At 50.3% G+C, this 55,518-nt stretch carries 67 protein-coding genes, 1 other RNA gene, 2 pseudogenes and 1 other annotated feature (1 of these 71 only partly in view); of the genes and pseudogenes, 40 read left to right on the top strand and 30 right to left on the bottom strand.

The window, feature by feature from the left end; genetic code table 11:
• The 15 genes and pseudogenes from BEA93_RS18640 to BEA93_RS18575 form a co-directional block, all read right to left on the bottom strand.
• Positions 1-496, bottom strand: the 5' end (the start) of a protein-coding gene (locus BEA93_RS18640) for a replication endonuclease (RefSeq protein WP_123057419.1). It extends 2,327 nt beyond the left edge of the window; 496 of the gene's 2,823 nt are visible here — the first part of the coding sequence; its start codon is at positions 494-496; the stop codon falls past the left edge of the window.
• A gap of 6 nt (positions 497-502) precedes the next feature.
• Entirely contained in the window at positions 503-868 is a 366-nt protein-coding gene (locus tag BEA93_RS18635; protein ID WP_012906211.1) for a hypothetical protein, read from the bottom strand.
• Positions 869-940: 72 nt separating this feature from the next.
• A complete protein-coding gene (locus BEA93_RS25785) occupies positions 941-1,171 on the bottom strand; it encodes a derepression protein (protein ID WP_105224883.1) in 231 nt (76 codons plus the stop codon).
• Between the two features lie 47 nt (positions 1,172-1,218).
• A pseudogene (locus BEA93_RS25780) lies at positions 1,219-1,482 on the bottom strand (ash family protein); the annotation flags it as partial.
• Between the two features lie 27 nt (positions 1,483-1,509).
• Positions 1,510-1,656, bottom strand: coding sequence for a hypothetical protein (locus BEA93_RS18620; RefSeq protein WP_000548496.1), 147 nt, complete (start codon positions 1,654-1,656; stop codon positions 1,510-1,512).
• Positions 1,657-1,723: 67 nt separating this feature from the next.
• Complete coding sequence (locus BEA93_RS18615; RefSeq protein ID WP_000713810.1) at positions 1,724-2,554, bottom strand: SPFH domain-containing protein; 831 nt, start codon at positions 2,552-2,554, stop codon at positions 1,724-1,726.
• Positions 2,551-2,754, bottom strand: coding sequence for a hypothetical protein (locus BEA93_RS18610; protein ID WP_001036813.1), 204 nt, complete (start codon positions 2,752-2,754; stop codon positions 2,551-2,553). The genes BEA93_RS18615 and BEA93_RS18610 overlap by 4 nt, the downstream gene beginning before the upstream one ends.
• Positions 2,751-2,894: pseudogene (locus tag BEA93_RS18605) on the bottom strand (hypothetical protein); the annotation flags it as partial. The pseudogene BEA93_RS18605 and the gene BEA93_RS18610, both read right to left, overlap by 4 nt.
• 71 nt (positions 2,895-2,965) lie before the next feature.
• Positions 2,966-3,169: a hypothetical protein gene (locus BEA93_RS18600; protein WP_000985154.1), complete on the bottom strand. Its 204-nt coding sequence runs from the start codon at positions 3,167-3,169 to the stop codon at positions 2,966-2,968.
• A 23-nt stretch (positions 3,170-3,192) separates the two neighbouring features.
• The gene (locus BEA93_RS18595; protein ID WP_105224882.1) at positions 3,193-3,609 is read right to left on the bottom strand and encodes a hypothetical protein; all 417 of its coding nucleotides are present in this window, start codon (positions 3,607-3,609) and stop codon (positions 3,193-3,195) included.
• A gap of 92 nt (positions 3,610-3,701) precedes the next feature.
• Positions 3,702-3,815 (bottom strand): hypothetical protein, encoded by a 114-nt coding sequence (locus BEA93_RS25100; protein ID WP_000021655.1) that lies wholly within the window; start codon positions 3,813-3,815, stop codon positions 3,702-3,704.
• On the bottom strand, positions 3,812-4,054 hold the full coding sequence (locus BEA93_RS18590; protein ID WP_029392134.1) for a DUF4754 family protein: 243 nt from the start codon (positions 4,052-4,054) through the stop codon (positions 3,812-3,814). Before BEA93_RS18590 ends, BEA93_RS25100 begins: the two co-directional genes overlap by 4 nt.
• An 11-nt stretch (positions 4,055-4,065) precedes the next feature.
• The gene (locus tag BEA93_RS18585) at positions 4,066-4,344 is read right to left on the bottom strand and encodes a hypothetical protein (protein ID WP_001560992.1); all 279 of its coding nucleotides are present in this window, start codon (positions 4,342-4,344) and stop codon (positions 4,066-4,068) included.
• A gap of 10 nt (positions 4,345-4,354) precedes the next feature.
• Entirely contained in the window at positions 4,355-4,696 is a 342-nt protein-coding gene (locus tag BEA93_RS18580) for a DUF4761 family protein (RefSeq protein WP_000813365.1), read from the bottom strand.
• Between the two features lie 18 nt (positions 4,697-4,714).
• Positions 4,715-5,041: a Cox family DNA-binding protein gene (locus BEA93_RS18575; protein ID WP_001001391.1), complete on the bottom strand. Its 327-nt coding sequence runs from the start codon at positions 5,039-5,041 to the stop codon at positions 4,715-4,717.
• 94 nt (positions 5,042-5,135) lie between these two features.
• Here BEA93_RS18575 and BEA93_RS18570 point away from each other — a divergent pair, with 94 nt between their 5' ends.
• The 4 genes from BEA93_RS18570 (at position 5,136) to pheA (ending at position 7,970) form a co-directional block, all read left to right on the top strand.
• A complete protein-coding gene (locus BEA93_RS18570; protein WP_029392135.1) occupies positions 5,136-5,438 on the top strand; it encodes a helix-turn-helix domain-containing protein in 303 nt (100 codons plus the stop codon).
• A 66-nt stretch (positions 5,439-5,504) separates the two neighbouring features.
• Positions 5,505-6,494, top strand: coding sequence for a phage integrase (locus BEA93_RS18565; RefSeq protein ID WP_000974887.1), 990 nt, complete (start codon positions 5,505-5,507; stop codon positions 6,492-6,494).
• A 167-nt stretch (positions 6,495-6,661) separates the two neighbouring features.
• Positions 6,662-6,787, top strand: a sequence feature (Phe leader region).
• Positions 6,663-6,710 carry a pheA operon leader peptide PheL gene (gene pheL / locus BEA93_RS18560; RefSeq protein WP_105224894.1) on the top strand — a complete coding sequence of 16 codons (48 nt, stop codon included), beginning with the start codon at positions 6,663-6,665 and terminating at the stop codon, positions 6,708-6,710. Its footprint overlaps the feature before it by 48 nt.
• 22 nt (positions 6,788-6,809) lie before the next feature.
• Complete coding sequence (gene pheA, locus BEA93_RS18555; protein ID WP_016262446.1) at positions 6,810-7,970, top strand: bifunctional chorismate mutase/prephenate dehydratase; 1,161 nt, start codon at positions 6,810-6,812, stop codon at positions 7,968-7,970.
• 44 nt (positions 7,971-8,014) lie between these two features.
• Here pheA and tyrA read toward each other — a convergent pair whose 3' ends face one another.
• Entirely contained in the window at positions 8,015-9,136 is a 1,122-nt protein-coding gene (gene tyrA, locus BEA93_RS18550) for a bifunctional chorismate mutase/prephenate dehydrogenase (protein WP_000225243.1), read from the bottom strand.
• A gap of 10 nt (positions 9,137-9,146) precedes the next feature.
• Positions 9,147-10,217, bottom strand: coding sequence for a 3-deoxy-7-phosphoheptulonate synthase AroF (gene aroF / locus BEA93_RS18545; RefSeq protein WP_001168033.1), 1,071 nt, complete (start codon positions 10,215-10,217; stop codon positions 9,147-9,149).
• Positions 10,218-10,425: 208 nt separating this feature from the next.
• On the opposite strand from aroF, the gene BEA93_RS18540 reads away from it, so the two are divergent.
• From BEA93_RS18540 to BEA93_RS18525, 4 genes are all read left to right on the top strand, one after another.
• On the top strand, positions 10,426-10,791 hold the full coding sequence (locus tag BEA93_RS18540; RefSeq protein WP_000976009.1) for a DUF2799 domain-containing protein: 366 nt from the start codon (positions 10,426-10,428) through the stop codon (positions 10,789-10,791).
• A gap of 152 nt (positions 10,792-10,943) precedes the next feature.
• Complete coding sequence (locus tag BEA93_RS18535) at positions 10,944-11,462, top strand: YfiR family protein (protein WP_061090541.1); 519 nt, start codon at positions 10,944-10,946, stop codon at positions 11,460-11,462.
• Positions 11,452-12,678 (top strand): diguanylate cyclase DgcN, encoded by a 1,227-nt coding sequence (gene dgcN / locus BEA93_RS18530; protein WP_000971914.1) that lies wholly within the window; start codon positions 11,452-11,454, stop codon positions 12,676-12,678. The genes BEA93_RS18535 and dgcN overlap by 11 nt, the downstream gene beginning before the upstream one ends.
• 15 nt (positions 12,679-12,693) lie before the next feature.
• Complete coding sequence (locus tag BEA93_RS18525; RefSeq protein ID WP_000595358.1) at positions 12,694-13,176, top strand: OmpA family protein; 483 nt, start codon at positions 12,694-12,696, stop codon at positions 13,174-13,176.
• A 76-nt stretch (positions 13,177-13,252) separates the two neighbouring features.
• On the opposite strand, the gene rplS is transcribed toward BEA93_RS18525, so the two are convergent.
• The 5 genes from rplS to ffh form a co-directional block, all read right to left on the bottom strand.
• Complete coding sequence (gene rplS, locus BEA93_RS18520; protein WP_000065253.1) at positions 13,253-13,600, bottom strand: 50S ribosomal protein L19; 348 nt, start codon at positions 13,598-13,600, stop codon at positions 13,253-13,255.
• A gap of 41 nt (positions 13,601-13,641) precedes the next feature.
• Positions 13,642-14,409, bottom strand: a complete 768-nt coding sequence (gene trmD / locus BEA93_RS18515) for a tRNA (guanosine(37)-N1)-methyltransferase TrmD (protein ID WP_000264785.1) — start codon at positions 14,407-14,409, stop codon at positions 13,642-13,644.
• Between the two features lie 30 nt (positions 14,410-14,439).
• Positions 14,440-14,988, bottom strand: a complete 549-nt coding sequence (rimM, locus tag BEA93_RS18510; RefSeq protein ID WP_000043335.1) for a ribosome maturation factor RimM — start codon at positions 14,986-14,988, stop codon at positions 14,440-14,442.
• 18 nt (positions 14,989-15,006) lie between these two features.
• Complete coding sequence (rpsP, locus tag BEA93_RS18505; protein WP_001371138.1) at positions 15,007-15,255, bottom strand: 30S ribosomal protein S16; 249 nt, start codon at positions 15,253-15,255, stop codon at positions 15,007-15,009.
• A gap of 136 nt (positions 15,256-15,391) precedes the next feature.
• Positions 15,392-16,753 (bottom strand): signal recognition particle protein, encoded by a 1,362-nt coding sequence (gene ffh, locus BEA93_RS18500; protein ID WP_000460036.1) that lies wholly within the window; start codon positions 16,751-16,753, stop codon positions 15,392-15,394.
• A gap of 166 nt (positions 16,754-16,919) precedes the next feature.
• Between ffh and BEA93_RS18495 the strand changes: the two genes are divergently transcribed.
• Positions 16,920-17,711, top strand: a complete 792-nt coding sequence (locus tag BEA93_RS18495; RefSeq protein ID WP_010376639.1) for a cytochrome C assembly family protein — start codon at positions 16,920-16,922, stop codon at positions 17,709-17,711.
• A gap of 19 nt (positions 17,712-17,730) precedes the next feature.
• Complete coding sequence (locus BEA93_RS18490; protein WP_010723175.1) at positions 17,731-19,017, top strand: HlyC/CorC family transporter; 1,287 nt, start codon at positions 17,731-17,733, stop codon at positions 19,015-19,017.
• Between the two features lie 54 nt (positions 19,018-19,071).
• On the opposite strand, the gene grpE is transcribed toward BEA93_RS18490, so the two are convergent.
• Entirely contained in the window at positions 19,072-19,665 is a 594-nt protein-coding gene (gene grpE, locus BEA93_RS18485) for a nucleotide exchange factor GrpE (RefSeq protein WP_001366580.1), read from the bottom strand.
• A 122-nt stretch (positions 19,666-19,787) separates the two neighbouring features.
• Between grpE and nadK the strand changes: the two genes are divergently transcribed.
• The 3 genes from nadK to bamE all read left to right on the top strand — a co-directional run bounded on the left by nadK (position 19,788) and on the right by bamE (position 22,906).
• Complete coding sequence (nadK, locus tag BEA93_RS18475; RefSeq protein WP_001059172.1) at positions 19,788-20,666, top strand: NAD(+) kinase; 879 nt, start codon at positions 19,788-19,790, stop codon at positions 20,664-20,666.
• 85 nt (positions 20,667-20,751) lie between these two features.
• On the top strand, positions 20,752-22,413 hold the full coding sequence (recN, locus tag BEA93_RS18470) for a DNA repair protein RecN (RefSeq protein ID WP_001516912.1): 1,662 nt from the start codon (positions 20,752-20,754) through the stop codon (positions 22,411-22,413).
• Between the two features lie 148 nt (positions 22,414-22,561).
• Positions 22,562-22,906: an outer membrane protein assembly factor BamE gene (bamE, locus tag BEA93_RS18465; RefSeq protein WP_001203438.1), complete on the top strand. Its 345-nt coding sequence runs from the start codon at positions 22,562-22,564 to the stop codon at positions 22,904-22,906.
• A gap of 56 nt (positions 22,907-22,962) precedes the next feature.
• Here bamE and BEA93_RS18460 read toward each other — a convergent pair whose 3' ends face one another.
• Together BEA93_RS18460 and ratA are read right to left on the bottom strand one after the other, a co-directional pair.
• On the bottom strand, positions 22,963-23,253 hold the full coding sequence (locus BEA93_RS18460; protein ID WP_001117829.1) for an RnfH family protein: 291 nt from the start codon (positions 23,251-23,253) through the stop codon (positions 22,963-22,965).
• On the bottom strand, positions 23,243-23,680 hold the full coding sequence (gene ratA / locus BEA93_RS18455) for a type II toxin-antitoxin system toxin RatA (protein ID WP_010376629.1): 438 nt from the start codon (positions 23,678-23,680) through the stop codon (positions 23,243-23,245). The genes BEA93_RS18460 and ratA overlap by 11 nt, the downstream gene beginning before the upstream one ends.
• 170 nt (positions 23,681-23,850) lie before the next feature.
• Between ratA and smpB the strand changes: the two genes are divergently transcribed.
• From smpB to csiR, 8 genes are all read left to right on the top strand, one after another.
• Complete coding sequence (gene smpB / locus BEA93_RS18450) at positions 23,851-24,333, top strand: SsrA-binding protein SmpB (RefSeq protein WP_000162574.1); 483 nt, start codon at positions 23,851-23,853, stop codon at positions 24,331-24,333.
• Between the two features lie 215 nt (positions 24,334-24,548).
• Positions 24,549-24,911, top strand: a transfer-messenger RNA (tmRNA) gene (ssrA, locus tag BEA93_RS18445).
• A gap of 776 nt (positions 24,912-25,687) precedes the next feature.
• Positions 25,688-26,665, top strand: a complete 978-nt coding sequence (glaH, locus tag BEA93_RS18435) for a glutarate dioxygenase GlaH (protein WP_010377831.1) — start codon at positions 25,688-25,690, stop codon at positions 26,663-26,665.
• A gap of 19 nt (positions 26,666-26,684) precedes the next feature.
• Positions 26,685-27,953: an L-2-hydroxyglutarate oxidase gene (gene lhgO / locus BEA93_RS18430; RefSeq protein WP_105224881.1), complete on the top strand. Its 1,269-nt coding sequence runs from the start codon at positions 26,685-26,687 to the stop codon at positions 27,951-27,953.
• A gap of 22 nt (positions 27,954-27,975) precedes the next feature.
• Positions 27,976-29,424, top strand: coding sequence for an NADP-dependent succinate-semialdehyde dehydrogenase (gabD, locus tag BEA93_RS18425; RefSeq protein ID WP_105224880.1), 1,449 nt, complete (start codon positions 27,976-27,978; stop codon positions 29,422-29,424).
• A gap of 13 nt (positions 29,425-29,437) precedes the next feature.
• A complete protein-coding gene (gabT, locus tag BEA93_RS18420; RefSeq protein WP_001516916.1) occupies positions 29,438-30,718 on the top strand; it encodes a 4-aminobutyrate--2-oxoglutarate transaminase in 1,281 nt (426 codons plus the stop codon).
• Between the two features lie 503 nt (positions 30,719-31,221).
• Positions 31,222-32,622, top strand: a complete 1,401-nt coding sequence (gene gabP, locus BEA93_RS18415; RefSeq protein ID WP_000531675.1) for a GABA permease — start codon at positions 31,222-31,224, stop codon at positions 32,620-32,622.
• A 20-nt stretch (positions 32,623-32,642) separates the two neighbouring features.
• Positions 32,643-33,302, top strand: a complete 660-nt coding sequence (csiR, locus tag BEA93_RS18410) for a DNA-binding transcriptional regulator CsiR (RefSeq protein ID WP_001516917.1) — start codon at positions 32,643-32,645, stop codon at positions 33,300-33,302.
• 3 nt (positions 33,303-33,305) lie between these two features.
• Here the strand turns inward: csiR and kbp are convergent, their stop codons facing one another.
• Together kbp and BEA93_RS18400 are read right to left on the bottom strand one after the other, a co-directional pair.
• Entirely contained in the window at positions 33,306-33,755 is a 450-nt protein-coding gene (gene kbp / locus BEA93_RS18405; protein ID WP_000522431.1) for a potassium binding protein Kbp, read from the bottom strand.
• A gap of 83 nt (positions 33,756-33,838) precedes the next feature.
• Positions 33,839-33,997: a YqaE/Pmp3 family membrane protein gene (locus BEA93_RS18400; protein ID WP_000508177.1), complete on the bottom strand. Its 159-nt coding sequence runs from the start codon at positions 33,995-33,997 to the stop codon at positions 33,839-33,841.
• 182 nt (positions 33,998-34,179) lie between these two features.
• Here BEA93_RS18400 and BEA93_RS18395 point away from each other — a divergent pair, with 182 nt between their 5' ends.
• Together BEA93_RS18395 and BEA93_RS18390 are read left to right on the top strand one after the other, a co-directional pair.
• A complete protein-coding gene (locus BEA93_RS18395; RefSeq protein ID WP_016262450.1) occupies positions 34,180-34,479 on the top strand; it encodes an ArsR/SmtB family transcription factor in 300 nt (99 codons plus the stop codon).
• A gap of 9 nt (positions 34,480-34,488) precedes the next feature.
• On the top strand, positions 34,489-35,013 hold the full coding sequence (locus tag BEA93_RS18390; protein WP_001229434.1) for a rhodanese family protein: 525 nt from the start codon (positions 34,489-34,491) through the stop codon (positions 35,011-35,013).
• 46 nt (positions 35,014-35,059) lie between these two features.
• Here the strand turns inward: BEA93_RS18390 and stpA are convergent, their stop codons facing one another.
• A complete protein-coding gene (gene stpA, locus BEA93_RS18385) occupies positions 35,060-35,461 on the bottom strand; it encodes a DNA-binding protein StpA (protein WP_000115376.1) in 402 nt (133 codons plus the stop codon).
• Between the two features lie 666 nt (positions 35,462-36,127).
• Here stpA and alaE point away from each other — a divergent pair.
• A complete protein-coding gene (gene alaE, locus BEA93_RS18380) occupies positions 36,128-36,577 on the top strand; it encodes an L-alanine exporter AlaE (protein ID WP_000492662.1) in 450 nt (149 codons plus the stop codon).
• A gap of 36 nt (positions 36,578-36,613) precedes the next feature.
• Here alaE and BEA93_RS18375 read toward each other — a convergent pair whose 3' ends face one another.
• Positions 36,614-36,958, bottom strand: coding sequence for a DUF2002 family protein (locus BEA93_RS18375; protein WP_000281311.1), 345 nt, complete (start codon positions 36,956-36,958; stop codon positions 36,614-36,616).
• A 150-nt stretch (positions 36,959-37,108) separates the two neighbouring features.
• Here BEA93_RS18375 and BEA93_RS18370 point away from each other — a divergent pair, with 150 nt between their 5' ends.
• Positions 37,109-37,438 carry a DUF883 domain-containing protein gene (locus BEA93_RS18370; protein ID WP_000483312.1) on the top strand — a complete coding sequence of 110 codons (330 nt, stop codon included), beginning with the start codon at positions 37,109-37,111 and terminating at the stop codon, positions 37,436-37,438.
• Positions 37,439-37,493: 55 nt separating this feature from the next.
• Here BEA93_RS18370 and pdxR read toward each other — a convergent pair whose 3' ends face one another.
• On the bottom strand, positions 37,494-38,828 hold the full coding sequence (pdxR, locus tag BEA93_RS18365; RefSeq protein ID WP_016249104.1) for a MocR-like pyridoxine biosynthesis transcription factor PdxR: 1,335 nt from the start codon (positions 38,826-38,828) through the stop codon (positions 37,494-37,496).
• Positions 38,829-38,915: 87 nt separating this feature from the next.
• On the opposite strand from pdxR, the gene BEA93_RS18360 reads away from it, so the two are divergent.
• From BEA93_RS18360 to BEA93_RS18275, 15 genes are all read left to right on the top strand, one after another.
• Positions 38,916-39,347 (top strand): carboxymuconolactone decarboxylase family protein, encoded by a 432-nt coding sequence (locus tag BEA93_RS18360; RefSeq protein ID WP_000209798.1) that lies wholly within the window; start codon positions 38,916-38,918, stop codon positions 39,345-39,347.
• Positions 39,348-39,555: 208 nt separating this feature from the next.
• Positions 39,556-39,801, top strand: a complete 246-nt coding sequence (nrdH, locus tag BEA93_RS18350) for a glutaredoxin-like protein NrdH (RefSeq protein ID WP_105224878.1) — start codon at positions 39,556-39,558, stop codon at positions 39,799-39,801.
• Positions 39,798-40,208: a class Ib ribonucleoside-diphosphate reductase assembly flavoprotein NrdI gene (nrdI, locus tag BEA93_RS18345; protein ID WP_000080937.1), complete on the top strand. Its 411-nt coding sequence runs from the start codon at positions 39,798-39,800 to the stop codon at positions 40,206-40,208. Before nrdH ends, nrdI begins: the two co-directional genes overlap by 4 nt.
• Entirely contained in the window at positions 40,181-42,325 is a 2,145-nt protein-coding gene (gene nrdE, locus BEA93_RS18340) for a class 1b ribonucleoside-diphosphate reductase subunit alpha (RefSeq protein WP_105224877.1), read from the top strand. Before nrdI ends, nrdE begins: the two co-directional genes overlap by 28 nt.
• A gap of 9 nt (positions 42,326-42,334) precedes the next feature.
• Positions 42,335-43,294 carry a class 1b ribonucleoside-diphosphate reductase subunit beta gene (gene nrdF / locus BEA93_RS18335; protein WP_105224876.1) on the top strand — a complete coding sequence of 320 codons (960 nt, stop codon included), beginning with the start codon at positions 42,335-42,337 and terminating at the stop codon, positions 43,292-43,294.
• A gap of 356 nt (positions 43,295-43,650) precedes the next feature.
• Positions 43,651-44,853: a glycine betaine/L-proline ABC transporter ATP-binding protein ProV gene (gene proV / locus BEA93_RS18325; RefSeq protein ID WP_105224875.1), complete on the top strand. Its 1,203-nt coding sequence runs from the start codon at positions 43,651-43,653 to the stop codon at positions 44,851-44,853.
• Positions 44,846-45,910, top strand: coding sequence for a glycine betaine/L-proline ABC transporter permease ProW (gene proW / locus BEA93_RS18320; RefSeq protein ID WP_105224874.1), 1,065 nt, complete (start codon positions 44,846-44,848; stop codon positions 45,908-45,910). The genes proV and proW overlap by 8 nt, the downstream gene beginning before the upstream one ends.
• Positions 45,911-45,967: 57 nt before the next feature.
• On the top strand, positions 45,968-46,960 hold the full coding sequence (gene proX, locus BEA93_RS18315) for a glycine betaine/L-proline ABC transporter substrate-binding protein ProX (protein WP_001516924.1): 993 nt from the start codon (positions 45,968-45,970) through the stop codon (positions 46,958-46,960).
• Between the two features lie 587 nt (positions 46,961-47,547).
• Positions 47,548-48,732 (top strand): MFS transporter, encoded by a 1,185-nt coding sequence (locus tag BEA93_RS18310; protein WP_105224873.1) that lies wholly within the window; start codon positions 47,548-47,550, stop codon positions 48,730-48,732.
• Between the two features lie 123 nt (positions 48,733-48,855).
• Positions 48,856-49,593 carry an L-valine exporter subunit YgaZ gene (ygaZ, locus tag BEA93_RS18305; protein WP_000254577.1) on the top strand — a complete coding sequence of 246 codons (738 nt, stop codon included), beginning with the start codon at positions 48,856-48,858 and terminating at the stop codon, positions 49,591-49,593.
• The gene (ygaH, locus tag BEA93_RS18300) at positions 49,583-49,918 is read left to right on the top strand and encodes an L-valine transporter subunit YgaH (RefSeq protein WP_001516926.1); all 336 of its coding nucleotides are present in this window, start codon (positions 49,583-49,585) and stop codon (positions 49,916-49,918) included. Before ygaZ ends, ygaH begins: the two co-directional genes overlap by 11 nt.
• Positions 49,919-50,008: 90 nt before the next feature.
• Positions 50,009-50,539 (top strand): multidrug efflux transporter EmrAB transcriptional repressor EmrR, encoded by a 531-nt coding sequence (emrR, locus tag BEA93_RS18295; RefSeq protein WP_000378441.1) that lies wholly within the window; start codon positions 50,009-50,011, stop codon positions 50,537-50,539.
• A gap of 126 nt (positions 50,540-50,665) precedes the next feature.
• Positions 50,666-51,838, top strand: a complete 1,173-nt coding sequence (gene emrA / locus BEA93_RS18285) for a multidrug efflux MFS transporter periplasmic adaptor subunit EmrA (RefSeq protein ID WP_001516927.1) — start codon at positions 50,666-50,668, stop codon at positions 51,836-51,838.
• 16 nt (positions 51,839-51,854) lie between these two features.
• Positions 51,855-53,393, top strand: a complete 1,539-nt coding sequence (gene emrB / locus BEA93_RS18280) for a multidrug efflux MFS transporter permease subunit EmrB (RefSeq protein WP_001516928.1) — start codon at positions 51,855-51,857, stop codon at positions 53,391-53,393.
• A gap of 623 nt (positions 53,394-54,016) precedes the next feature.
• The coding region (locus tag BEA93_RS18275; protein WP_123057520.1) for an autotransporter outer membrane beta-barrel domain-containing protein at positions 54,017-55,518 on the top strand (1,502 nt) is incomplete at its 3' end.

Raw genomic sequence — 55,518 nt, 5'->3', positions numbered from 1 at the left:
GTTCGCGTCCGGCAAGGGAGCGATAACCCGGTGTCAGCCAGCGGTGGTCGGTGCGATCCAGACGTTCGAATATTTTGCGCAGGGTTCCGCGCGCGTAGCGTTCAGCCTGCCAGCTCTTTTTGCCTTTCCGGCGATCAGCTTCCTGTTTTTTGCGCAGGAAGGAGAGGTGGCGAATAAGCGGATCGCGCAGATAGGACGGCAGCAGGCGGAGCGAGGCCATGGCTTCATCCACCGCGCCGCGTGCCTGTTTTCTGGCGTCTCCTGCCAGTGTGATGGTTTTGTCCTGTTTTTCCTGTGCGTCCAGGCTTTTATTAATCAGGTTGCCCAGCGGCGTGGCGGAGAACGCCGCATCAGCCATTTCCTGGCGGCGCTCGTTCTCTGCCCGGTAGGCATCCAGCCAGGAGGAAAGCGCGGATTCAGGTGCGGGGATCCCCGTTCCTTCACGCCCTACTGCGTGGCGCGGTTGTTGCCAGTCCCTGATGAACTCTGTCGTCATAGTGATTTACTTCGTCATGCCATTCAGGGTGTCGCGGCAGACGGCAGCCAGCCGCTGAATTTCCAGCACGGTGTCTTCTGTGTCGGCATGGCGATGTGTGATGCGGATGCTGTCGGCAATCACATCGACGATTGCAGAGGATGGGCGCTGGTAAATGCCAATAACGGACGGGGTGCCACCTTCAATGCGGTAAAGCCTGTAATTTCCCTCGTGGCTGTCAATCATGTAGCGACCATCAATAACAATCTTTCCGTCAGCGAGCTGCGGTACAGGCAGGGATTTCAGGTACATGTCATAACGTTCACGTACGCGAACGGCAAGATCACGCTCTGTGTTGAGCAGGTATTCAAGAAAGTCGTTGGCGAGAATCATTGCGGCAATCCTCTTGTTACAGATGTGCGAAGGCCTCCCGCCGCAAGGTGCAGGAAAGGCCCGGAACAGGAATTAATGGAGTTTGTTTTGCTGCTGGATGAGCTGCTGAAGCTCGCGCAGATCATCCGCCAGATAACTGAAAACAGCGGATGAGTAGAGGTTTGAAAGTTCGCAGCTACGCTCATGCAGCATATTGATGTGCATGATTTTAGCGACGCGGAATGCGCGGGAAAGTCTGCGGTTGATTTCAGTCTGGATGTGACGACGCTCCGCGATAGCGCGGAGCTGTTTGCGGTTTGCCATGGAGTGGCCTCTTTGGTTGTAAGTTTTGAAAACTCACCATCCAGAGCTGCGAAACTGTGGGTGGCGAGACGTACGGGGTTCGCAGTACCGGCAACCAAAGAACCCGGCCCGACCGAAGTCGGCCCCGTACGCCCCGCCATAATTCGTGTGCGAAAAAGACGTGGCAATACAGTACGCACAAAAAAACCGCTGGCGCGGTTGTGCGCTTTGGTTGTCAGCAGGCTGCGAAACCCGGCACCCGTTTTATGAGGTGCAGCGGAAATGTAACCTGACTGATTGCGGCATGGCAAGCGGTTTTTTTGTGTATACATGGGTTAAGCTTCTGACAGTGACACGGATTACACGGCGTACAGGCCGCGAGCGTGACACCACACTTCAAACATTCGTTTCACAATTTCGCGGCAGTAGTAGCCATCAACATCCCTTGTCAGGTCATAGCGATTGCCGTAACGCTGGCGCATCCATCGTTCAAAGGCTTTGTGCATGTTCTGTCCTCTGGCTTTTTGTTTATTCGTTATATTTTCGGCCAGCGGTTTCACTGGCCGGGTTGAATTACTTCACCGGAACAAACGGAACAGCGGTGTTACTGGTCATGTATTGCGGTAGCGTGCCGTTCCATTTGTTAATCGCTTCCAGCTCCATAACGCCGGGATTCTGGCGCAGAGCTTCACCGCGTAAACGAATGGCGTCGGCTTCAGCCTGGGCTTTTGTTCGAATGGCATCAGCCTGTCCGGCAGCTTCTGCGCGCAGCATGTTGGCTTCTGCTTCGCGTTGCTTAACTTCCTGCTCGCGTTGCAGAGTTTTCTGGTTTGCCGTGACTTTGGCATTAATGCTGTCGATAACGGTTGGCGGGTATTCCGGCTTACCCACATAAGAGAGGCTCATTACCTGAATGCCGATAGGTGTCATTTCTGCCTGAATGTCTTTAAGTGCTGAATCCAGCAGTTCAGACTTGCCACCGTCGATAAATTTATCGGTGGTCATTTTGCTGGCCAGTCGGTTGAGTGCGTCGGCGATCTTCTGGCGCAGGTCGGTGTCGGTAATGTCATCCACGCCTTTGCGGTAGGTCTGAAACACAGTGGTAACTTTGGATGGATCAACCTTGTAGGCCACACCGATGTGATAGCCGATGGTTGTGCCGTCACTCATCTGGAAGCTGAACGGCTCATCGTAGGTCTTCATTTGTTTGAAGGTCGGGAAGATGTAAACCTCGGTATTCCAGCCAGTCCAGTAGCGGCCAACGCCAACCACTTCGCCAACGCCTTTGTCGTCGCCCAGCTTGTTGACTTTGATGCCCACATTACCTGGCTCAACGCGATCGCAGCCAACCAGCAGGATGGCGGCAAAAAGCGGGAGAATCTGAAAGGGTTTGAATTTCTTCATTGTTTGATTTCCTTGATGTACTTACTGAAAAGGCGAACAACGCCTGCCGGGTACAGCATGGCAATGAAAATGCCCAGCAATACCAGGAAGGAGCTGTCTGATGAAATCATTCGGGGGAGTAGTCCTGCATACAGAATGAGAGAGACGAGGACGCATACCAGCGCCCACATGTATGCGCGAAACCAGGTCTTTTTGTTCATGTTGATTGCTCTCTTTTGTTATTCAGGAAAAAGTCAAAAACGTTATCGATGCGCATCATGAGTTCGCGCTGCATCGCTTCTGGCGTTTCCGGTTCGCCTGGCGACCCCAGCGTTGCGCAGAAATCAGCGATCTCGTGCTGAATGAGTTCTTTCAGCGTCGGTAAGGAATTCATGTGTGTGCGGCGATGCCTGCGTGTGATTCGCCTTCTGCTCATTTACGATGCTCCTGTACCTGTCGGATAAGATTCACCCGCGCCACGTTGGTGGCGCAGAAATAAGTGCCGTCAGTGAGGTAGATGTGGTGTGCATCCTTTTCCGAACGATGTTTGTCGATAGTGGTAATCAGGCGTTCGTCGACCTCGTATTCGCGCCCTCTGGAGGTAAAGCGAACGACGGGAAAATGCTTAATTGCCATTGCGCCCCCTTTGTCCGGTAACCCTATGCGTTAAATACGGCACGTTGCGCGTCATCAATGAATACAGCTTGAGAGCGTTCTATCAGGCGGAGATTTGTCAGAAGCTCTGACTCTTTTGTGTGGTAAGGCGTTATCAGGTATTTGCCGTGCAGTTCGGCAATAATGGTGTATCGCAGCATCATTGCTGAACCAAGAATATAAATGCAGCGTCCAATGCTGGACGGATTCATGGTTGCAACTGTTGACTGTGTTTTAAGAGTGTCGATTTCTTTGCTCTGTTCCTCAATAACTTTGGCTGCTTCAGAGGTGGCTATTGCGATGGTCAGTGCGTAAAGCGCTGCCATATGTTGATTATCTTTCTGGGCTGCCCTGGACAGCTTGTCTTGCTCTGCTGACACTATTTTTAATGTATTGATAATATTTTTTTCTTTTGCGTTCATTTTATATCTCCGTTATTTACGTGTGCGAATACCTCCGCGAATGCGGATAGTTTTCAGGTTTTCGGGTTTAATCTGGTGTTTTGTTTAATCTGTTATTTGTCAGTGAAAAAGCGTTCAATCTTTTTTACTGAATGAATAATTCGCATAATCCCAATGGCGCAGGCCACCGAAATAATCAGAACAAGCCATGAGATAAATATACTCATGCAATATTCCCCAGTTTATATGGCTCAATATGGTCCCCGTTTTCTGCGGCGCAGACGAGTATGGAAAGCTCGTCGAGCGCGTCCGGGTCGTCAATGTAAAAAGCTGTGTCGTATATACTCTTGATGGCCCTGGTCAATGACTCTCGGGCTGCGAGTTCAGCATGAGTGCCTGATGCGCTTATGCGAAAATGAAAGCGCTCAAGTGCTTTATTGACGAGAGTTTTATATTCTTTATCCATCGCAACGCCCTTTAATCTGCCTTTTGAATTTCAGCTTCTGAATCCATGCAGATAATTTCGATATAGGGTTCATCGCCATTAACCTGACGTGCTTTTTCAGCTTCGCTAATAATTTCGCGCACGGTCTGGTACGGAAGTTCCACAAACAATCGCGTGCCGTTCAGATAAAGGTAAGTAGCCACATCTTTTGCTGCCGGGACTACAGCATCAATAGCCGATGCGCGTAATAACAGTTCACCGCGAAAATCAATAAAACGGATAAATACACCTTGTGCATGCTCTTTGGTCATAAAGCACCTGTTATAAATCAGCCTGTTTAATAAAACTTTGCCCGCGAAGCAGACGATCAACCGTGCGTAGTGCTTCGTATAATGTGAAATCCTGCCCGAACTGATTGTCGCCGCAGCTCAATGCAAAAATGCGGTTTCCGGTAAACGGATTGCGTGGGCATTTGTGAACCACGATTCCAGCTTTCTCAATCAGCCAGGCATGCTCGCCGATTTGTTTTACTGGGTAGCCATCCGGCGTTGCGTGTGTATCACTCAGGCTGTAGCGGATGTTGCTGCGTGATGCACTGGTAGCGAAACGGTTAGCGTGGCGTTCAGCACCATTACGAAAGCGTGAATTACGTTGCTGTTTCATATCAAAACTCCCTGCATCTCATGCAGCAAAATTAAGGAAGCCTAATCCCAAATCTTCCGCCAGCTTCTTGGCTTTATTAAGCCAGTGGTTGCGCCAATCTTTACGCTCAGGAGGAAGCTGTTTCGTTGCGTCATAGACCATTTCGAGCCACTCGTTCCATAGGATGAGAAGGCGGCGTGAACTTCCTTCCTCGCCTAAAACTTCACGCTCAGTGGCCAGAGGGATGAGCCGACGTTCCACCAACTTTCTTACGGCTGATTCGGTCTTGCCCGTGCGGCGGGCAAATTCATCGACGGTGATGGGGTCTGGGATCTTAAACAATGCCCTCAATAGTTCTTCATTCATGTGATAATCTCCCTGTTTGGGGTATAGGTGAGATATTTACCCCATAGTTCAACTCATTGTTTGCATAATGCACTACATATTTGGAGAATGCAATATGATTTTGGAGATTGGTGAAAAACTAAAACTAATGCGTGAAAGTGAGCGCATTACAAGTCGCAATGAGGCTGCGGAGTTAATAGGTATTCCGCATAACGCGCTATGGCGTTATGAGACTGGCGAATCCATACCCAAAGGGGATGTAATGATGAAAATCTTAAATTGCCCGCGGTTCGAAAAATATGCCTTGTGGTTTATGACTGGGAAAATTGCGCCTGAATCCGGGCAGATAGCTCCGGCTCTCGCACACTATGGGCAAGAGCCAACGGATTTACCCCCATCCGAAAGGAAAATTGGTTAACCCTTTATTATTCTTACGTTTTACAAACTGGAAATGTCTTTCCTCGTTTCACCGGAGGGCTTGCCAATGGCAATTAAAGCACTCGATGGTGGACGGTATAAAGTGGATGTTAGACCGCGTGGCCGAAGTGGACGTCGGATTCAGCGGATTTTTAAGAAAAAGGCAGATGCAGTGGCCTTTGAGCGTTATGTTCTCAGCCACATGCACGATAAGGAATGGCTTGAAAAGCCAACAGAGCAACGTCATCTCTCAGATCTGCTTCCGTTATGGTGGGAATTGGGTGGACGCAATAAGCCATATGCTAACGGCGTTCTAACCAGGTTGAAAAAAATCATCAAAGAAATGAATGATCCAAGGGTTAGCCAGATTAATGCTCGTTTCATGGCTGCTTATCGAAGCTCCCGTTTATCTTTGGGAGTAAAAGAGTCTACTGTTCGGCGTGATGAGTCGGATCTCGGAGGAATGTTTACACTCCTGGCAAATGCCGGGGAATTTCACGGAGAAAATCCGCTCCGCGCCCTCCCCTCTTTGAAACGAAAATCACCCGAAATGACGTATCTCACCACGGAAGAAATCGCCAAATTACTGGATGCAGTAAGCGGTGATGCCCGGCGGATTACGCTACTTTGTCTCAGTACTGGTGCGAGATGGGGAGAAGCGAAAAATCTGCGCGCGGAACACATCATCAATAATCGCGTGACGTTTAACAAAACTAAAAACGGAAAAGTTCGAATTATTCCTGTCTCTGATGAAGTTGTTAGTGAGATCAAAACAAAGAAATCCGGCCTTTTATTTGACGTCAATTATGAGGAATATCGCAAGGTGCTTCGCAGTGTTAAGCCAGACCTACCAAAAGGACAGGCTGTACATGTTCTACGCCATACCTTTGCTGCTCACTTTATGATTAATGGAGGAAATATACTTACGCTCCAGCGAATTATGGGGCACGCCACGATCCAGCAAACTATGACCTATGCGCACCTCGCTCCTGATTTCCTCCAGGATGCAATTTCACTTAATCCGTTAAAAGGAGGCATCCACATTTCATCCACATAAGTGGGTTTTATAGGGTAATCAGTACCCCCCCACCAATAACAAAACCCACTGAAAACAAAGGGAAAACATTGAATTCAGTGGGTTTTACAACGCGCCTTCGGGCGCGTTTTTTGTTGACAGCGTGAAAACAGTGCGGGTACTGTACTGAAGTCGCTTAAGGAAACAAATATGAAACACACTCTGTTCTTCTTCGCATTCTTTTTTACCCTCCCCTGAATGGGAGGCGTTTCGTCGTGTGAAACAGAATGCGAAGACGAACAATAAGGCCTCCCAAACCGGGGGGCCTTTTTTATTGATAACAAAAAAGGCAACACTATGACATCGGAAAACCCGTTACTGGCGCTGCGTGAGAAAATCAGCTCGCTGGATGAAAAATTACTGGCGCTACTGGCAGAGCGGCGCGAACTTGCTGTCGAGGTGGGAAAAGCCAAACTGCTCTCTCATCGCCCGGTACGTGATATCGATCGTGAACGCGATTTACTGGAAAAACTGATTACACTCGGTAAAACGCACCATCTGGATGCGCACTACATTACCCGTCTGTTCCAGCTTATCATTGAAGATTCCGTATTGACCCAGCAGGCACTGCTCCAGCAGCATCTCAATAAAATTAATCCGCACTCTGCCCGCATTGCTTTTCTTGGCCCGAAAGGTTCCTACTCACACCTTGCCGCCCGTCAGTATGCTGCCCGTCACTTCGAGCAATTTATTGAAAGTGGTTGTGCCAAATTTGCTGATATTTTTAATCAGGTGGAAACAGGTCAGGCCGACTATGCCGTCGTACCGATTGAAAATACCAGCTCCGGTGCCATTAACGATGTCTACGATCTGCTGCAACATACCAGCTTATCGATTGTTGGCGAGATGACGCTGACCATTGACCACTGCCTGCTGGTTTCTGGTACTACAGATTTATCCACCATCAACACGGTCTACAGCCATCCGCAGCCATTCCAGCAATGCAGTAAATTCCTTAATCGCTATCCGCACTGGAAGATTGAATATACCGAAAGTACGTCCGCGGCGATGGAAAAGGTTGCACAGGCAAAATCACCGCATGTTGCTGCATTGGGGAGCGAGGCAGGCGGCACTTTGTACGGCTTACAGGTGTTGGAGCGCATTGAGGCAAATCAGCGACAAAACTTCACCCGATTTGTCGTGCTGGCGCGTAAAGCCATTAACGTTTCAGACCAGGTTCCGGCAAAAACCACGCTGTTAATGGCCACCGGACAACAAGCCGGTGCACTGGTTGAAGCACTGCTGGTGCTGCGCAATCATAATCTGATCATGACCCGTCTGGAATCACGTCCGATTCACGGTAATCCGTGGGAAGAGATGTTTTATCTGGATATTCAGGCCAACCTTGAATCAGCAGAAATGCAAAAAGCATTGAAAGAGTTAGGTGAAATCACCCGTTCGATGAAGGTGTTGGGCTGTTACCCAAGCGAGAATGTGGTGCCTGTCGATCCTGCATGATGAAGCCGTGCCGGATGTGATACGTATCACCCGGCACAAAATTATTACTGCCGGTTGTCGTTTGCCTGACGCAATAACACACGGCTTTCACTCTGGAAGCGTTGCGCGTAATCACCGAACCAGTGCTCAACCTTGCGGAAACTGTCAATAAACGCCTGCTTATCGCCCTGCTCCAGCAACTCAATCGCCTCGCCAAAACGTTTATAGTAACGTTTGATCAGCGCCAGATTACGTTCTGACGACATGATGATGTCGGCATAAAGCTGCGGATCCTGGGCAAACAGTCGCCCGACCATCGCCAGTTCAAGGCGATAAATGGGCGAAGAGAGCGCCAGAAGTTGCTCAAGCTGAACATTTTCTTCTGCCAGATGCAGGCCATAAGCAAAAGTAGCAAAGTGGCGCAACGCCTGGATAAACGCCATATTCTGATCGTGCTCCACGGCGCTAATGCGATGTAACCGTGCGCCCCAGACCTGAATTTGCTCCAGAAACCATTGATACGCTTCCGGCTGGCGGCCATCACACCAGACAACGACCTGTTTCGCCAGGCTACCGCTGTCCGGGCCGAACATCGGGTGTAGCCCCAGCACCGGACCATCATGCGCCGCCAGCATGGCCTGCAACGGTCCATTTTTCACCGATGCCAGATCAACCAGAATACAGTCTTGCGGTAAACGCGGCAATTTTCCTATGACCTGCTCAGTAACATGAATCGGCACACTAACAATCACCATTCCGGCATCGGCAACAATCTCAGCCGCACGTTCCCAATCATGTTGTTCAAGGATCCGCACCTGATAACCCGAGAGTGTCAGCATCTTCTCGAACAATCGCCCCATCTGACCGCCACCGCCGACGATAACCACCGGGCGCAACGTAGGACAAAGCGTTTTAAAGCCTTTGTCGTTCTCGCTGGAGTAAGATTCACGCATCACCCGACGCAGGATGTCTTCAATGAGATCCGGCGGCACTCCGAGAGCTTCAGCCTCGGCGCGCCGCGAGGCCAGCATGGATGCCTCACGCTCCGGAACATAAATAGGCAACCCAAAACGGCTCTTCACCTCTCCGACTTCGGCAACCAGTTCCAGACGCTTCGCTAATAAATTCAGCAGCTCTTTATCGACTTCATCAATTTGATCGCGTAATGCGGTCAACTCAGCAACCATAATAAACCTCTTAAGCCACGCGTGCCGTCAACTGTCCGTTGAGATCATGATGAATCTCACGCAGCAAGGCATCTGTCATTTCCCAGCTAATGCAGGCATCGGTAACGGATACACCGTATTTCATTGCGCTGCGCGGTTGCTCGGAAGACTGATTGCCTTCGTGGATATTACTTTCGATCATCAGACCAATAATTGAGCGATTGCCATCTTTGATTTGGGCAACCACGGACTCTGCTACCGCAGGTTGGCGGCGATAATCTTTATTGGAATTACCGTGGCTGCAATCTACCATTAGTGAGGGACGCAGTCCCGCCTGTTCCATCTCTTTTTCACATTGCGCAATATCCGCAGGGCTATAATTCGGTGCTTTGCCGCCGCGCAGGATCACATGTCCGTCCGGATTACCTTGCGTTTGTAGCAACGCAACCTGCCCTGCCTGGTTAATACCGACAAAACGGTGTGGCTGGGCGGCAGCTCGCATGGCGTTAATTGCCGTTGCCAGACTGCCATCGGTGCCGTTTTTAAAACCAACCGGCATAGACAGGCCAGATGCCATTTCACGGTGTGTTTGCGATTCTGTGGTGCGAGCACCAATTGCAGACCAGCTAAACAGATCACCAAGATATTGCGGGCTGTTTGGATCTAACGCCTCCGTCGCCAACGGCAGCCCCATGTTCACCAGTTCAAGCAGCAACTTACGCGCAATTTGCAGCCCGGCTTCTACGTCAAAAGAGCCATCCATATGCGGATCGTTAATTAACCCTTTCCAGCCGACAGTAGTACGGGGTTTTTCAAAATAGACGCGCATCACCAGATAGAGGTTATCGCTGACCTCTTCGGCAAGAGCTTTAAATCGACGAGCATATTCCAGAGCCGTTTCAGGATCATGAATGGAACAAGGACCACACACTACCAGCAGACGAGGATCGCGCCCGGCGATAATATCTGAAATGGTTTTACGCGAATCGGCAATCTTGGCTTCTTGTTGCAGGCTTAATGGAAAAGCGGCCTTCAATTGTTCCGGGGTCATCAGAACCTGTTCATCGGTAATGTGTACGTTATTCAGCGCGTCTTTTTGCATGATGGTGATCCTGTTTATGCTCGTTTGCGATAGTTGATCCTCAGCGAGGATGACGTAACGATAACACAACAAGTAAAGATTTCAATCCAAATTTCGTAAATAATAGTTTACGCATGCAGTTTTAATGCTTCTGAGACAATTAATTTCGTAAAAATAAATTTACACCACTATCAAAAACAATCCGCTATGCTTTGAAAAAGGAGAAAAAATGATGAAAAAATTTATCGGTCCCCTGTTGGCCTTAGTGATTAGCGGTTGCCAGATTGATCCTTATACTCACGCGCCAACCTTGACCAGTACCGACTGGTATGACGTTGGTATGGAAGATGCTATATCAGGCGTTGCCATAAAAGACGACGATACATTTAACGATTCACCAACAGATCGGGTGGTATACCTTAAAGGATATGCCGAAGGACAAAAGAAAACCTGCCAGCCTGATTTTACTTACGCCAGAGGGCTATCTGGTAAAAGCTTTCCCGCCAGTTGTGACACGGTGGAAAATGCCAGTCAACTGCATGAAGTATGGCAAAAAGGAGCCGATGAAAATGCCAGCACGATACGATTGAATTAATTTAAACCTCATCAATAAATTAATCATAAGATTTAACTTATTTGAATTTTAATTCTCGTTTTGATGACGAGTGCATAAAATAATGATATTTTAATGAGCATCCTAAAGAAAATTTTCGATGCGTTTCGAGCAACGGTGGTGAGGATCCCTGAATGCGCTTTTCTCACCGACCGATCTTACTACTGCTCTTTCTCCTGGCAGGATCGCCATTACTCGCTCAGGGTGCTTCTGACGTTACAAAAAATGTACGTTTGATGGTTTCCGGTATCGTCAGCTACACTCGCTGGCCTGCATTGACTGGCCCACCAAGGCTATGTATTTTTTCATCTTCACGTTTTAGCGCAGCCCTACAAGAGAACAACGCAACTTCTTTGCCTTATCTCCCCATCATCATTAACTCTAAACAAGAGGCACTGATTTCAAGCTGCGATGGCTTTTATTTTGGCAGCGAGTCACCGACATTCCAGATAGAATTAATCGATGAATATCCGTCTAAGGCGTTATTATTAATAGCCGAACAAAATACCGAGTGCATTATTGGCAGCGCATTTTGCCTGATCATCAACAATAATAACGTCAGATTTGCCGTAAACCTGGATGCCTTATCGCGTAGTGGTGTAAAGGTCAACCCGGATGTCTTAATGCTCGCACGGAAGAAAAATGATGGGTAACGATAATTCTCTTAATAAGCGCCCCACGTTTAAAAGAGCATTACGCAATATCAGCATGACCAGCGTATTTATCACTATGACGCTGATCTGGCTGCTGCTTTCCGTGACATCGGTGCTGACCCTGAAACAATACGCGCAAAAAAACCTGGCACTCACCGCAGCGACAATGACTTACAGTCTGGAAGCTGCTGTCGTTTTTGCCGATGGTCCGGCAGCCACAGAAACGTTAGCCGCGCTGGGTCAGCAGGGCCAATTTTCAACCGCAGAAGTGCGAGATAACCAGCAAAACATTCTGGCATCCTGGCATTACACCAGTAAGGCTCCGGGCGAGACATTCAGTAATTTCATTAGCCACTGGCTCTTCCCCGCTCCCGTCATTCAGCCGATTCGCCATAATGGCAAAATCATTGGCGAAGTACAGTTAACTGCTCGCGACAACTCAATCAGTCATTTTATCTGGTTATCGCTGGCTGTTCTGACGGGTTGCATTCTGCTGGCATCAGGCATTGCAATCACCCTTACCCGCCATTTGCATAACGGACTGGTGGAAGCGCTAAAAAACATCACTGACGTCGTTCATGATGTGCGCTCCAACCGCAATTTTTCCCGCCGTGTTTCGGAAGAACGAATCGCAGAATTTCACCGCTTTGCTCTCGACTTCAATAGCTTGCTGGATGAAATGGAAGAGTGGCAGCTCCGTTTGCAGGCAAAAAATGCCCAGCTTCTACGTACCGCGCTACATGACCCATTAACCGGGCTGGCGAACCGCGCTGCATTCCGCAACTGCATCAATACGTTAATGAATGATTCTGCTGCTCGAGAAACCTCAGCTTTACTTTTTCTTGATGGCGATAATTTCAAATATATCAATGACACATGGGGGCACGCGACGGGCGATCAGGTCTTGATCGAGATAGCCATACGGTTAATGGAATTTAGCGGAAAACGACATCAGTCATACCGCATAGGAGGCGACGAGTTCGCCATGGTTCTGTCTGGCGTACTGTCAGAATATGAAGTGCAGCGTATCTGTGCAGATCTCACACAAACCTTTCATCGCCCATTCAATCTCCATAACGGTCATCAGGCCTGCATGACCTTAAGTATTGGATACGCCCTGACTCGTGAACACGATTCTGCCGAAAAATTACAAGAGCTGGCCGATCGTAATATGTATCAGGCCAAGCACCAGCGCGCCGAAACGCGGGTGAAATAACAAGGAAATATCTACATGATAAAGCAACTGGTAGCACCTCTGGTTTTCTCTTCTCTGATACTGGCAGGTTGCCAGGCTCCACAAGGCAAGTTTACCCCAGAGCAAGTCGCTGCTATGCAGTCTTATGGTTTTACTGAATCCGCCGGTGACTGGTCACTTGGCTTATCAGACACGATTCTGTTTGCTAAAAATGACTACAAACTACTTCCGGAAAGTCAGCAACAGATCCAAACCATGGCGGCGAAACTGGCTTCTACCGGGCTAACACATGCCCGTATGGATGGTCATACCGATAACTACGGTGAAGATAGCTACAATGAAGCCTTATCACTGAAGAGAGCGAATGTCGTCGCAGATGCCTGGGCTGAAGGTGGGCAAATTCCTCGCAGCAATCTCTCTACTCAAGGCTTAGGGAAAAAATACCCCATCGCCAGCAACCAGACATCTCAGGGTCGGGCCGAGAACCGCCGCGTCGCTGTGGTGATAAGTGCGCCTTAAACCCAATTTCAGTAGATAAAAAAAGGGCCAGCCAATTGGCCAGCCCTTCTTAACAGGATGTCGCTTAAGCGAAATCTTAGTTAAGACGCTCTTTGATACGAGCAGCCTTACCAGTACGCTCACGCAGGTAGTACAGTTTAGCTTTACGAACAGCACCACGACGTTTGACAGAAATGCTGTCAACTACCGGAGAGTGAGTCTGGAAGACACGCTCAACGCCTTCGCCGTTGGAAATTTTACGAACAGTGAATGCAGAGTGCAGACCGCGGTTACGAATAGCGATAACCACGCCCTCGAATGCCTGCAGACGTTTTTTGGAACCTTCAACAACCCATACTTTCACTTCCACGGTATCACCCGGACGGAAGGAAGGTACGTCCTGCTTCATCTGCTCTTGTTCAAGTTGCTTAATAATGTTGCTCATAATTTAATCTCTTATCCTGGGTAAACTGATATCTCGGGGGCTTACGCCATCCCATCATGTTTATGTTGCTGTTGCGCGTGTTCGGTTTTGAACTCCGCCAGCAACCTTGCTTGCTCTTCAGTCAGAGCCAGGTTTTCCAGAAGTTCAGGTCTTCTAAGCCAGGTACGGCCCAGCGACTGTTTCAAACGCCAGCGACGTATCTCGGCATGGTTGCCCGACAGTAACACTGACGGAACTTCCATCCCTTCTAACACCTCAGGCCGCGTATAGTGCGGGCAATCCAGCAATCCTTCAGCAAAGGAATCTTCCGTTGCTGAGGCTTCATGTCCCAGTACCCCCGGAATAAACCGGGAGACAGAGTCAATCAACGTCATTGCTGGTAACTCACCACCACTCAGAACGTAATCCCCGATTGACCATTCTTCGTCAATTTCGGTTTGGATCACGCGCTCATCTATACCTTCGTAGCGACCGCACACCAGAATCAATTTTTGATTCGTTGCCAGTTCGCTGACGCCCGCTTGATCAAGCTTGCGCCCCTGCGGTGACAGATAGATCACCTTAGCGCCTTCACCCGCCGCGCTTTTTGCTGCATGAATGGCATCCCGTAAAGGTTGCACCATCATTAACATCCCCGGTCCGCCGCCGTAAGGACGATCGTCCACGGTACGGTGCCGGTCATGCGTGAAGTCACGAGGACTCCAGCTCTGGATGCTCAGCAGGCCATTTTTAACTGCCCGGCCAGTTACCCCGTAATCGGTAATTGCGCGGAACATTTCAGGAAACAGGCTAATTATGCCAATCCACATAGCGCCGTCTTTTACCGTTTATCCGGTGGTTTAAAAACCAGGATCCCAATCTACTTCGATTGAACGAGTAGTGAGATCGACTTTCTTGATAACCTGCCCATCGAGGAACGGTACGAGACGTTCCTTGATACCAAACGCATCTTTCAGGTTTGCCTTAATGACGAGAACGTCATTAGATCCGGTTTCCATCATGTCGACGACTTTACCGAGATCGTAGCCTTCAGTGGTCACTACCTGGCAGCCCATCAGGTCTTTCCAGTAGTAGTCACCCTCTTCAAGCTGAGGCAACTGCGAAGAATCTACGACAATTTCACAATTCGTCAGCAGGTTCGCCGCATCACGATCGTCAACGCCTTTCAGCTTGATGATCATGTCCTGATTGTGGTGCTTCCAGCTTTCCAACTGGACTTGCTGCCACTGACCCGCCTTCTGGATAAACCAGGGCTGATAGTCAAAAATGCTTTCGGCGTCTTCGGTGGAAGAAAACACTCTGAGCCACCCACGAATACCGTAAGACGAACCCATTTTTCCCAAAACGATGGGATCAACAGGTGCTTGCGCGGTGAGTTGTTTGCTCATCATGACCACCGTGACAGATTAAGCTGCTTTGTTTACTTCTTTGATCAGCGCAGCAACGCGATCAGAAATAGTTGCGCCCTGGCCAACCCAGTGAGCAATGCGATCCAGATCCAGGCGGGCGCCTTCTTCTTTTTCGCTAGCGATTGGGTTGAAGAAACCAACGCGCTCAATGAAGCGACCGTTGCGTGCATTACGGCTGTCAGCGACAACAACCTGGTAGAACGGACGCTTTTTAGCGCCGTGACGTGCTAAACGAATAGTTACCATAACATCCTCTTGTGTGAATAAAACAACCGGACCCCATCGAGGAACGGAGTCCGGTGTCATATTAAAAGCCCGAAAATTTTACTGATTTCTGGAGAAAATGCAATCAACAGTTAATAACTCTGTCGCATAAGGTCATTTAGCGACCAGGAAATCCCGGCGGCATCATCCCTTTCATGCTTCTCATCATCTTCGCCATTCCGCCCTTCTTCATCTTCTTCATCATGCGCTGCATGTCGTCGAACTGCTTCAGAAGACGGTTAACATCCTGTACCTGCATACCGCAACCGGCAGCGATACGACGTTTACGCGAACCTTTGATGATTTCTGGCTTAGCGCGCTCTTTCAGCGTCATCGAGTTGATGATGGCTTCCATACGCACCAGCACTTTATCGTCCATCTGCGACTTCACGTTCTCCGGGATCTGCCCCATACCCGGCAGTTTGCCCATCAGGCTGGCCATGCCGCCCATGTTTTTCATCTGGCGCAACTGTTCAAGGAAATCGTTGAGATCGAAGCCGTCGCCTTTTTTCAGCTTGCTGGCTAATTTCTCAGCCTGCGCGCGGTCAACTTTGCTTTCGATATCTTCGATCAGCGACAGAACATCGCCCATACCGAGAATACGGGAAGCGATGCGGTCCGGATGGAACGGTTCCAGCGCCTCTGTTTTCTCACCAACACCGAGGAATTTGATCGGTTTGCCAGTGATGTGACGAATCGAGAGCGCAGCACCGCCGCGGGCATCGCCGTCTACTTTGGTCAACACTACGCCGGTAAGCGGTAACGCTTCATTGAACGCTTTTGCCGTATTGGCGGCATCCTGACCGGTCATGGCGTCAACCACAAACAAGGTTTCAACCGGGTTAATCGAAGCGTGGACTTGTTTGATCTCGTCCATCATCGCTTCATCAACGTGCAAACGACCGGCAGTATCCACCAGCAACACGTCGTAGAATTTCAGTTTGGCTTCTTTCAGCGCCGCATTAACGATATCGACCGGCTTCTGACCAACATCTGAAGGGAAGAAATCGACGCCTACCTGTTCGGCCAGCGTCTCAAGCTGTTTGATTGCCGCCGGACGATAAACGTCGGCAGAAACCACCAGCACTTTCTTTTTGTGCTTCTCGCGCAGGAACTTACCGAGTTTACCAACGCTGGTTGTTTTACCGGCACCTTGCAGACCCGCCATCAGCACCACCGCAGGCGGTTGCGCAGCCAGGTTCAGGGTCTGGTTCTCTTCGCCCATCGCCGCAACCAGTTCGTTACGGACGATTTTGACGAACTCCTGCCCCGGCGTCAGGCTCTTGTTAACTTCATGACCAACCGCTTTCTCTTTTACGCGATTGATAAACTCACGCACTACCGGCAGAGCGACGTCCGCCTCCAGCAGCGCCATGCGCACTTCGCGCAGCGTATCTTTAACGTTGTCTTCAGTAAGGCGTCCACGGCCACTGATATTGCGCAGCGTGCGCGACAAACGATCGGTTAAATTATCAAACATTGTCTCTCGCCTGGGGTGGAAACGGTTGGCCGCAATCGCGACACATCATCAGTATTTTGCCGCAGTATAACATGAAGGCGTCTTTGTTGTTATGCAACGGTTGGAGCCGCGTTCACCTGACGCTATACTGCTTTTCTTTCTCATTGCTCAAACTGTCGACATTACTATGCCCGTTTTTGCTCTGCTCGCGCTCGTCGCCTACTCTGTCAGTCTCGCACTGATTATTCCCGGTCTGCTGCAAAAAAACGGCGGCTGGCGGCGAATGGCTATTATTTCTGCGGTCATCGCGCTGGTTTGCCACGCTATTGCTCTTGAAGCCCGCATACTGCCCGGCGGTGATAGCGGACAAAACCTTAGCCTGTTGAATGTCGGTTCGTTGGTCAGCCTGATGATCTGTACGGTGATGACCATTGTGGCCTCACGTAACCGTGGCTGGCTGCTGCTGCCGATTGTTTACGCCTTTGCGCTCATCAACCTGGCGCTGGCGACCTTCATGCCCAATGAATACATCACCCACCTGGAAGCAACACCCGGGATGCTGATGCACATTGGCTTATCGCTCTTTTCCTACGCCACGCTGATTATCGCTGCCCTGTACGCGCTGCAACTGGCATGGATTGATTACCAACTGAAGAACAAGAAGTTGGCGTTTAATCAGGAAATGCCTCCACTGATGAGTATTGAACGTAAAATGTTCCACATCACGCAAATTGGTGTGGTGCTATTGACGCTCACTCTCTGTACAGGCCTGTTCTACATGCACAACTTATTTAGCATGGAAAATATCGACAAGGCCGTGCTCTCTATTGTGGCGTGGTTTGTCTATATTGTGCTGCTGTGGGGGCATTATCATGAAGGATGGCGTGGACGCCGCGTTGTCTGGTTTAACGTCGCCGGCGCAGTCATTCTGACACTGGCCTATTTTGGCAGCCGAATTGTCCAGCAGTTAATCAGCTAAACCAGAAAAGGAGCTTCCCCTGGAACATATCTCTACTACCACGTTGATCATAATTTTGATCATCATGGTGGTCATTTCAGCCTATTTTTCCGGCTCCGAAACCGGAATGATGACACTCAACCGCTATCGCCTGCGACATATGGCGAAGCAGGGTAATCGCTCGGCTAAACGGGTCGAAAAATTACTGCGCAAACCCGACCGCCTGATAAGCCTGGTGTTAATCGGCAATAACCTGGTCAATATTCTCGCTTCCGCACTGGGCACCATTGTCGGAATGCGCTTGTACGGTGATGCAGGCGTGGCGATTGCGACCGGCGTGCTGACCTTCGTGGTGCTGGTTTTTGCCGAAGTATTGCCGAAAACCATTGCCGCGCTGTACCCGGAAAAAGTCGCCTATCCGAGTAGTTTTCTGCTGGCTCCGCTGCAAATTTTGATGATGCCACTGGTCTGGCTACTGAACGCCATCACCCGTATGCTGATGCGTATGATGGGTATCAAAACCGATATCGTAGTCAGCGGCTCTTTAAGCAAAGAGGAGTTGCGCACCATTGTGCACGAATCACGCTCACAAATTTCCCGCCGTAATCAGGATATGCTGCTATCGGTGCTCGATCTGGAAAAAATGACCGTTGATGACATCATGGTGCCGCGCAGTGAAATCATCGGCATCGATATCAACGACGACTGGAAATCGATTCTCCGTCAACTCTCCCACTCTCCTCACGGGCGCATCGTGCTGTACCGCGACTCTCTGGACGACGCAATTAGTATGCTGCGAGTACGTGAAGCCTGGCGGCTGATGTCGGAGAAAAAAGAGTTCACTAAAGAAACCATGCTGCGCGCTGCGGACGAAATTTATTTTGTTCCGGAAGGCACGCCGCTCAGTACACAATTAGTTAAATTTCAACGCAATAAAAAGAAAGTTGGTCTGGTCGTCAACGAATACGGAGATATTCAGGGGCTGGTCACAGTTGAAGATATTCTTGAAGAGATTGTCGGTGATTTCACCACGTCGATGTCACCAACGCTTGCCGAAGAGGTCACACCGCAAAACGACGGTTCGGTGATTATCGATGGCACCGCCAACGTGCGAGAAATTAACAAAGCCTTTAACTGGCATCTACCGGAAGATGATGCCCGCACGGTTAATGGCGTTATTCTGGAGGCGCTGGAAGAGATCCCTGTCGCAGGCACCCGCGTGCGTATTGGCGAGTACGATATCGATATCCTCGACGTTCAGGACAATATGATTAAGCAGGTAAAAGTTTTTCCTGTAAAACCGCTACGTGAAAGCGTGGCGGAGTAACGAAAACGGCCCGGCATTCATATGCAGGGCCGTAACTCATTACGAAGGCAGAAATTAAGCTTTCGCTTTCGCGACAGTAACCATCGCCGCACGAATCGTACGACCGTTCAGCGTATAACCCTTCTGCATGATGCCCAGTACGTTACCCGGCGCAACGTCATCAGATTCCACCATTGCGATGGCCTGATGCACGTTTGGATCCAGCGGTACGTTCGTTTCGGCAATGACATCAACGCCAAATTTACGTACTACATCCAGCATCGACTTCAGCGTCAGCTCAATACCTTCAACCATCGCAGACATATCCGGGTTAGCTTTATCAGCCACTTCCAGCGCACGATCCAGACTATCAATCACCGGCAGCAATTCGTTGATGAATTTCTCCAGCGCAAATTTATGCGCTTTTTCGATATCCAGTTCAGTACGACGACGCAGGTTTTCCATTTCCGCTTTTACGCGCAAAATACCGTCCCGTTCACGGGTCTGGGCTTCAGCCAGCTGAGCTTCGAGATTCGCAATTTTTTCATCGCGCGGATCCACCTGCTCAGCAGAAGCTTCTGGCTCAACTGCCTCAATCTCTTCGTGCTGATCCATGATAATTTCTTCCGGGGCTTGCCCCTCAGGCGTTTTCTGTTCTTTACTACTCATGAATTTCTCCGCGTTTTTTTCGCATTCATCTCGCTAACTTGGCTTATTATGGGGATCAGTTTCAGGGTTTCAAGGGAAGCACTCACATTGTCATCAATCTTCACAACAAGGACCTCGGAAAAATGAATAATCATTTCAAGTGTATTGGCATTGTGGGACACCCACGGCACCCTACTGCACTGACAACACATGAAATGCTCTACCGCTGGTTGTGCACAAAAGGTTACGAGGTCATCGTTGAGCAGCAAATCGCTCACGAACTGCAACTGAAGAATGTGAAAACTGGCACACTCGCGGAGATTGGACAACTGGCTGATCTCGCGGTAGTTGTTGGTGGCGACGGTAATATGCTGGGCGCGGCGCGCACGCTCGCCCGCTACGACATTAAAGTCATTGGCATCAACCGTGGCAACCTGGGTTTCCTGACTGACCTTGACCCCGATAACGCCCAACAACAGTTAGCCGATGTGCTGGAAGGCCACTACATCAGCGAAAAACGTTTTTTGCTGGAAGCACAAGTCTGCCAGCAAGATTGCCAGAAGCGCATCAGCACAGCGATTAACGAAGTAGTGCTTCACCCAGGTAAAGTAGCGCATATGATTGAGTTCGAAGTGTATATCGACGAGATCTTTGCGTTTTCTCAGCGCTCCGATGGACTGATTATTTCTACGCCTACAGGTTCTACCGCCTATTCCCTCTCGGCGGGCGGCCCGATTCTGACACCATCACTGGATGCAATTACCCTGGTGCCAATGTTCCCGCATACACTCTCGGCGCGCCCGCTGGTCATTAACAGCAGCAGCACAATTCGCCTGCGCTTTTCGCACCGCCGTAGCGATCTGGAAATTAGCTGCGACAGCCAGATAGCGCTACCGATTCAGGAAGGTGAAGATGTCCTGATTCGTCGTTGTGATTACCATCTGAATCTGATTCATCCAAAAGATTACAGCTATTTCAATACATTAAGCACTAAGCTCGGCTGGTCAAAAAAATTATTTTAATTTTACACCAGCCTCTTTACTGTATATAAAACCAGTTTATACTGTATGCAATAACAGTAATGGTTTTTCATACAGGAAAACGACTATGTTGGCACAACTGACCATCAGCAACTTTGCTATTGTTCGTGAGCTTGAGATTGATTTTCACAGCGGTATGACCGTAATAACCGGTGAGACCGGCGCAGGCAAATCTATTGCAATAGATGCGCTCGGCCTTTGTCTCGGTGGTCGCGCTGAAGCCGACATGGTGCGTACCGGCGCTGCTCGCGCAGACCTGTGCGCTCGTTTTTCTCTTAAAGATACGCCAGCGGCTCTGCGCTGGCTGGAAGAAAACCAACTGGAAGATGGCCGCGAATGCCTGCTTCGTCGCGTGATCAGTAGCGATGGCCGCTCCCGTGGTTTCATCAACGGCACGGCCGTTCCTCTGTCACAACTGCGCGAACTGGGTCAGTTGCTCATCCAGATCCACGGTCAGCATGCTCATCAGTTACTTACCAAGGCCGAGCACCAAAAATTCCTGCTTGATGGCTACGCCAATGAAACTTCTCTGCTCCAGGAAATGACCGCTCGTTATCAGTTGTGGCATCAAAGCTGCCGCGACCTGGCGCATCATCAACAGCTAAGTCAGGAACGCGCCGCTCGCGCGGAACTGCTGCAATATCAGTTAAAAGAACTGAACGAATTTAATCCGCAGCCCGGTGAGTTTGAACAAATCGACGAAGAGTACAAGCGTCTGGCTAACAGCGGTCAATTGCTGACTACAAGCCAGAATGCACTGGCATTAATGGCCGACGGCGAAGATGCAAACCTGCAAAGTCAGCTTTATACAGCAAAACAATTGGTTAGCGAACTGATTGGTATGGACAGCAAACTGTCCGGTGTACTTGATATGCTGGAAGAGGCCACAATCCAGATAGCTGAAGCCAGTGACGAATTACGCCACTACTGCGATCGTCTGGATCTCGACCCTAACCGGTTGTTCGAACTTGAACAACGTATCTCAAAACAGATTTCACTGGCACGTAAACACCACGTCAGCCCGGAAGCATTGCCACAATATTATCAATCACTGCTGGAAGAACAACAGCAACTCGACGATCAGGCCGACTCGCAAGAAACTCTCGCGCTGGCCGTAACTAAACACCATCAGCAGGCGCTGGAAACGGCACGCGCGTTACACCAACAACGCCAGCACTATGCAGCAGAACTTGCGCACCTGATCACCGACAGTATGCACGCACTCTCCATGCCGCATGGGCAATTTACGATTGATGTGAAATTTGATGAGCATCACCTGAGCGCTGACGGTGCCGACCGCATTGAGTTTCGGGTTACCACCAACCCTGGTCAGCCAATGCAGCCTATCGCCAAAGTCGCATCCGGTGGTGAATTGTCGCGTATCGCCCTGGCGATTCAGGTTATTACAGCGCGTAAAATGGAAACGCCAGCGCTCATTTTCGATGAAGTGGATGTGGGGATCAGCGGCCCGACTGCAGCAGTCGTCGGCAAACTGCTACGTCAGCTTGGCGAATCAACCCAGGTAATGTGTGTTACCCACCTGCCACAAGTCGCAGGATGCGGTCATCAACACTATTTTGTCAGCAAAGAAACAGATGGCGCGATGACAGAAACACATATGCAATCACTGGATAAAAAGGCGCGGTTACAGGAGTTGGCGCGCTTACTTGGTGGTAGCGAAGTTACCCGCAACACCCTGGCGAACGCGAAAGAACTGCTTGCGGCGTAAACTTTTTTACTGCTTCACGGTCAGAGTAGACAGCAAAACGCCGTAAGACCCGACAGCAAAAGGTTTTAAAGTGACGAAAGGTCTATTATCATCGGCATATTACAGATGAGCCACGTACTGCTCGGGCCCGAAAAGGAATCAAATCACTATGCGCTGTAAAACGCTGACTGCTGCCGCAGCAGTACTATTGATGTTGACCGCAGGCTGTTCCACTCTGGAGCGAGTGGTTTACCGTCCTGACATCAACCAGGGGAACTATCTGACCGCTAACGACGTATCCAAAATACGCGTTGGCATGACGCAACAACAAGTTGCGTACGCATTGGGTACACCGCTGATGTCCGATCCATTTGGTACGAATACCTGGTTCTATGTCTTCCGCCAACAACCAGGTCATGAAGGTGTAACGCAGCAAACGCTGACGCTGACCTTTAACAGCAGCGGTGTGTTGACCAATATTGATAACAAACCCGCACTGAGTGGCAACGAATAAAATTTGCTGTTTATAGCGATCAAAAAGGTGCTCGCTGAGCACCTTTTTTCTGCCTGCTATTTATTCGCTGACTTCTCTGCCCGCTGCCTGCGAAGCTCTTTCGGATCGGCAATCAATGGTCGATAAATCTCTACACGATCGCCATCGCGCACGATATCACTCAGTTTTGCCGGACGACTGTAAATGCCGACTTTATTTTTAGTTAAATCGATATCTGTACGCAATTCCAGCAAACCGCTGGCGCGAATCGCCTCTTCAACCGTCGCTCCCTCCTGCAACATCACACGTTGCAGGTACTGCTTCTCTGGTAACGCGTAAGCTACCTCAACGGCAATTTTACCTGGCACTATAAACCTCTTTTGCTCGCACAGTGAAAGCCTGCACCATATTAGTCGCCAGCTCTTTAAACACGCGACCAAAGGCGAGTTCAATCAGCTTATTAGTAAACTCAAAATCGAGATGAAACTCGATACGGCACGCCTCCTGGCTCAGCGGCGTAAACTTCCAACCGCCGATCAACTTCTTGAACGGCCCATCAACCAGATTCATGAGGATACTTTGGTTACTGGTCAACTGATTCCGGGTAGTAAACGTTTTGCTGATCCCAGCCTTAGAGACATCTACCGCAGCGGTCATCTGCCCAGGAGTGGACTCCAGAATCCGACTTCCGGTACAACCCGGCAAAAACTGAGGATAAGACTGAACGTCATTCACTAACTGATACATTTGCTCCGCGCTGTAGGGTACGAGTGCGGTCCGGCTAATTTGAGGCATAACAAATTCCATCAACAAAAAACCAACAAATAATATCATTTATCCTGCTGTAAAAAAAACGCTATCCCGGCACTGGGTAACATCGGGTTCATGCTAAGATAGAGCCTTGTCCCCCGCAGGATTAATATGGGGTGTTTTCGATTTCAGATTACCGATGATTCACGACGCTTATGACGAAGAAAAAAGCACATAAACCTGGTTCAGCAACCATAGCGCTCAACAAGCGCGCCCGTCACGAATACTTTATTGAAGAAGAGTTTGAAGCGGGACTCGCCCTGCAAGGCTGGGAAGTTAAATCCCTGCGCGCAGGAAAAGCCAATATTAGCGACAGCTATGTTCTTCTGCGCGACGGAGAAGCATTCCTGTTTGGCGCAAATATCACGCCGATGGCTGTGGCTTCCACGCATGTGGTGTGCGATCCTACTCGTACTCGCAAGCTACTTCTCAACCAGCGCGAACTGGACTCATTGTACGGTCGCGTAAATCGTGAAGGCTATACCGTAGTGGCGCTCTCCCTGTACTGGAAAAATGCCTGGTGCAAAGTAAAAATTGGTGTCGCGAAAGGTAAGAAACAACACGATAAACGTTCTGACATCAAAGAACGTGAATGGCAGGTGGATAAAGCACGTATCATGAAAAACGCTCACCGTTAAACCTACATAACATATACTGATCAGCCCCTCACCGCGCCTCCCCTCTCCGGTGGCGCGAATGAACATCTTGTTGATAATCATATTTAACACAGATGTAGTCATCCCCATGCTTAATCGAATAAAAATCATGCTACGCAGGCGCTAAATCCTTGACGATGTCGCCATTGGGGCTGGTCATGGCGCTCACAAATCTGGTATACTCACCGTTACACATTGGGGCTGATTCTGGATTCGACGGGATTTGCGAAACCCAAGGTGCATGCCGAGGGGCGGTTGGCCTCGTAAAAAGCCGCAAAAAATAGTCGCAAACGACGAAAACTACGCTTTAGCAGCTTAATAACCTGCTTAGAGCCCTCTCTCCCTAGCCTCCGCTCTTAGGACGGGGATCAAGAGAGGTCAAACCCAAAAGAGATCGCGTGGAAGCCCTGCCTGGGGTTGAAGCGTTAAAACTTAATCAGGCTAGTTTGTTAGTGGCGTGTCTGTCCGCAGCTGGCAAGCGAATGTAAAGACTGACTAAGCATGTAGTACCGAGGATGTAGGAATTTCGGACGCGGGTTCAACTCCCGCCAGCTCCACCAATCATGATTAGACGGCGTAAGAACAACACCAACAAAAACAGGAAGTTAGCAGTCTCAGCAGGACACCGACCAGACGGTGAGGAGACAAAAAAGGATACGCAAAGGAGCCGCGGCTCTTTAGTGACATAGAAGTCCGCTTATGCGGGCTTTTTTATTTTTTCATCTGCTTAATTTGGCTGTGCTTCATCTATCCCCTCAACAAGCACCATTCTTTTCGTTCACAGCTTCCATATATCAACCAGCCACGAATGCCTTTCAGCCATAAAAAATGAATGTCTGTTATGAGCTCTGAGTTCAACGGGTCGATGCAACGCTATCCTTAATCAAGGAGGACGTTGCTCTTCTGAAATGCAAAAGGGGCTCTAAATGTGAATGGCACGATTATGCGGGATACTTACATAATGTATGGAGACTACGCATTATTCTCCCCCCTGCCAAACAGGTGAAGAACTAAAACTCACCTGTTTACAACAGGTTATTTCAAATTAACTCAATCGTGTATTAAATCGCAGGACACATTTGTTTTGAAGTTTGAAATCACACCCAATACTCACCTCCTATAACCATCACTAACTTATTATTTTAAATAATTATTTCTCTAAAAAAGCATCTATAACTCACCTCACCATATGTTAATAAAATATTGTTTTTGATCACAATAAGAAAACAATATGTCTCTTTTGTGCGCATTTTTCAGAAATGTAGATATTTTTAGATTATGGCTACGAAGTGAGCATCGCCATGTCACCCTACATCTCATAAGAGGATTGCTTCTGATGAATGCACTGACCGCCGTACAAACCAATACTGTCGATTCAGGCCAGGACTATAGCGGATTCACCCTCATACCGTCGGCGCAATCCCCGCGTCTGCTGGAACTCACCTTCACCGAACAGACGACCAAACAGTTTCTCGAACAGGTTGCCGAGTGGCCCGTGCAGGCGCTGGAGTACAAATCGTTTCTGCGTTTTCGGGTGGGCAAAATTCTCGACGATCTGTGTGCAAACCAACTACAGCCGCTGCTGTTGAAGACGTTGCTAAACCGCGCTGAAGGTGCGCTGTTGATCAATGCGGTAGGTGTCGATGATGTGAAGCAGGCGGATGAGATGGTGAAGCTGGCGACGGCGGTGGCGCATCTGATTGGTCGCTCAAATTTCGATGCGATGAGCGGTCAGTATTATGCGCGTTTTGTGGTGAAAAATGTCGATAACTCAGACAGCTATCTGCGCCAGCCGCACCGCGTGATGGAGTTGCATAACGACGGCACCTATGTCGAAGAGATCACTGATTACGTGCTGATGATGAAAATCGACGAACAAAACATGCAGGGCGGAAATTCGCTGCTGCTGCATCTCGATGACTGGGAACATCTGGACCACTTTTTCAGCCACCCGCTGGCGCGCCGTCCGATGCGTTTTGCCGCACCGCCAAGTAAAAACGTCAGCAAAGATGTCTTCCATCCGGTGTTCGACGTCGATCAGCAGGGGCGCCCGGTGATGCGCTATATCGACCAGTTCGTCCAGCCGAAAGACTTCGAAGAAGGCGTATGGTTGAGCGAGCTTTCCGACGCCATTGAAACCAGCAAAGGCATTCTGTCTGTCCCCGTTCCCGTTGGCAAATTCCTGTTGATTAACAACCTGTTCTGGCTGCACGGTCGCGACCGCTTTACCGCGCATCCGGATCTGCGTCGCGAACTGATGCGCCAGCGTGGCTATTTCGCTTACGCCACTAACCACTACCAGACGCATCAGTAAGCGCAAAGGAATTGAGCGGATGTATGATTTTGTGATTATTGGCGGCGGCATCATCGGCATGTCGACCGCCATGCAACTGATTGATGTCTATCCGGACGCCCGCATTGCGTTGCTGGAAAAAGAGTCCGGCCCGGCCTGTCACCAGACGGGCCACAACAGCGGTGTGATCCATGCCGGGGTCTATTACACGCCCGGCAGCCTGAAGGCGAAATTTTGCCTGGCGGGAAACCACGCCACCAAAGCCTTTTGCGATCAAAACGGCATTCGCTACGACAACTGCGGCAAGATGCTGGTCGCCACGTCCGCTCTCGAAATGGAACGGATGCGCGCGTTGTGGAAACGCACGGCGGCGAACGGGATCGAGCGCGAATGGTTAAACGCCGACGAACTGCGCGAGCGCGAACCGAATATCACCGGGCTTGGCGGTATTTTTGTGCCGTCCAGCGGCATTGTCAGCTATCGCGAAGTGACGGCGGCGATGGCAAAAATCTTCCAGGCCAGAGGCGGTGAGATTATCTATAACGCCGAAGTCAGCGCGCTCAGTGAGCATAAAAACGGCGTGGTGATACGTACCCGTCAGGGCGACGAATATGAAGCATCGACGCTGATTAGCTGTTCCGGACTAATGGCTGACCGGCTGGTGAAAATGCTCGGCCTCGAACCGGGCTTTATCATCTGCCCGTTCCGTGGCGAGTATTTCCGCCTTGCACCGGAGCATAACCAGATTGTTAACCATCTGATTTACCCCATCCCCGACCCGGCGATGCCATTTTTGGGCGTTCATCTCACCCGGATGATCGACGGTAGCGTGACCGTCGGGCCAAACGCGGTGCTGGCTTTCAAACGCGAAGGCTATCGCAAGCGCGACTTCTCATTTAGCGACACGCTGGAGATTTTGGGCTCTTCGGGGATTCGCCGGGTGCTACAAAACCACCTACGCTCAGGACTGGGCGAGATGAAAAACTCGCTGTGCAAAAGCGGCTATTTGCGGCTGGTGCAAAAGTATTGTCCCCGGCTTTCGTTAAGCGATCTCCAGCCCTGGCCCGCCGGTGTGCGGGCGCAGGCGGTATCGCCGGACGGCAAGCTGATTGACGATTTTCTGTTTGTCACCACCCCGCGCACGATCCACACCTGCAATGCGCCCTCCCCGGCAGCGACATCAGCAATTCCTATTGGTGCGCATATTGTCAGCAAGGTACAAACGCTGCTGGCAAGCCAGAGTAACCCCGGACGCACGCTGCGAGCGGCACGTAGTGTGGATGCCTTACACGCCGCATTTAATCAATAACCTTTGAAAACAGGATGTAGCGATGAAACTTAACGACAGTAACTTATTCCGCCAGCAGGCGTTGATTAACGGGGAATGGCTGGACGCCAACAATGGCGAGGTCATCGATGTCACCAATCCGGCGAACGGCGACAAGCTGGGTAGCGTGCCGAAAATGGGTGCTGATGAAACCCGTGCCGCTATCGACGCCGCCAACCGCGCCCTGCCCGCCTGGCGTGCGCTCACCGCCAAAGAACGCGCCACCATTCTGCGCAACTGGTTCAATTTGATGATGGAGCATCAGGACGATTTAGCGCGCCTGATGACCCTCGAACAGGGCAAACCGCTGGCTGAAGCGAAAGGCGAAATCAGCTACGCCGCCTCCTTTATTGAGTGGTTTGCCGAAGAAGGCAAACGTATTTATGGCGACACTATTCCCGGTCATCAGGCCGATAAGCGCCTGATTGTGATCAAGCAGCCGATTGGCGTTACTGCGGCCATCACGCCGTGGAACTTCCCGGCGGCGATGATTACCCGCAAAGCCGGTCCGGCACTGGCGGCAGGCTGCACGATGGTGCTGAAGCCCGCCAGTCAGACGCCGTTCTCTGCGCTAGCGCTGGCAGAGCTGGCGATCCGCGCGGGCATTCCGGCTGGCGTGTTTAACGTGGTCACCGGTTCGGCGAGCGCGGTCGGTAACGAACTGACCAGCAACCCGCTGGTGCGCAAGCTGTCGTTTACCGGCTCGACCGAAATTGGCCGCCAGTTAATGGAACAGTGCGCGAAAGATATCAAAAAAGTGTCACTGGAGCTCGGCGGCAACGCGCCGTTTATCGTCTTTGACGATGCCGATCTCGATAAAGCCGTGGAAGGCGCGCTGGCCTCGAAATTCCGCAACGCCGGGCAAACCTGCGTCTGCGCCAACCGTTTATACGTGCAGGACGGCGTGTATGACCGCTTTGCCGAAAAATTGCAGCAGGCGGTGAGCAAACTGCAAATCGGTGATGGACTGGAAAAAGGCGTCACCATCGGACCGCTGATCGATGAAAAAGCGGTAGCAAAAGTGGAAGAGCATATTGCCGATGCGCTGGAGAAAGGCGCGCGCGTGGTTTGCGGCGGTAAAGCGCACGAACGCGGCGGCAACTTCTTCCAGCCGACCATACTGGTGGACGTTCCGGCCAACGCCAAAGTGTCGAAAGAAGAGACGTTCGGCCCCCTCGCCCCGCTATTCCGCTTTAAAGACGAAGCCGATGTGATTGCGCAGGCCAATGACACCGAGTTTGGCCTTGCCGCCTACTTCTACGCTCGTGATTTAAGCCGCGTCTTCCGCGTGGGCGAGGCGCTGGAGTACGGCATCGTCGGCATCAATACCGGCATTATTTCCAATGAAGTGGCCCCGTTCGGCGGCATTAAAGCCTCGGGTCTGGGTCGTGAAGGTTCGAAGTATGGCATCGAAGATTACTTAGAAATCAAATACATGTGCATCGGTCTTTAACTGGAGAACGCGAATGAGCAGCAATAAAGAGTTAATGCAGCGCCGCAGTCAGGCGATCCCCCGTGGCGTCGGGCAAATTCACCCGATTTTCGCTGACCGGGCGGAAAACTGCCGGGTGTGGGACGTTGAAGGCCGTGAGTATCTTGATTTCGCGGGCGGGATTGCAGTGCTCAACACCGGGCACCTGCATCCAAAAGTGGTTGCGGCGGTGGAAGCGCAGTTGAAAAAACTGTCGCATACCTGCTTCCAGGTGCTGGCTTACGAGCCGTATCTGGAGTTGTGCGAGATTATGAATCAGAAAGTGCCGGGCGATTTCGCCAAAAAAACGCTGTTGGTCACCACGGGTTCGGAAGCGGTGGAAAACGCGGTAAAAATCGCCCGCGCCGCCACCAAACGCAGCGGCACCATCGCCTTTAGCGGTGCGTATCACGGGCGCACGCACTACACGCTGGCGCTGACCGGCAAGGTGAATCCGTACTCTGCGGGTATGGGGCTGATGCCGGGCCATGTTTATCGCGCGCTTTACCCTTGCCCACTGCATGGCATCAGTGAAGATGACGCTATCGCCAGTATCCACCGAATCTTCAAAAATGACGCTGCGCCGGAAGATATCGCCGCCATCGTGATTGAGCCGGTTCAGGGCGAAGGCGGTTTCTACGCCGCGACGCCAGCCTTTATGCAACGTTTACGCGCGCTGTGTGACGAGCATGGGATCATGCTGATTGCCGATGAAGTCCAGAGCGGCGCGGGACGTACCGGTACGCTGTTTGCGATGGAGCAAATGGGCGTTGCACCGGATCTCACCACCTTTGCGAAATCGATCGCGGGCGGCTTCCCGCTGGCGGGCGTCACCGGACGTGCCGAAGTGATGGACGCCGTCGCACCAGGTGGTCTGGGCGGCACTTATGCGGGTAACCCGATTGCCTGCGTGGCGGCGCTGGAAGTATTGAAGGTGTTCGAGCAGGAAAATCTGCTGCAAAAAGCCAACGATCTGGGGCAGAAACTGAAAGACGGGTTGTTGGCAATAGCCGAAAAACACCCTGAGATCAGCGATGTGCGCGGGCTGGGGGCGATGATTGCGATCGAGTTGTTTGAAAATGGCGATCACGACAAACCGGATGCGAAACTCACCGCCGAGATCGTAGCGCGCGCCCGCGATAAAGGTCTGATTCTTCTCTCCTGCGGCCCTTATTACAACGTACTGCGCATCCTTGTCCCCCTCACCATTGAAGATGCTCAGATCCGTCAGGGTCTGGAGATCATCAGCCAGTGTTTTGCTGAGGCGAAGCAGTAGCACCGCACCATGCCGGAGGCGACGCTTCGCGTCTTGTCCGGCCTACGGGAATCCAGGTCGGATAAGGCGTTTACGCCGCATCCGACACCCGGCGCACCATGCCGGAGGCGACGCTGCGCGTCTTGTCCGGCCTACGGGAATCCAGGTCGGATAAGGCGTTTACGCCGCATCCGACATTCGGCGCACCATGCCGGAGGCGACGCTTTGCGTCTTGCCCGGCCCACGGAAATGTAGGTCGGATAAGGCGTTTACGCCGCATCCGACATTCGGCGCACCATGCCGGAGGCGACGCTTCGCGTCTTGTCCGGCCTACAGGAATCCAGGTCGGATAAGGCGTTTACGCCGCATCCGACAATCTGTACGTAAACAGGAATAAATCTATGTCGGCCGGATAAGGCAGAGCCGCTCTCCGGCAAAAAGAGTTAATAACAATTAAACGCGTGACCCGACGCGGGAAATGTCGGGGCGCTCTCCCAAGTGACACACTTTCGAGAGGATTCAGGATGGGGCAATCATCGCAACCACATGAGTTAGGCGGCGGGCTGAAATCACGCCACGTCACCATGTTGTCTATTGCCGGTGTTATCGGCGCAAGTCTGTTTGTCGGTTCCAGCGTCGCTATAGCCGAAGCGGGTCCGGCGGTATTGCTGGCCTATCTGTTCGCCGGATTACTGGTGGTTATGATTATGCGAATGCTGGCGGAAATGGCGGTTGCTACGCCCGACACCGGCTCCTTTTCCACCTATGCCGATAAAGCCATTGGCCGCTGGGCGGGCTATACCATCGGCTGGCTGTACTGGTGGTTTTGGGTACTGGTTATCCCGCTGGAAGCCAACATTGCCGCCATGATCCTGCATTCATGGGTTCCCGGTATTCCCATCTGGTTATTTTCCCTCGTTATTACCCTCGCCTTAACCGGAAGTAATTTATTAAGCGTCAAAAACTACGGCGAATTTGAGTTCTGGTTAGCGATATGCAAAGTGATTGCTATCCTGGCGTTTATTTTCCTCGGTGCAGTGGCGATTAGCGGTTTTTATCCTTATGCCGAAGTGAGTGGTATCTCAAGATTATGGGATAGCGGCGGCTTTATGCCGAATGGTTTTGGTGCGGTATTAAGCGCGATGCTTATCACCATGTTCTCGTTTATGGGCGCGGAAATTGTCACCATCGCGGCAGCAGAATCCGACACGCCGGATAAACATATTGTTCGCGCCACCAACTCGGTTATCTGGCGTATCTCTATTTTCTATTTGTGTTCTATTTTTGTCGTCGTGGCTCTCATCCCGTGGAATATGCCAGGACTGAAAACCGTGGGTTCCTACCGTTCCGTGCTGGAGCTGCTGAATATTCCGCACGCAAAATTCATTATGGATTGCGTTATTTTGCTATCAGTGACCAGTTGCCTGAACTCAGCGCTGTATACCGCCTCGCGAATGCTTTACTCACTGAGCCGTCGCGGTGATGCACCTGCAGTAATGGGCAAAATCAACCGCAGTAAAACACCTTACGTGGCTGTATTACTCTCGACCGGTGCGGCGTTTTTAACGGTGGTGGTGAACTATTACGCGCCTGCGAAAGTGTTTAAATTCCTGATCGACAGTTCCGGCGCCATCGCCCTGCTGGTTTATTTAGTCATCGCCGTTTCACAATTGCGGATGCGTAAAATTCTGCTGGCAGAAGGCGGCGAAATTCGCCTGCGCATGTGGCTTTATCCGTGGCTTACCTGGCTGGTGATTAGCTTTATTACCTTTGTATTGGTGGTGATGTTATTCCGTCCGGCACAGCAACTCGAGGTCATTTCCACCGGCTTATTAGCAATAGGGATTATCTGTACCGTGCCAATTATGGCGCGCTGGAAAAAGCTAATAATGTGGCAAAAATTACCCGCGCATAATACGCATTAACGTTGAGCTGGAGTCACACCATGACCATTACGTCTCTGGATGGCTATCGCTGGCTGAAGAACGATATTATTCGCGGTCATTTTCAGCCGGATGAAAAACTGCGAATGAGTTTGCTGACGTCGCGCTATTCACTCGGCGTCGGGCCGTTGCGGGAAGCCCTTTCGCAACTGGTAGCGGAACGACTGGTCACGGTGGTGAATCAAAAAGGATATCGGGTGGCGTCTATGTCAGAGCAGGAACTGCTCGATATTTTCGATGCCCGCGCCAATATGGAAGCGATGCTGGTGAGTCTGGCGATTGCCCGTGGCAGTGATGAATGGGAAGCTGACATTCTCGCGAAAGCACATTTGCTTGGTAAACTGGAAGCCTCTGACGCCAGCGAGCAAATGCTTGATGAGTGGGACCAGCGCCATCAGGCATTTCATACTGCGATTGTGGCTGGCTGCGGTTCCCACTATTTACTGCAAATGCGCGAGCGTTTGTTTGATCTGGCGGCACGCTACAGATTCATCTGGCTGCGGCAAACAGTGCTTTCAGTAGAAATGCTGGAAGATAAACGCGATCAGCATCAAATTTTAACCGACGCTGTGCTGGCGCGAGATACTGCGCGCGCCAGTGAGTTAATGCGTCAACATTTGCTGACGCCGATTCCGATTATCCAGCAGGCGATGGCGGGATAACGATCACTCTTCAGGAATACGCAAAACCTGCCCTGGATAAATTTTATCCGGGCTTTTTAGCATCGGTTTATTCGCTTCGAAGATTTTATTGTAGAGATTGGCGTTGCCGTAAACCTGTTTGGAAATGGCACTCAGGGTGTCGCCAGACTTAACGGTATAAAACTGGCTGGCAGTTGCTGGCGTCGCCGTTTTTACCTGATCGTCCACGCTGGCAATACCGGAAATATTCCCCACTGCAACAAGGATTTTTTCCTTCGCTTCCTGACTTAAGCCGTCACCTGTGACTGTCGCTTTACCATCGACAATCTGAATATTCACTTTATCGGCATCGGGAATACCGGTTTTGTTCAGATGCTCTTGCACCTTCTTCGCCTGATCGTCTTTATCATGCTGACCGGTGACGGTATCCCAGAGCTTTTCTCCTGCCTCTTTCACAAAATTGAACAGACCCATAGCTACCTCATTCGTTAATGGAAACACTCAGAAAGTGTAGCAGAGGAACGCGGCGCGTTTACGCCGCGTGGGTGAGCACAGGATTAATCGCGGGTTTGCACCCAAAAAGCGTGAATTAAACCAGGAATATAACCAAGCAACGTCAGCAGGATATTAATGATGAACGCCCAACCAAATCCTTTACCTAACAGCACGCCGAGCGGTGGCAAAATGATGGTGATGACGATTCTCCAGAAACCCATATTTACTCCCTATAAGAAAATTAATCATTGTTTAAAAAGAGATTTCACCTCTTAAGCGTAGTGATTTTAGCGGAGCCTGGCCGTTTCAGCCTACGCTTTTACCCTCATTTACGCTGCTTACGCTGGTATACGTTGCATTTTTAGTTTAGAGTTTACTTAATTTAGCAAATACTTAAATAACTATGACTGAACTAGCCCAACTACAGGCCAGCGCCGAACAGGCCGCGGCCTTGCTGAAAGCGATGAGTCACCCCAAACGGCTGCTGATTCTATGCATGCTTTGTGGTTCACCCGGCACCAGCGCCGGTGAACTGGCTCGCATTACCGGACTTAGCGCCTCTGCAACGTCACAGCATCTCGCTCGTATGCGTGACGAAGGGCTTATCGACAGCCAACGGGATGCGCAGCGCGTTCTTTATTCGATAAAAAATGAGGCGGTAAATGCCATTATCGCCACCCTGAAAAATGTCTATTGTCCGTAAGGAGTGACCATGGCTTTGACAACAATTTCGCCGCATGACGCACAAGAATTAATCGCGCACGGTGCAAAGTTAATCGATATTCGCGATGCCGACGAATATCTTCGTGAACATATTCCAGAAGCCTCTCTGGCACCGATATCTGTGCTGGAACAGTCTGGTCTCCCGGCAAAATTACGTAGCGAGCAAATTATATTCCACTGTCAGGCGGGAAAACGAACCAGTAATAATGCGCAAAAATTAGAAGCGATTGCCTCCCCCGCAGATATTTTTTTACTGGAAGGCGGAATTGATGGCTGGAAAAAAGCAGGATTTCCAGTAGCTGAAAATAAATCCCAGCCTTTGCCATTAATGCGTCAGGTGCAGATCGCTGCTGGTGGTTTAATATTAATCGGCGTCGTACTGGGTTATGCCGTTAATAGCAGCTTCTTCTTATTAAGTGGATTTGTCGGTGTTGGATTAATGTTTGCAGGAATCAGCGGTTTTTGTGGGATGGCAAGGCTGTTAGATAAGATGCCGTGGAATCAGCGAGCTTGAGTAATGACGCCGGACGCACCATCGTGGCGACATCCGGCAACAGTGATTAGATCAGGAAATCGTCGAGAGATTTACCTTCTGCCAGAGCCTGAGCGATCGGCTTCGGTGTACGACCCTGACCGGTCCAGGTTTTGGTTTCACCATTAAAATCGGTGAATTGGTATTTCGCCGGACGCGGCTGGCGTTTTTTACCTGCACGCGGTGCAGCAGTATTATTACCAAATAACTCTTCCGGATTAATTCCGTCAGCCTTCATCAGCTCCAGCCAGGTGCTAATTTTCTCCTGGCGCTCAGCCAGTTCACGCTGCTGCTGTTCTTCTTCTTCACGTCTTTCTTTAGTGACAACCCTGAATTTTTCGAGCATTTCTTCAAGAACGTCAATGGAGAATTCGCGAGCCATCGCACGAAGGGTGCGGATGTTATTTAAACTTTGTAACATTACAGACATAATAAAGAAAACCTTTTAACGCCAAAACAAAAAAGTATTTCGCCGCGTAGTGTAAGCGATCGTTTATTATATTTCCACAAAATTTAATCTATTTACAATCGCCAGTGATATTATTTCAAGCGTTATTTCCAGATAGATTAATAATTATTTCAGATTATATATTAGCCATTTAGCTTAGTCATTCCAGCCATTAGCAAATAGTCAGGTGCTCTCTGTCTCATCGACACTGATGGCAAATCAATAACCTCCGCATAAATATACAGAAAAAACGAATAAAACAACAATTCAACACCTAAAATTTTATGCTGGCATTAGTCGCTTTAAGTCACTAAAAATTCCAGATAGAGTAAAAGCGCTACTTACGCCGGATTGCCTACACTTTGCAGCATTACCTCCCTTAGCCTTCCCCGCCGAACATGTCAAAATACCAACATAACAATATGATTTTAAATCATATTATTAGAATAAGCATTTAAAAATCCATAATGTACAAAAAACACGCTATCGCGGAATATTTTATCTACGAAAACAAAATAAATAAAAATTTTTCACTAATTGATTACTTGCATCCAGCGATATACGCTATGCAAAGATGAAACAGGCAGCTCAGAGCACTGCATTCATTTTCATTCATATCCGATTTCGCTTTTATTAAGGAGCATTGGCATGTTCTCACCGCAGTCACGCTTGCGTCATGCAGTTGCAGACACGTTCGCGATGGTTGTTTACTGTTCTGTCGTGAACATGTGTATTGAAGTTTTCCTCTCCGGAATGAGCTTCGAGCAGTCTCTTTACTCCAGGTTAGTGGCAATTCCGGTGAACATCTTAATTGCATGGCCATACGGCATGTACCGGGATCTGTTTATGCGCGCGGCACGCAAAGTTAGCCAGTCTGGATGGATAAAAAATCTGGCAGATATTCTGGCTTATGTGACGTTTCAGTCACCGGTGTATATGGCGATCTTGCTGGTAGTGGGCGCAGACTGGCACCAGATTATGGCTGCGGTCAGTTCAAACATCGTTGTTTCGATGTTGATGGGGGCGGTCTATGGCTACTTCCTCGATTACTGCCGCCGGCTATTTAAAGTCAGCCGTTACCAGCAGGTAAAAGCCTGACTCTTCTTTTCGCGACTGGCAATGCCAGTCGCGTCTTTAATTGGTTTCGCCAAACAAGCCATGCAAATAACGTTCAAGCGCAACACGCGAACTAAAACCATGCGGAATACCGTAATGCTCGTGTCGCTCGCCCGCAAAGTAGAGCGGAAATTGCTGGTAATGATCGCAGGTTTTAATATCAGAAGCGGGTTCTGCCAGCGTCGAACTACGCTCTTTTAATGTTGGATGAATTACCAGTGCGGTACGTCCCATTCGTGCTTCGCGATTAACATAAACATAATGTTCCCCACGGCGGTAACCGTATGCTTTCTGGGTTACCACATCGACGGTAAAACCGACTTTCTCAAGTACGCGAGCTACCTCGTCTGGTCGTAAATACATATTTTATCCTCGTGATTATCTACCGCGGGCCTACCTTACCTGATTGAGCATTCACAACGCTTTCAGAAAAGTCCATAAAGCCGCGATGAGTCTCAGCAAAGAAAATTATGGTCTACACTGAAAATTACATCGAATTCAAAGGGGGATCATATGTTTAACCGACCTAACCGCAACGACGTCGATGATGGCGTGCAGGATATTCAGAATGATGTCAATCAATTAGCTGATAGCCTCGAATCTGTATTGAAGTCCTGGGGTAGCGACGCCAAAGGGGAAGCCGAAGCTGCACGCAGTAAAGCACAGGCGCTACTGAAAGAAACCAGAGCGCGGATGCATGGTCGTACTCGCGTCCAACAAGCCGCACGTGATGCCGTGGGTTGCGCTGATTCTTTTGTTCGTGAAAGACCCTGGTGTAGCGTGGGTACAGCGGCGGCGGTAGGGATTTTTATCGGTGCACTGTTAGGTATGCGCAAATCGTAGTGGAACAATGATAATAAATACACGTCCCTGGCCCCGAAGCCTGACTTCGGGGTTTTTAACTTAAGGCATCGCGTAATTGTTGTGCCACCTGCTGCGCCATGCTTTCGCTAACGATATTGGTAAACGAGAGCAGCAATCCTCCTTTCCCGGTTGACCGAATACGCCAGGTACTTAATGCCTGCACCGCAAGGCCAGCGGCATTAGCTTTACGCGCGTAGGCAATATCATCGCCCATCATGCTGATAACCATCTGGATTCCCCCTTTTTGCGGTACAACCTGAAATCCCTGTTGCGTAAGCGCCTGCTCAATCCACTGCCGACGCTGAGCATAGTGCTGACGCATTTTCTTCAGATGCCTCCAGAAATGCCCATCACGAATGAAATCTGCCAGAGTGTTCTGCCATAGAACAGGCACAGCACATGGCTCCAGCGATGCCTGTTGGCGGAATTGCGCAATCTGCTCCACCGGCACCACCAGCCACGCACAGCGCAGTGCCGGGAAAAGCGATTTGCTAAATGTTCCGGCATAAATCACCCGCTGCGGCGCATCGAGACTTTTCAGCGCCGGTAACGGCTTACCGTGATAGCGGAACTCACTGTCGTAATCATCTTCAATAACCCATGCCTGACTACGCTCTGCCCATTCCAGCACCTGGTGCCTGCGCGCCAAAGAGAGCGCAACACCCAGCGGGCTTTGATGTGCCGGAGTGATCAGAGCAAAACGCGCATCAGGATAATTTTGTATTCCGCTTGTGACATCCAGTCCGTTGTCGTCAACAGGCACAGGAAAAACATTCACACCGTGGCGAGTGACAATCGGACGAATCAGTGGAAAACCGGGATCTTCCATCCACATCCCGTCTCCCGGTTCCGCCAGTGCACGCAAAATTAAGCTCATCGATGCCGCATAACCGTGTGTGATAAATACCTGCTCAGGCTGGCTCTCAATTCCGCGCGAGACACGTAGATAATCAACAATTGCCTCGCGCAACGCCGCCTCGCCGCAGACATCGCCTAACGCCAAATTAAAACGCGTCTGGGTTCGCAGGCGACGGCCCATCACCCGCGCCCACAGCTCACGCGGAAAGAGATCGAGTGCGGGTAATCCCATTTGAAACGGCAACGGCTGCTCGCTTTCACCGGCAAAGACGACGACATCAGAAGATGATTTTTGTGGATGTATCTGTTCGCTGACAAAGGTGCCTGCCTGCCCCCGCCTGACCAGCCAGCCCTGTGCCACCAGCTCAGCATAAGCATTTTCGACTGTGGAGCGAGACACGCCCAGTTCCTGCGACCAGGTTCGGCTGGAAGGTAGCCTTGCGCCAGGTTTCAGTTCCCCTTGCTCAATAGCCGTTTTTAACTGACGGGCGATTTCCTGATAACGCGGCATATGGTCTGCTTTTTTACGTAATTTATGGCTCTCTTTGACAGTCCATTATAGTGCTACATTGCGGGCGTTAATAAGAGGAGAAACTGTATGACTACATTACGTCAACCCTACTACGAACTTAGCCCGGCAGTGTATAACGCACTGGTGCAGGCCAAAACGGCGCTGGAAAATAGTACGCTGGATACCACTCTGATGGAGTTAGTTTATTTACGCGTCTCACAAATCAACGGCTGCGCATTTTGTCTGGAGATGCACAGTAAAGCATTACGCAAATCCGGTGTGCCGCAGAACAAACTGGACGCCCTGGCAGGCTGGCGCGTAAGCCATCATTTTGACGATCGCGAGCGGGCGGCGCTGGCATGGGCGGAATCGGTGACCGATATTGCCCGAACCCATGCAGAAGATGACGTTTATCAGCCTCTGCTTAAGTACTTCAGCGCAGCAGAGATCAGCGACTTAACGTTTGCCATCGGGCTGATGAATTGTTTTAACCGCCTGGCGGTTTCCATGCGGATGTAATTTGCTGTTGCCGGGGGCTCGCCCGGCAACAAAACACAAAATCCCCTACCCCGTTGAGCCACTCAACGGCGGTATCAATAATCTAAAATTCCCATATCTTGTATGGTTGAATCTTTTTTCATCTACATCTAGTATCTCTGTATCAACAGAGAGACAACCCGACGCGTATCATCGCGCCGTATCTTCATTTTAAACGGAAATACGAATCATGCGCATTACTATTTACACTCGTGACGATTGCGTTCAATGCCACGCCACCAAACGAGCAATGGAAAACCGTGGCTTTGACTTTGAGATGATTAATGTCGATCGCGATCCTGAAGCGGCAGAGGCGTTACGTGCCCAGGGCTTTCGCCAGTTGCCGGTAGTGATTGCAGGTGATCTTAGCTGGTCTGGCTTTCGTCCGGACATGATCAACCGCCTGCATCCAGCGCCACACGCAGCCAGCGCATGAGTCAGCTCGTCTACTTCTCCAGTAGCTCCGAAAACACACATCGCTTTATCAAACGTTTAGGGCTGCCCGCCGTGCGCATTCCGCTCAATGAGCGGGAACGGATTCAGGTAGACGAGCCTTACATCCTGATCGTGCCCTCTTACGGCGGTGGCGGTACGGCTGGCGCTGTGCCACGGCAGGTGATTCGCTTTTTAAACGTCGAACATAACCGGGCGTTGCTTCGCGGCGTTATTGCTTCGGGTAATCGCAATTTTGGTGAGGCGTATGGCCGCGCCGGAGATGTGATTGCCCGGAAATGCGACGTGCCGTGGCTATACCGCTTTGAACTCATGGGTACGCAAAGCGATATCGAAAACGTTCGTAAAGGAGTAACCGAATTTTGGCAACGACAACCGCAGACCGCCTGACGCAGGAAACGATGGATTACCACGCCCTGAATGCGATGCTTAACCTTTACGATAGCGCGGGTCGCATTCAGTTCGATAAAGATCGCCAGGCAGTAGACGCTTTTATGGCGACACATGTACGCCCGAACAGTGTGACTTTTAGCAGCCAGCAGCAGCGCCTGAACTGGCTGGTCAACGAAGGTTACTATGATGAAAGCGTCCTCAACCGCTACTCTCGCAACTTTGTCATTACGCTGTTTGCCCATGCACACGCCAGTGGTTTTCGTTTCCAGACGTTCCTCGGTGCATGGAAGTTTTACACCAGCTATACGCTGAAGACTTTCGACGGTAAACGTTATCTGGAAGATTTTGCCGATCGGGTCACGATGGTGGCGCTAACGCTGGCGCAAAGTGATGAGACGCTGGCGACGCAGCTAACCGATGAGATGCTGTCAGGACGCTTTCAGCCTGCCACGCCAACATTCCTCAACTGTGGTAAACAGCAGCGAGGCGAACTGGTTTCCTGTTTTCTGCTACGTATTGAAGACAATATGGAGTCGATTGGTCGGGCGGTTAATTCCGCACTGCAACTGTCAAAACGCGGCGGCGGCGTGGCGTTTTTGCTGTCGAATCTGCGGGAAGCGGGTGCACCGATTAAACGTATTGAAAATCAATCTTCTGGCGTGATTCCGGTGATGAAAATGCTGGAAGACGCATTTTCCTATGCCAACCAGCTCGGCGCTCGTCAGGGGGCTGGGGCTGTATATCTGCACGCACACCATCCCGATATTCTGCGTTTTCTCGACACAAAACGGGAAAATGCCGATGAAAAAATCCGCATTAAAACGTTGTCGCTGGGGGTAGTGATCCCGGATGTCACCTTCCATCTGGCGAAAGAGAATGCGCAGATGGCGCTGTTTTCGCCCTATGACGTTGAGCGAGTTTACGGCAAGCCGTTTGCTGATATCGCCATCAGCGAACACTATGACGAACTGGTTGCCGATGAACGCATCCGCAAAAAATACATCAACGCCCGTGATTTCTTCCAGCGGCTGGCGGAGATCCAGTTTGAGTCCGGCTATCCCTACATCATGTATGAAGATACGGTTAACCGTGCTAACCCTATTGCCGGGCGCATAAATATGAGTAATCTCTGCTCAGAAATTTTGCAGGTTAACAGCGCCTCAGCGTATGACGAGAATCTCGACTATGCTCGCACAGGCCATGATATTTCCTGCAATTTAGGCTCGTTGAATATTGCTCACACTATGGATTCGCCAGACTTTGCCCGCACGGTAGAGACAGCCGTGCGCGGTCTGACGGCGGTGTCAGATATGAGTCATATCCGCAGCGTGCCGTCCATCGAAGCCGGAAATGCCGCCTCGCACGCCATCGGCCTGGGGCAGATGAATCTGCACGGCTATCTGGCGCGTGAGGGTATCGTTTACGGTTCGCCGGAAGCACTGGATTTTACCAATCTCTATTTCTACACCATCACCTGGCACGCCCTGCGCACTTCGATGTTGCTGGCACGCGAACGTGGTGAAACCTTCGCCGGATTCAAACAGTCACGCTATGCCAGTGGTGAATATTTTAGCCAATATCTGCAAGGGAACTGGCAGCCGAAAACGGCGAAAGTTGGCGAACTGTTTGCCCGTAGCGGTATTACGTTACCTACCCGTGAGATGTGGGCGCAACTGCGCGACGACGTGATGCACTACGGCATTTACAACCAGAATCTTCAGGCGGTGCCGCCAACCGGTTCTATCTCTTATATCAACCATGCTACGTCGAGTATTCACCCGATTGTGGCGAAAGTGGAGATTCGCAAAGAGGGTAAAACCGGGCGCGTTTACTACCCTGCCCCGTTTATGACTAATGAGAATCTGGCGCTATATCAGGACGCTTACGAAATTGGCGCGGAAAAGATTATCGACACCTACGCCGAAGCGACTCGCCATGTCGATCAGGGGCTGTCGCTGACGCTGTTTTTCCCCGATACCGCCACCACTCGCGATATCAATAAAGCGCAGATTTACGCCTGGCGCAAAGGTATCAAAACGCTCTATTACATCCGCCTGCGTCAGATGGCGCTGGAAGGCACTGAAATTGAAGGCTGCGTCTCCTGCGCACTTTAAGGAATATCTATGAAACTCTCACATATCAGCGCCATCAACTGGAACAAGATTACTGACGATAAAGATCTGGAAGTATGGAATCGCCTGACCAGCAATTTCTGGCTACCGGAAAAAGTGCCACTGTCGAACGATATTCCCGCGTGGCAAACGTTAAGTACCATCGAACAACAACTGACGATGCGCGTATTTACTGGACTGACGCTGCTCGACACGTTGCAAAACGTTATCGGCGCGCCTTCGTTGATACCCGATGCACTCACGCCCCATGAAGAAGCAGTGTTGTCGAATATCAGCTTTATGGAAGCCGTTCATGCCCGCTCTTACAGCTCTATTTTCTCGACGCTGTGCCAGACAAAAGAGGTTGATGCCGCCTATGCCTGGAGTGAAGAAAATGCGCCGTTGCAACGAAAAGCACAGATTATTCAGCAATATTATCACGGTGATAGTCCGCTGAAAAAGAAAATCGCCAGTGTCTTTCTTGAATCATTTTTGTTCTATTCCGGCTTCTGGCTGCCAATGTATTTTTCCAGTCGCGGAAAGCTGACCAATACCGCCGATCTGATCCGCCTGATTATCCGCGATGAAGCAGTACACGGTTATTACATTGGCTATAAATATCAGAAAAGCCTGGAAAAAATCTCCCAGGCACAACGTGAAGAATTAAAGAGTTTCGCCTTCGATTTATTGCTGGAACTTTACGACAACGAGTTGCAATACACCGATGAGCTGTACGCCGAAACAACATGGGCTGACGATGTGAAAGCGTTTCTCTGTTACAACGCCAATAAAGCCTTAATGAATCTGGGATACGAACCGTTATTTCCAGCAGAAATGGCAGAAGTAAATCCGGCAATCCTTGCCGCGCTTTCACCGAATGCCGACGAAAATCACGATTTCTTTTCCGGCTCTGGTTCCTCTTATGTGATGGGAAAAGCGGTCGAAACAGAAGACGAAGACTGGAATTTTTGACGAGGTTATTTTTCAAAAATATCACCACCCACAGCAGGGAAATAATTCCAGTTAAACAGCTTTTTATCACGCAAATATTTTGTGGTGATCTACACTGACTCTCTGTTGCATTATTCGCCTGAAACCACAATATTCAGGCGTTTTTTCGCTATCTATAACAAAAAATATCAACTTTTCTCGATTTGCTCTCAGCCCTTATATCACGGGAAACTCCGGCAATTTGCTCGCATCAATATTCATGCCACATTTGCCCTCAGGGGTTGCCTCAGATTCTCAGTATGTTAGGGTAGAAAAAAGTGACTATTTCCATTGGGTAATATATCGACATAAACAAATAACAGGAATCTTTCTATTGCATGGCAATTAAATTAGAAATTAAAAATCTTTATAAAATATTTGGTGAGCATCCACAGCGAGCTTTCAAATATATCGAACAAGGACTTTCAAAAGAACAAATTCTGGAAAAAACTGGGCTATCGCTTGGCGTAAAAGACGCCAGTCTGGCCATTGAAGAAGGCGAGATATTTGTCATCATGGGATTATCCGGTTCGGGTAAATCCACAATGGTACGCCTTCTCAATCGCCTGATTGAACCCACCCGCGGACAAGTGCTGATTGACGGTGTAGATATTGCCAAAATATCCGACGTCGAACTCCGTGAGGTGCGCAGAAAAAAGATTGCGATGGTCTTTCAGTCCTTTGCCTTAATGCCGCATATGACCGTGCTGGACAATACCGCGTTTGGCATGGAACTAGCCGGAATTAACGCCGAAGAGCGTCGGGAAAAAGCCATTGATGCACTACGTCAGGTAGGTCTGGAAAATTATGCCCACAGCTACCCGGACGAACTCTCTGGTGGGATGCGTCAACGTGTTGGATTAGCCCGTGCATTAGCCATTAATCCGGATATTTTATTAATGGATGAAGCCTTCTCGGCGCTCGATCCATTAATTCGCACCGAGATGCAGGATGAATTGGTAAAATTACAGGCGAAACATCAGCGCACCATTGTCTTTATTTCTCACGATCTCGATGAAGCTATGCGTATTGGCGACCGAATTGCCATTATGCAAAATGGCGAAGTGGTACAGGTCGGCACACCGGATGAAATTCTCAATAATCCGGCGAATGATTATGTCCGCACCTTCTTCCGCGGCGTTGATATTAGTCAGGTATTCAGCGCGAAAGATATTGCCCGCCGCAGCCCGAATGGTTTAATTCGTAAAACCCCCGGCTTCGGTCCGCGTTCGGCACTGAAATTATTACAGGATGAAGATCGCGAATATGGCTACGTCATCGAACGCGGTAATAAATTTGTCGGCGCAGTCTCTATCGATTCGTTAAAAGCAGCATTAACGCAGCAGCAAGGTCTTGATGCGGCGCTGATTGATGCGCCGTTAGCGGTCGATGCGCAAACGCCTCTTAGCGAGTTGCTCTCTCATGTCGGACAGGCACCCTGTGCGGTGCCCGTGGTCGACGAGGACCAACAGTATGTCGGCATCATTTCGAAAGGAATGCTGCTGCGCGCTTTAGATCGTGAGGGGGTAAATAATGGCTGATCAAAATAATCCGTGGGATACCACGCCAGCGGCAGACAGCGCCGCACAATCCGCAGATGCCTGGGGTACACCGGCTGCGGCACCGACTGACGGCGGCGGCGCTGACTGGCTGACCAGTACGCCTGCACCAAATGTCGAGCATTTTAATATTCTCGATCCGTTTCATAAGACGCTGATCCCACTCGACAGTTGGGTAACTGAAGGGATCGACTGGGTCGTTACCCATTTCCGCCCCCTCTTCCAGGGTGTGCGCGTTCCGGTGGATTATATCCTCAACGGTTTCCAGCAACTGCTGCTGGGGATGCCCGCGCCTGTGGCAATTATCGTTTTCGCCCTGATAGCCTGGCAAATTTCCGGTGTCGGAATGGGCGTGGCGACGCTGGTTTCACTGATTTCTATCGGCGCGATCGGCGCATGGTCGCAGGCAATGGTGACTTTGGCGCTGGTGTTAACCGCCCTGCTATTCTGTATTGTCATCGGTTTGCCGCTGGGGATCTGGCTGGCAAGAAGCCCACGGGCAGCAAAAATCATCCGTCCACTGCTTGATGCCATGCAGACGACGCCAGCGTTTGTCTATCTGGTGCCAATCGTCATGCTGTTTGGTATCGGCAACGTGCCGGGCGTGGTGGTGACCATCATCTTTGCTCTGCCGCCTATTATCCGTCTGACCATTTTGGGGATTAACCAGGTTCCGGCGGATCTGATTGAAGCCTCGCGCTCATTCGGTGCCAGCCCGCGCCAGATGCTGTTCAAAGTTCAGTTACCGCTGGCGATGCCGACCATTATGGCGGGCGTCAACCAGACGCTGATGCTGGCCCTTTCTATGGTGGTCATCGCCTCGATGATTGCCGTCGGCGGGCTGGGTCAAATGGTACTGCGCGGTATCGGGCGTCTGGATATGGGGCTTGCCACCGTTGGCGGCGTCGGGATTGTCATCCTCGCCATTATCCTCGATCGCCTGACACAGGCCGTGGGGCGCGACTCACGTAGTCGCGGCAACCGTCGCTGGTACACCACTGGCCCTGTCGGTCTGCTGACCCGTCCGTTCATTAAATAACTCTGCACCTGCCCGGTGACGCCGGGCATTGCCACCCTGCCAAAAAAAGGAATAACAATGCGACATAGCGTACTTTTTGCGACAGCGTTTGCCACGCTTATCTCTACACAAACTTTTGCTGCCGATCTGCCGGGCAAAGGTATTACCGTTAATCCGGTTCAGAGCACCATTACCGAAGAAACCTTCCAGACGTTGCTGGTCAGCCGTGCGCTGGAAAAATTAGGTTATACCGTCAACAAACCCAGCGAAGTGGATTACAACGTTGGTTATACGTCACTGGCTTCCGGCGATGCGACCTTTACCGCTGTGAACTGGACACCGCTGCATGACAACATGTATGAGGCTGCCGGTGGCGATAAGAAGTTTTATCGCGAAGGGACATTTGTTAACGGCGCTGCGCAGGGATACCTGATCGATAAGAAAACGGCCGACCAGTACAAAATTACCAACATCGCGCAGCTAAAAGATCCGAAGATTGCCAAACTGTTTGATACCAACGGCGATGGCAAAGCGGATTTAACTGGCTGTAACCCCGGCTGGGGCTGCGAAGGCGCTATCAACCACCAGCTTGCCGCTTATGATCTGACGAATACCGTAACCCATAATCAGGGGAACTACGCGGCGATGATGGCCGACACCATCAGCCGTTACAAAGAGGGCAAGCCGGTGTTTTACTACACCTGGACGCCGTACTGGGTGAGTAATGAGCTGAAGCCGGGGAAAGATGTGGTCTGGTTGCAGGTGCCGTTCTCCGCACTGCCGGGTGATAAAAACGCCGATACCAAACTGCCGAATGGCGCAAATTACGGCTTCCCTGTTAGCACCATGCATATCGTTGCCAACAAAGCCTGGGCCGAGAAAAACCCGGCGGCAGCGAAACTGTTCGCCATTATGCAGTTGCCGGTTGCGGACATTAACGCCCAGAACGCCATTATGCATGACGGCAAAGCCTCAGAAGGCGATATTCAGGGCCACGTTGATGGCTGGATCAAAGCCCACCAGCAGCAGTTTGATGGCTGGGTGAATGAGGCGCTGGCAGCGCAGAAGTAGTTTTTATTCGGGCGGATAGGGTGTTTACGCCGTATCCGCCATTCTGTGCACAATGCCTGATGCGACGCTGGCGCGTCTTATCAGGCCTACAAACCACACTCATTTCGTAGGGCGGAAAGGCGTTTTCGCCGCATCCGCCTTCTGTACACAATGCCTGATGCGACGCTGACGCGTCTTATCATGCCTACAAACCACACTCATTTCGTAGGGCGGATAAGGTGTTTACGCCGCATCCGCCGTTCTGTGCACAATGCCTGATGCGACGCTGGCGCGTCTTATCATGCCTACAAACCACACTCATTTCGTAGGGCGGATAAGGCGTTTTCGCCGCATCCGCCGTTTTGTGCTCAATGCCTGATGCGACGCTGACGCGTCTTATCAGGCCTACAAACCACGCTCATTTCGTAGGGCGGATAAGGTGTTTACGCCGCATCCGCCGTTCTGTGCTCAATGCCTGATGCGACGCTGACGCGTCTTATCATGCCTACAAACCACACAGCACATTTCAACAAGCTATCTTTCGCCCCCATTCATAAACATCCGCTATTATTGATTTCCAGCTTAATCATCACCTGATAAACAAAATAATGACTAAACCCAATCATGAGCTTAGCCCGGCGCTGATCGTGCTAATGTCGATCGCCACCGGTCTGGCGGTCGCCAGCAACTATTACGCACAGCCATTGCTCGACACCATCGCGCGTAACTTTTCCCTTTCCGCCAGTTCGGCAGGCTTTATTGTTACAGCCGCGCAGTTGGGCTATGCCGCAGGTCTGCTGTTTCTTGTTCCCCTCGGTGATATGTTTGAACGCCGCCGCCTGATTGTCTCGATGACCTTACTGGCAGCAGGCGGTATGTTGATTACCGCCAGCAGTCAGTCGCTGGCGATGATGATCCTCGGTACGGCATTAACCGGTTTATTCTCGGTCGTGGCGCAAATTCTGGTTCCACTGGCGGCAACACTGGCTTCACCAGACAAACGCGGCAAGGTGGTTGGCACCATTATGAGCGGTTTGCTACTGGGGATTTTGCTGGCACGTACCGTTGCAGGATTGCTGGCAAACCTCGGCGGCTGGCGCACCGTCTTCTGGGTCGCATCGGTGTTAATGGCACTGATGGCGCTGGCGTTATGGCGCGGCCTGCCACAAATGAAATCAGAAAACCACCTCAACTACCCACAGTTGTTAGGTTCCGTTTTCAGCATGTTTATCAGCGATAAGATCCTGCGTACCCGCGCGTTACTGGGCTGCCTGACCTTTGCCAACTTCAGCATTCTATGGACATCGATGGCTTTTTTGCTCGCCGCGCCGCCTTTTAATTACAGCGATGGCGTGATTGGTCTGTTTGGCCTTGCGGGAGCTGCCGGGGCGTTGGGCGCTCGCCCGGCGGGCGGTTTTGCCGATAAAGGAAAATCGCACCTCACAACAACGTTTGGTCTGCTGTTGTTGTTACTTTCATGGCTGGCAATCTGGTTTGGTCAAACTTCCGTACTGACGCTGATTATCGGCATCCTGGTGCTGGATCTCACCGTCCAGGGCGTGCATATCACCAATCAAACCGTGATTTACCGTATTCACCCTGATGCGCGTAATCGCCTGACCGCAGGCTACATGACCAGTTACTTTATTGGCGGTGCTGCCGGTTCACTGATTTCTGCATCCGCCTGGCAACATGCGGGTTGGGCTGGCGTTTGTCTGGCTGGCGCGGTGATCGCCCTGGTTAACCTGGTGGTCTGGTGGCGAGGTTTTCATCGTCAGGAAGCCGCAAATTAAGCAATCAGCAACCGTTTTCGTGGCTTTACACTTATAAGGGTGTTAAGAAGCCCATCAGTCTGATAAGGTTAAGATATTCATTCAGTCTGTTTATAATATTAACAATCGTTAAGCGTACACTCTATGGTAAGCCCTACTCCTCTGCCAGCTTCTGGTCCGGCGACCTTCATGGAAGGATGCAAAGACAGTTTACCGATTGTTATTAGTTATATTCCGGTGGCTTTTGCGTTCGGTCTGAATGCAACCCGCCAGGGCTTCACTCCCCTCGAAAGTGTTTTTTTCTCCTGCATCATTTATGCAGGTGCGAGCCAGTTTGTCATTACCGCGATGCTGGCAGCCGGGAGTAGTTTGTGGATTGCTGCATTGACCGTGATGGCAATGGATGTTCGCCATGTTTTGTATGGCCCGTCACTGCGTAGCCGTATTGTTCAGCGTCTGCAAAAATCGAAAACCGCCCTGTGGGCGTTTGGCCTGACGGACGAGGTTTTTGCCGCTGCAACGGCAAAACTGGTACGTAATAATCGCCGCTGGAGCGAAAACTGGATGATCGGCATTGCCTTCAGTTCATGGTCATCGTGGGTATTTGGTACGGTAATAGGGGCATTTTCGGGCGGCGGTTTGCTGCAAGGTTATCCCGCCGTTGAAGCAGCATTAGGCTTTATGCTGCCGGCTCTCTTTATGAGTTTCCTGCTCGCCTCTTTCCAGCGCAAACAATCTCTTTGCGTTACCGCAGCGTTAGTTGGTGCCCTTGCAGGCGTAACGCTATTTTCTATTCCCGTCGCCATTCTGGCAGGCATTGTCTTTGGCTGCCTCACTGCGTTAATCCAGGCATTCTGGCAAGGAGCCGCTGATGAGCTATGAGGTTTTACTGCTTGGATTACTGGTTGGCGCGGCGAATTACTGCTTCCGCTATTTACCACTGCGCCTGCGGGTGGGTAATACCCGCCCAACCAAGCGTGGCGCGGTGGGTATTTTGCTCGACACCATTGGCATCGCCTCAATTTGCGCTCTGCTGGTTGTCTCTACCGCACCAGAAGTGATGCACGACTCACGCCGCTTCGTGCCCACACTGGTTGGTTTTGCAGTATTGGGTGGCAGTTTCTATAAAACACGCAGCATTATCGTCCCCACTCTGATAAGTGCGCTGGCCTACGGGCTGGCCTGGAAAGTGATGGCGATTATATAACCCACAAGAATCATTTTTCTAAAACAATACATTTACTTTATTTGTCACCGTCGTTACTATATCGGCTGAAATTAATGAGGTCATACCCAAATGGATAGTTCGTTTACGCCCATTGAACAAATGCTAAAATTTCGCGCCAGCCGCCACGAAGATTTTCCTTATCAGGAGATCCTTCTGACCCGTCTTTGCATGCATATGCAGAGCAAGTTGCTGGAAAACCGCAATAAAATGCTGAAGGCTCAGGGGATTAACGAGACGTTGTTTATGGCGTTGATTACGCTGGAGTCTCAGGAAAACCACAGCATTCAGCCTTCTGAATTAAGTTGTGCTCTTGGATCATCCCGTACCAATGCGACGCGTATTGCCGATGAACTGGAAAAACGCGGCTGGATCGAACGTCGTGAAAGCGATAACGATCGCCGCTGCCTGCATCTGCAATTAACGGAAAAAGGTCACGAGTTTTTGCGCGAGGTTTTACCGCCGCAGCATAACTGCCTGCATCAACTCTGGTCCGCGCTCAGCACAACAGAAAAAGATCAGCTTGAGCAAATCACCCGCAAATTGCTCTCCCGTCTCGATCAGATGGAACAAGACGGTGCGGTTCTCGAAGCGATGAGCTAACGCGTCATCTCGCTCAAAAATCCAGATTTATAAAAGAAAAACTGACCGGCCAGCATCGCAACGTGCTGGCCTTTTTGGCAAGCAGGTCGGCTCAGCCGATGAGTTAAGAAGATCGTGGAGAATACTATGAGCGCAAATGCGGAGACACAAAGCCCGCAGCAACCGGTAAAGAAGAGCGGCAAACGTAAGCGTCTGCTCCTCCTTCTCACCTTGCTCTTTATTATTATTGCCGTAGCGATAGGGATTTATTGGTTTTTGGTACTGCGTCATTTCGAAGAAACTGATGACGCATACGTGGCAGGGAATCAGATTCAAATTATGTCTCAGGTGTCAGGCAGCGTGACGAAAGTCTGGGCCGATAACACCGATTTTGTAAAAGAAGGCGATGTGCTGGTCACTCTCGACCCGACTGATGCTCGCCAGGCGTTTGAAAAAGCCAAAACAGCACTGGCTTCCAGCGTACGCCAGACCCACCAACTGATGATTAACAGCAAGCAGTTGCAGGCAAATATTGAGGTGCAGAAAATCGCCCTCGCCAAAGCACAAAGCGACTACAACCGCCGCGTGCCGCTGGGTAATGCCAACCTGATTGGCCGCGAAGAGCTGCAACACGCCCGCGATGCTGTTACCAGCGCCCAGGCGCAACTGGATGTCGCCATTCAACAATACAATGCCAATCAGGCGATGATTCTGGGTACTAAACTGGAAGATCAACCGGCCGTGCAACAAGCTGCCACTGAAGTGCGCAATGCCTGGCTGGCGCTGGAACGTACCCGTATTGTCAGCCCGATGACCGGTTATGTCTCCCGCCGTGCCGTTCAACCGGGTGCGCAAATTAGCCCAACAACGCCGCTGATGGCGGTCGTTCCGGCGACTAATATGTGGGTGGATGCCAACTTTAAAGAGACCCAGATTGCCAATATGCGTATCGGTCAGCCGGTCACCATCACCACTGATATTTACGGTGATGACGTGAAATACACCGGTAAAGTGGTCGGTCTGGATATGGGTACGGGTAGCGCGTTTTCGCTGCTTCCGGCGCAAAACGCTACCGGTAACTGGATCAAAGTGGTTCAGCGTCTGCCTGTTCGCATCGAGTTGGATCAAAAGCAACTTGAGCAATATCCGCTACGGATCGGTTTATCCACACTGGTGAGCGTCAATACCACTAACCGTGACGGCCAGGTACTGGCTAACAAAGTACGTTCCACGCCGGTAGCAGTAAGTACCGCTCGTGAAATCAGCCTGGAACCCGTCAATAAACTGATCGACGATATCGTAAAAGCTAACGCTGGCTAATCCAGAGGTGCGTGTGATGCAACAGCAAAAACCGCTGGAAGGTGCGCAACTGGTCATTATGACGATTGCGCTATCGCTGGCGACATTCATGCAGGTGCTGGACTCCACCATTGCTAACGTGGCGATCCCTACTATCGCCGGAAACCTTGGCTCATCGCTCAGCCAGGGAACGTGGGTGATCACCTCCTTCGGGGTGGCGAACGCCATCTCGATCCCGCTTACCGGCTGGCTGGCGAAGCGCGTCGGGGAAGTGAAGCTGTTCCTCTGGTCGACCATCGCCTTCGCCATTGCTTCGTGGGCGTGTGGTGTTTCCAGTAGTCTGAATATGCTGATCTTCTTCCGCGTCATTCAGGGTATTGTCGCCGGGCCATTGATCCCGCTGTCACAAAGTCTATTACTGAATAACTACCCGCCAGCCAAACGTTCCATCGCACTGGCCTTGTGGTCAATGACGGTGATTGTCGCGCCTATTTGCGGCCCGATCCTCGGCGGTTATATCAGCGACAATTATCACTGGGGTTGGATCTTCTTTATCAACGTGCCAATTGGCGTGGCAGTGGTGTTGATGACGCTACAGACCTTGCGCGGACGCGAAACCCGCACCGAGCGGCGACGGATTGATGCCGTGGGGCTGGCGCTGTTAGTGATTGGTATCGGTAGCCTGCAGATTATGCTCGACCGGGGTAAAGAACTGGACTGGTTCTCATCACAGGAAATTATCATTCTCACCGTGGTGGCGGTAGTGGCTATCAGCTTCCTGATTGTCTGGGAGCTGACAGATGACAACCCAATAGTTGATCTGTCGCTGTTTAAGTCACGCAATTTTACCATTGGCTGCTTGTGTATCAGCCTCGCTTATATGCTCTACTTCGGCGCGATTGTTTTGCTGCCGCAATTGTTGCAGGAAGTCTACGGCTACACAGCAACCTGGGCAGGGTTGGCGTCTGCGCCGGTAGGGATTATCCCGGTGATCCTGTCGCCAATTATCGGTCGTTTTGCGCATAAACTGGATATGCGTCGGCTGGTAACCTTCAGCTTTATTATGTATGCCGTCTGTTTCTACTGGCGTGCTTATACCTTTGAACCCGGTATGGATTTTGGCGCGTCGGCCTGGCCGCAGTTTATCCAGGGCTTCGCGGTGGCCTGCTTCTTTATGCCGCTGACCACCATTACGCTTTCTGGTTTGCCACCTGAACGACTGGCGGCGGCGTCGAGTCTCTCCAACTTTACGCGAACGCTGGCGGGGTCTATTGGCACGTCGATAACCACTACCATGTGGACCAACCGCGAGTCGCTGCATCATGCGCAGTTGACCGAGTCGGTGAATCCGTATAACCCGAACGCCCAGGCGATGTACCATCAACTGGAGGGTCTGGGAATGACGCAACAGCAGGCTTCCGGCTGGATTGCTCAGCAGATCACCAATCAGGGGCTGATTATTTCCGCTAATGAGATCTTCTGGATGTCGGCCGGGATATTCCTCGTCCTGCTGGGACTGGTGTGGTTTGCCAGGCCGCCATTTGGCGCAGGTGGCGGCGGAGGCGGTGCGCACTAATGTTGTCAAAGGGAGCTGCGGCTCCCTTTTTATTTGCCTATTCTGCAAACGGTTGTTTTATCAATGCCAAATGATGCCATTATTCAGGGTTGCTTAATAAGCAGTTCATCAATCAGAAAAAATAGACAATATATTTATATTTTTCCTAATAGCGGAATATTTTATCTCATATTTTTATGCATTTTATCGATGTGCGGAAAGCATATTTATATTATTTTTTTTGACAATAATCCTGGTATTTACCAACTCTAAGTAAATGTGCAAACAATAAACATAAAATTAATTTGCCATCATTATTAAATTCAAGAAAAACATCGACAGAATATATCTTGATGATTTTTCTAACTTTTCTTTTTGTCACTTTTTACCACTTAATGTATTTAAAGATTTTTCCTATGGAAAATTATGCAACTTATTTTTTAGCACAACGCCTAAACCATCAAAATAAATTAATATTAAATTAATTACAAATTAAACTGGTTTATAAACATTGGTTTCACGCACTACTCTTCATTTGATAGAGCAGTAACCCTTTTCAGTGGTCTTAAAAATTAAGTTTTTACGTCGTTACTGTGGATTTGTTATTTATCTTAAAATAAATCATAAGGATGAGAAGGAACTTTATGAACATCAAAAAGCATCCCTTGTCAACGCTGGCAATAGCTATTTCGACCGTGTTATCAATACCCGTTTCACTGGCATGGGCACCACCAACAAGTATCAACAGCGATGTTACTATCAACAATAATGATGTTGTAACGCTATCCTCATCCGAAAATAATTCATCAACCTGGGATCAATTTCGTTTTCTTAATGTTGGAGAAACAAGTGAAGGTACGTTGAATATAGACGGGCGTGATCTGACCACCTCCAAAATCACAATCGGTAATGCAACTTCAGGGATAATGAAATTAGAAAACAATACTCATCTGACGATTAATAATGCATCGCCTTATGAACACAATATTTATTTAGGTATCAATGGTGGTTCAGGAACCTTAATGGTGCTTAGCGGCAGTACTATCACCGATTTAAATGAATTCAGAATCGGTGAATATGATTACCAGGCACAAGGGCAAGTCATTATTGACGGTGCGGGTTCTTCCGTTTCTGCAACGTATGTGATGGTCGGCGATCAGGGAACAGGTAAACTCGAAATCACGCATGGCGGTCATCTTACGGCATCAAAGGATGTGCTCATTGGTTTTACTGGAAGTACAGGGGATTTTCACGGGACTGGATACGGTGAAACGCTGGTTGATGGCGACAATTCTTCATTAACAGTGAATGAATATATCAACCTCGGGGGATTGAGTTCAGTGCAGAACGAGGCCAAGGGGATACTTACCGTTAGTAATAATGCCACGGTCAGTGCTAATCAATTTATCTGGCTTGGGATAGCAGAAACCAGCACCGGTATTCTAAACATTGGTGGAGCGCAGGGAGAAGCAGAACAGAAAGCGGGGATCATCAAGACGCCGATTATCCATATGGGAAGTAATGCCGGGGATAGTGCTGCACAAATTAATTTTAACCACTCCAGCGAAGATTTTATCCTGGCTGCAGATATAGTTGGCAAAGGCGAAGTTAACCAGGAAGGTTCCGGAGTCACGACGTTGACAGGCGCAAATACCTACTCTGGCCAAACGAATATAAATAAAGGCACTTTGCGCGCCGGTGTCAACGATACCTTCAGCCCAAACTCCGATTATGTTGTCGACAGTGAAGGGAATATCGATTTAGACGGTTTTTCACAAACCTTAAATACACTGGATTTGGCGGGTACAGCAACACTATCTTCCTCAAAAAATGGCGACAAATTCACGCCTGCCACACTCACCATTAATGGCAATTACACTGCTAATAATGGTTTGTTAGTTATGCGTACCGAACTCGGCGATGATAATTCCGCGACTGATAAATTAATTGTAAAAGGCAACACGTCTGGTCATACCCGAGTGAGTGTTAGTAATGCCGGTGGTCAGGGAGCCGATACGCTTGAAGGGATCCGCATTATTGAAATAACTGGCGCATCAGAGGGAACGTTTAGTAAAGAAGGTCGTATTGTTGCCGGTCCCTATGACTACAACGTGGTAAAAAGCGACAACCAGAACTGGTTTTTAAC

The sequence above is a fragment of the Escherichia sp. MOD1-EC5950 genome, from assembly GCF_002965345.1.
GTDB lineage: Bacteria > Pseudomonadota > Gammaproteobacteria > Enterobacterales > Enterobacteriaceae > Escherichia > Escherichia marmotae.
This window is presented reverse-complemented; position numbering and strand designations above follow the sequence as displayed.

Coding starts and splice junctions, on each gene's coding strand:
- nrdI (WP_000080937.1), top strand. CDS start 39,798: ATGAGTCAGCTCGTCTACTTCTCCAGTAGCTCCGAAAACACACATCGC.
- rplS (WP_000065253.1), bottom strand. CDS start 13,600: ATGAGCAACATTATTAAGCAACTTGAACAAGAGCAGATGAAGCAGGAC.
- smpB (WP_000162574.1), top strand. CDS start 23,851: ATGACGAAGAAAAAAGCACATAAACCTGGTTCAGCAACCATAGCGCTC.
- dgcN (WP_000971914.1), top strand. CDS start 11,452: ATGATGGGTAACGATAATTCTCTTAATAAGCGCCCCACGTTTAAAAGA.
- proV (WP_105224875.1), top strand. CDS start 43,651: ATGGCAATTAAATTAGAAATTAAAAATCTTTATAAAATATTTGGTGAG.
- ratA (WP_010376629.1), bottom strand. CDS start 23,680: ATGCCTCAAATTAGCCGGACCGCACTCGTACCCTACAGCGCGGAGCAA.
- BEA93_RS18620 (WP_000548496.1), bottom strand. CDS start 1,656: ATGCACAAAGCCTTTGAACGATGGATGCGCCAGCGTTACGGCAATCGC.
- BEA93_RS18615 (WP_000713810.1), bottom strand. CDS start 2,554: ATGAAGAAATTCAAACCCTTTCAGATTCTCCCGCTTTTTGCCGCCATC.
- ygaZ (WP_000254577.1), top strand. CDS start 48,856: ATGGTAAGCCCTACTCCTCTGCCAGCTTCTGGTCCGGCGACCTTCATG.
- proX (WP_001516924.1), top strand. CDS start 45,968: ATGCGACATAGCGTACTTTTTGCGACAGCGTTTGCCACGCTTATCTCT.
- ygaH (WP_001516926.1), top strand. CDS start 49,583: ATGAGCTATGAGGTTTTACTGCTTGGATTACTGGTTGGCGCGGCGAAT.
- nadK (WP_001059172.1), top strand. CDS start 19,788: ATGAATAATCATTTCAAGTGTATTGGCATTGTGGGACACCCACGGCAC.
- nrdH (WP_105224878.1), top strand. CDS start 39,556: ATGCGCATTACTATTTACACTCGTGACGATTGCGTTCAATGCCACGCC.
- BEA93_RS18610 (WP_001036813.1), bottom strand. CDS start 2,754: ATGAACAAAAAGACCTGGTTTCGCGCATACATGTGGGCGCTGGTATGC.
- rimM (WP_000043335.1), bottom strand. CDS start 14,988: ATGAGCAAACAACTCACCGCGCAAGCACCTGTTGATCCCATCGTTTTG.
- csiR (WP_001516917.1), top strand. CDS start 32,643: ATGACCATTACGTCTCTGGATGGCTATCGCTGGCTGAAGAACGATATT.
- recN (WP_001516912.1), top strand. CDS start 20,752: ATGTTGGCACAACTGACCATCAGCAACTTTGCTATTGTTCGTGAGCTT.
- proW (WP_105224874.1), top strand. CDS start 44,846: ATGGCTGATCAAAATAATCCGTGGGATACCACGCCAGCGGCAGACAGC.
- BEA93_RS18635 (WP_012906211.1), bottom strand. CDS start 868: ATGATTCTCGCCAACGACTTTCTTGAATACCTGCTCAACACAGAGCGT.
- BEA93_RS18370 (WP_000483312.1), top strand. CDS start 37,109: ATGTTTAACCGACCTAACCGCAACGACGTCGATGATGGCGTGCAGGAT.
- BEA93_RS18575 (WP_001001391.1), bottom strand. CDS start 5,041: ATGAATGAAGAACTATTGAGGGCATTGTTTAAGATCCCAGACCCCATC.
- trmD (WP_000264785.1), bottom strand. CDS start 14,409: ATGTGGATTGGCATAATTAGCCTGTTTCCTGAAATGTTCCGCGCAATT.
- emrA (WP_001516927.1), top strand. CDS start 50,666: ATGAGCGCAAATGCGGAGACACAAAGCCCGCAGCAACCGGTAAAGAAG.
- grpE (WP_001366580.1), bottom strand. CDS start 19,665: ATGAGTAGTAAAGAACAGAAAACGCCTGAGGGGCAAGCCCCGGAAGAA.
- BEA93_RS18570 (WP_029392135.1), top strand. CDS start 5,136: ATGATTTTGGAGATTGGTGAAAAACTAAAACTAATGCGTGAAAGTGAG.
- BEA93_RS25100 (WP_000021655.1), bottom strand. CDS start 3,815: ATGAGTATATTTATCTCATGGCTTGTTCTGATTATTTCGGTGGCCTGC.
- rpsP (WP_001371138.1), bottom strand. CDS start 15,255: ATGGTAACTATTCGTTTAGCACGTCACGGCGCTAAAAAGCGTCCGTTC.
- gabP (WP_000531675.1), top strand. CDS start 31,222: ATGGGGCAATCATCGCAACCACATGAGTTAGGCGGCGGGCTGAAATCA.
- BEA93_RS18310 (WP_105224873.1), top strand. CDS start 47,548: ATGACTAAACCCAATCATGAGCTTAGCCCGGCGCTGATCGTGCTAATG.
- bamE (WP_001203438.1), top strand. CDS start 22,562: ATGCGCTGTAAAACGCTGACTGCTGCCGCAGCAGTACTATTGATGTTG.
- BEA93_RS18395 (WP_016262450.1), top strand. CDS start 34,180: ATGACTGAACTAGCCCAACTACAGGCCAGCGCCGAACAGGCCGCGGCC.
- nrdF (WP_105224876.1), top strand. CDS start 42,335: ATGAAACTCTCACATATCAGCGCCATCAACTGGAACAAGATTACTGAC.
- pheA (WP_016262446.1), top strand. CDS start 6,810: ATGACATCGGAAAACCCGTTACTGGCGCTGCGTGAGAAAATCAGCTCG.
- lhgO (WP_105224881.1), top strand. CDS start 26,685: ATGTATGATTTTGTGATTATTGGCGGCGGCATCATCGGCATGTCGACC.
- BEA93_RS18590 (WP_029392134.1), bottom strand. CDS start 4,054: ATGGATAAAGAATATAAAACTCTCGTCAATAAAGCACTTGAGCGCTTT.
- BEA93_RS18580 (WP_000813365.1), bottom strand. CDS start 4,696: ATGAAACAGCAACGTAATTCACGCTTTCGTAATGGTGCTGAACGCCAC.
- aroF (WP_001168033.1), bottom strand. CDS start 10,217: ATGCAAAAAGACGCGCTGAATAACGTACACATTACCGATGAACAGGTT.
- BEA93_RS18585 (WP_001560992.1), bottom strand. CDS start 4,344: ATGACCAAAGAGCATGCACAAGGTGTATTTATCCGTTTTATTGATTTT.
- emrR (WP_000378441.1), top strand. CDS start 50,009: ATGGATAGTTCGTTTACGCCCATTGAACAAATGCTAAAATTTCGCGCC.
- BEA93_RS18600 (WP_000985154.1), bottom strand. CDS start 3,169: ATGGCAATTAAGCATTTTCCCGTCGTTCGCTTTACCTCCAGAGGGCGC.
- BEA93_RS18360 (WP_000209798.1), top strand. CDS start 38,916: ATGACTACATTACGTCAACCCTACTACGAACTTAGCCCGGCAGTGTAT.
- BEA93_RS18390 (WP_001229434.1), top strand. CDS start 34,489: ATGGCTTTGACAACAATTTCGCCGCATGACGCACAAGAATTAATCGCG.
- alaE (WP_000492662.1), top strand. CDS start 36,128: ATGTTCTCACCGCAGTCACGCTTGCGTCATGCAGTTGCAGACACGTTC.
- pdxR (WP_016249104.1), bottom strand. CDS start 38,828: ATGCCGCGTTATCAGGAAATCGCCCGTCAGTTAAAAACGGCTATTGAG.
- glaH (WP_010377831.1), top strand. CDS start 25,688: ATGAATGCACTGACCGCCGTACAAACCAATACTGTCGATTCAGGCCAG.
- BEA93_RS18565 (WP_000974887.1), top strand. CDS start 5,505: ATGGCAATTAAAGCACTCGATGGTGGACGGTATAAAGTGGATGTTAGA.
- BEA93_RS25785 (WP_105224883.1), bottom strand. CDS start 1,171: ATGGCAAACCGCAAACAGCTCCGCGCTATCGCGGAGCGTCGTCACATC.
- BEA93_RS18535 (WP_061090541.1), top strand. CDS start 10,944: ATGCGCTTTTCTCACCGACCGATCTTACTACTGCTCTTTCTCCTGGCA.
- kbp (WP_000522431.1), bottom strand. CDS start 33,755: ATGGGTCTGTTCAATTTTGTGAAAGAGGCAGGAGAAAAGCTCTGGGAT.
- ffh (WP_000460036.1), bottom strand. CDS start 16,753: ATGTTTGATAATTTAACCGATCGTTTGTCGCGCACGCTGCGCAATATC.
- tyrA (WP_000225243.1), bottom strand. CDS start 9,136: ATGGTTGCTGAGTTGACCGCATTACGCGATCAAATTGATGAAGTCGAT.
- gabT (WP_001516916.1), top strand. CDS start 29,438: ATGAGCAGCAATAAAGAGTTAATGCAGCGCCGCAGTCAGGCGATCCCC.
- BEA93_RS18595 (WP_105224882.1), bottom strand. CDS start 3,609: ATGAACGCAAAAGAAAAAAATATTATCAATACATTAAAAATAGTGTCA.
- BEA93_RS18375 (WP_000281311.1), bottom strand. CDS start 36,958: ATGTATTTACGACCAGACGAGGTAGCTCGCGTACTTGAGAAAGTCGGT.
- BEA93_RS18495 (WP_010376639.1), top strand. CDS start 16,920: ATGCCCGTTTTTGCTCTGCTCGCGCTCGTCGCCTACTCTGTCAGTCTC.
- stpA (WP_000115376.1), bottom strand. CDS start 35,461: ATGTCTGTAATGTTACAAAGTTTAAATAACATCCGCACCCTTCGTGCG.
- BEA93_RS18400 (WP_000508177.1), bottom strand. CDS start 33,997: ATGGGTTTCTGGAGAATCGTCATCACCATCATTTTGCCACCGCTCGGC.
- gabD (WP_105224880.1), top strand. CDS start 27,976: ATGAAACTTAACGACAGTAACTTATTCCGCCAGCAGGCGTTGATTAAC.
- emrB (WP_001516928.1), top strand. CDS start 51,855: ATGCAACAGCAAAAACCGCTGGAAGGTGCGCAACTGGTCATTATGACG.
- BEA93_RS18540 (WP_000976009.1), top strand. CDS start 10,426: ATGATGAAAAAATTTATCGGTCCCCTGTTGGCCTTAGTGATTAGCGGT.
- BEA93_RS18525 (WP_000595358.1), top strand. CDS start 12,694: ATGATAAAGCAACTGGTAGCACCTCTGGTTTTCTCTTCTCTGATACTG.